The organism is Nocardia sp. NPDC059154, from assembly GCF_042755705.1.
In the GTDB taxonomy this organism is placed as follows: Bacteria; Actinomycetota; Actinomycetes; order Mycobacteriales; family Mycobacteriaceae; genus Nocardia.
Genome location: NZ_JBHZCS010000010.1, coordinates 56,542 through 114,212 on the forward strand (window position 1 = coordinate 56,542; position 57,671 = coordinate 114,212).

At 67.5% G+C, this 57,671-nt stretch carries 51 protein-coding genes and 1 pseudogene (1 of these 52 running past the window's edge); 19 read left to right on the forward strand and 33 right to left on the reverse strand.

What is annotated here, in order from left to right; all coding sequences use genetic code 11:
* The 4 genes from ACFXN1_RS11505 to ACFXN1_RS11520 all read left to right on the forward strand — a co-directional run.
* Positions 1-449, forward strand: partial view of a DUF2267 domain-containing protein gene (locus tag ACFXN1_RS11505; RefSeq protein ID WP_379436724.1) — the 3' portion only. It extends 31 nt beyond the left edge of the window; only the last 449 of its 480 coding nucleotides appear in the window; the start codon falls outside the window, past its left edge; the stop codon is at positions 447-449.
* Positions 446-622 carry a hypothetical protein gene (locus tag ACFXN1_RS11510; RefSeq protein WP_379436725.1) on the forward strand — a complete coding sequence of 59 codons (177 nt, stop codon included), beginning with the start codon at positions 446-448 and terminating at the stop codon, positions 620-622. Before ACFXN1_RS11505 ends, ACFXN1_RS11510 begins: the two co-directional genes overlap by 4 nt.
* On the forward strand, positions 615-2,921 hold the full coding sequence (gene ppsA, locus ACFXN1_RS11515) for a phosphoenolpyruvate synthase (protein ID WP_379436727.1): 2,307 nt from the start codon (positions 615-617) through the stop codon (positions 2,919-2,921). Before ACFXN1_RS11510 ends, ppsA begins: the two co-directional genes overlap by 8 nt.
* A gap of 106 nt (positions 2,922-3,027) precedes the next feature.
* Positions 3,028-4,737: a GAF domain-containing sensor histidine kinase gene (locus tag ACFXN1_RS11520; RefSeq protein WP_379436728.1), complete on the forward strand. Its 1,710-nt coding sequence runs from the start codon at positions 3,028-3,030 to the stop codon at positions 4,735-4,737.
* A 24-nt stretch (positions 4,738-4,761) separates the two neighbouring features.
* Here the strand turns inward: ACFXN1_RS11520 and ACFXN1_RS11525 are convergent, their stop codons facing one another.
* From ACFXN1_RS11525 to ACFXN1_RS11535, 3 genes are all read right to left on the reverse strand, one after another.
* Entirely contained in the window at positions 4,762-5,661 is a 900-nt protein-coding gene (locus tag ACFXN1_RS11525) for a universal stress protein (RefSeq protein ID WP_379436730.1), read from the reverse strand.
* A 28-nt stretch (positions 5,662-5,689) separates the two neighbouring features.
* A complete protein-coding gene (locus ACFXN1_RS11530) occupies positions 5,690-6,688 on the reverse strand; it encodes an Acg family FMN-binding oxidoreductase (protein WP_379436731.1) in 999 nt (332 codons plus the stop codon).
* 72 nt (positions 6,689-6,760) lie between these two features.
* On the reverse strand, positions 6,761-7,051 hold the full coding sequence (locus ACFXN1_RS11535; RefSeq protein WP_379436733.1) for a universal stress protein: 291 nt from the start codon (positions 7,049-7,051) through the stop codon (positions 6,761-6,763).
* Here ACFXN1_RS11535 and ACFXN1_RS11540 point away from each other — a divergent pair.
* Entirely contained in the window at positions 6,958-7,977 is a 1,020-nt protein-coding gene (locus ACFXN1_RS11540) for a universal stress protein (RefSeq protein ID WP_379436735.1), read from the forward strand. The two genes, ACFXN1_RS11535 and ACFXN1_RS11540, sit on opposite strands and share 94 nt — an antisense overlap.
* A 975-nt stretch (positions 7,978-8,952) precedes the next feature.
* On the opposite strand, the gene ACFXN1_RS11545 is transcribed toward ACFXN1_RS11540, so the two are convergent.
* Positions 8,953-9,894: an ATP-binding cassette domain-containing protein gene (locus ACFXN1_RS11545; protein WP_379436736.1), complete on the reverse strand. Its 942-nt coding sequence runs from the start codon at positions 9,892-9,894 to the stop codon at positions 8,953-8,955.
* Positions 9,895-10,077: 183 nt separating this feature from the next.
* Here ACFXN1_RS11545 and ACFXN1_RS11550 point away from each other — a divergent pair, with 183 nt between their 5' ends.
* Complete coding sequence (locus tag ACFXN1_RS11550; protein ID WP_379436738.1) at positions 10,078-10,632, forward strand: flavodoxin domain-containing protein; 555 nt, start codon at positions 10,078-10,080, stop codon at positions 10,630-10,632.
* Positions 10,633-10,751: 119 nt separating this feature from the next.
* Here the strand turns inward: ACFXN1_RS11550 and ACFXN1_RS11555 are convergent, their stop codons facing one another.
* Positions 10,752-11,753: an Acg family FMN-binding oxidoreductase gene (locus ACFXN1_RS11555; protein WP_379436739.1), complete on the reverse strand. Its 1,002-nt coding sequence runs from the start codon at positions 11,751-11,753 to the stop codon at positions 10,752-10,754.
* A 333-nt stretch (positions 11,754-12,086) separates the two neighbouring features.
* On the opposite strand from ACFXN1_RS11555, the pseudogene ACFXN1_RS11560 reads away from it, so the two are divergent.
* Positions 12,087-12,920, forward strand: a pseudogene (locus ACFXN1_RS11560) (dienelactone hydrolase family protein); the annotation flags it as partial.
* A 152-nt stretch (positions 12,921-13,072) separates the two neighbouring features.
* Here ACFXN1_RS11560 and ACFXN1_RS11565 read toward each other — a convergent pair.
* Positions 13,073-13,846 carry an SDR family NAD(P)-dependent oxidoreductase gene (locus ACFXN1_RS11565; RefSeq protein WP_379436741.1) on the reverse strand — a complete coding sequence of 258 codons (774 nt, stop codon included), beginning with the start codon at positions 13,844-13,846 and terminating at the stop codon, positions 13,073-13,075.
* A gap of 204 nt (positions 13,847-14,050) precedes the next feature.
* On the opposite strand from ACFXN1_RS11565, the gene ACFXN1_RS11570 reads away from it, so the two are divergent.
* Positions 14,051-14,899: an MBL fold metallo-hydrolase gene (locus tag ACFXN1_RS11570; protein WP_379436743.1), complete on the forward strand. Its 849-nt coding sequence runs from the start codon at positions 14,051-14,053 to the stop codon at positions 14,897-14,899.
* A gap of 29 nt (positions 14,900-14,928) precedes the next feature.
* Here ACFXN1_RS11570 and ACFXN1_RS11575 read toward each other — a convergent pair whose 3' ends face one another.
* Positions 14,929-15,825, reverse strand: a complete 897-nt coding sequence (locus ACFXN1_RS11575; protein ID WP_379436744.1) for an alpha/beta fold hydrolase — start codon at positions 15,823-15,825, stop codon at positions 14,929-14,931.
* On the opposite strand from ACFXN1_RS11575, the gene ACFXN1_RS11580 reads away from it, so the two are divergent.
* From ACFXN1_RS11580 to ACFXN1_RS11590, 3 genes are all read left to right on the forward strand, one after another.
* On the forward strand, positions 15,811-18,789 hold the full coding sequence (locus tag ACFXN1_RS11580; protein ID WP_379436746.1) for an AAA family ATPase: 2,979 nt from the start codon (positions 15,811-15,813) through the stop codon (positions 18,787-18,789). The two genes, ACFXN1_RS11575 and ACFXN1_RS11580, sit on opposite strands and share 15 nt — an antisense overlap.
* Before the next feature lie 88 nt (positions 18,790-18,877).
* Positions 18,878-19,015, forward strand: coding sequence for a hypothetical protein (locus ACFXN1_RS11585; protein WP_379436748.1), 138 nt, complete (start codon positions 18,878-18,880; stop codon positions 19,013-19,015).
* Positions 19,012-20,694 (forward strand): FAD-dependent oxidoreductase, encoded by a 1,683-nt coding sequence (locus tag ACFXN1_RS11590; protein ID WP_379436749.1) that lies wholly within the window; start codon positions 19,012-19,014, stop codon positions 20,692-20,694. Before ACFXN1_RS11585 ends, ACFXN1_RS11590 begins: the two co-directional genes overlap by 4 nt.
* 696 nt (positions 20,695-21,390) lie before the next feature.
* Here ACFXN1_RS11590 and ACFXN1_RS11595 read toward each other — a convergent pair.
* A complete protein-coding gene (locus ACFXN1_RS11595) occupies positions 21,391-21,867 on the reverse strand; it encodes a hypothetical protein (protein ID WP_379436750.1) in 477 nt (158 codons plus the stop codon).
* Positions 21,868-22,053: 186 nt separating this feature from the next.
* Here ACFXN1_RS11595 and ACFXN1_RS11600 point away from each other — a divergent pair, with 186 nt between their 5' ends.
* From ACFXN1_RS11600 to ACFXN1_RS11610, 3 genes are all read left to right on the forward strand, one after another.
* Positions 22,054-23,391 (forward strand): helix-turn-helix transcriptional regulator, encoded by a 1,338-nt coding sequence (locus ACFXN1_RS11600; protein WP_379436751.1) that lies wholly within the window; start codon positions 22,054-22,056, stop codon positions 23,389-23,391.
* A complete protein-coding gene (locus tag ACFXN1_RS11605; protein ID WP_379436753.1) occupies positions 23,388-24,281 on the forward strand; it encodes a phosphotransferase enzyme family protein in 894 nt (297 codons plus the stop codon). The genes ACFXN1_RS11600 and ACFXN1_RS11605 overlap by 4 nt, the downstream gene beginning before the upstream one ends.
* A 740-nt stretch (positions 24,282-25,021) precedes the next feature.
* Positions 25,022-26,431 carry a lipase family protein gene (locus ACFXN1_RS11610; RefSeq protein WP_379436755.1) on the forward strand — a complete coding sequence of 470 codons (1,410 nt, stop codon included), beginning with the start codon at positions 25,022-25,024 and terminating at the stop codon, positions 26,429-26,431.
* A gap of 394 nt (positions 26,432-26,825) precedes the next feature.
* On the opposite strand, the gene ACFXN1_RS11615 is transcribed toward ACFXN1_RS11610, so the two are convergent.
* From ACFXN1_RS11615 to ACFXN1_RS11630, 4 genes are all read right to left on the reverse strand, one after another.
* Positions 26,826-27,278, reverse strand: a complete 453-nt coding sequence (locus tag ACFXN1_RS11615; protein WP_379436756.1) for a MaoC family dehydratase — start codon at positions 27,276-27,278, stop codon at positions 26,826-26,828.
* A 144-nt stretch (positions 27,279-27,422) separates the two neighbouring features.
* Positions 27,423-27,863, reverse strand: coding sequence for an ester cyclase (locus ACFXN1_RS11620; protein ID WP_379436758.1), 441 nt, complete (start codon positions 27,861-27,863; stop codon positions 27,423-27,425).
* A gap of 137 nt (positions 27,864-28,000) precedes the next feature.
* Complete coding sequence (locus ACFXN1_RS11625; RefSeq protein ID WP_379396195.1) at positions 28,001-29,449, reverse strand: CoA transferase; 1,449 nt, start codon at positions 29,447-29,449, stop codon at positions 28,001-28,003.
* The gene (locus tag ACFXN1_RS11630; RefSeq protein ID WP_379436759.1) at positions 29,442-30,068 is read right to left on the reverse strand and encodes a TetR/AcrR family transcriptional regulator; all 627 of its coding nucleotides are present in this window, start codon (positions 30,066-30,068) and stop codon (positions 29,442-29,444) included. Before ACFXN1_RS11630 ends, ACFXN1_RS11625 begins: the two co-directional genes overlap by 8 nt.
* Positions 30,069-30,242: 174 nt before the next feature.
* On the opposite strand from ACFXN1_RS11630, the gene ACFXN1_RS11635 reads away from it, so the two are divergent.
* Entirely contained in the window at positions 30,243-30,668 is a 426-nt protein-coding gene (locus tag ACFXN1_RS11635; RefSeq protein ID WP_379436761.1) for an SRPBCC family protein, read from the forward strand.
* Positions 30,669-30,739: 71 nt separating this feature from the next.
* Here ACFXN1_RS11635 and ACFXN1_RS11640 read toward each other — a convergent pair whose 3' ends face one another.
* From ACFXN1_RS11640 to ACFXN1_RS11730, 19 genes are all read right to left on the reverse strand, one after another.
* Positions 30,740-31,516, reverse strand: a complete 777-nt coding sequence (locus tag ACFXN1_RS11640) for a DUF6390 family protein (RefSeq protein WP_379436762.1) — start codon at positions 31,514-31,516, stop codon at positions 30,740-30,742.
* 19 nt (positions 31,517-31,535) lie between these two features.
* On the reverse strand, positions 31,536-32,606 hold the full coding sequence (gene hypE, locus ACFXN1_RS11645) for a hydrogenase expression/formation protein HypE (RefSeq protein WP_379396203.1): 1,071 nt from the start codon (positions 32,604-32,606) through the stop codon (positions 31,536-31,538).
* Entirely contained in the window at positions 32,599-33,711 is a 1,113-nt protein-coding gene (hypD, locus tag ACFXN1_RS11650; RefSeq protein ID WP_379396205.1) for a hydrogenase formation protein HypD, read from the reverse strand. Before hypD ends, hypE begins: the two co-directional genes overlap by 8 nt.
* Positions 33,708-34,049 carry a HypC/HybG/HupF family hydrogenase formation chaperone gene (locus ACFXN1_RS11655; protein WP_364618377.1) on the reverse strand — a complete coding sequence of 114 codons (342 nt, stop codon included), beginning with the start codon at positions 34,047-34,049 and terminating at the stop codon, positions 33,708-33,710. The genes hypD and ACFXN1_RS11655 overlap by 4 nt, the downstream gene beginning before the upstream one ends.
* A gap of 16 nt (positions 34,050-34,065) precedes the next feature.
* Positions 34,066-36,390: a carbamoyltransferase HypF gene (gene hypF / locus ACFXN1_RS11660; protein WP_379436764.1), complete on the reverse strand. Its 2,325-nt coding sequence runs from the start codon at positions 36,388-36,390 to the stop codon at positions 34,066-34,068.
* The gene (locus ACFXN1_RS11665) at positions 36,387-36,629 is read right to left on the reverse strand and encodes a HypC/HybG/HupF family hydrogenase formation chaperone (protein ID WP_379396208.1); all 243 of its coding nucleotides are present in this window, start codon (positions 36,627-36,629) and stop codon (positions 36,387-36,389) included. Before ACFXN1_RS11665 ends, hypF begins: the two co-directional genes overlap by 4 nt.
* Before the next feature lie 3 nt (positions 36,630-36,632).
* Positions 36,633-37,088, reverse strand: coding sequence for a hydrogenase maturation protease (locus tag ACFXN1_RS11670; RefSeq protein ID WP_379396473.1), 456 nt, complete (start codon positions 37,086-37,088; stop codon positions 36,633-36,635).
* 24 nt (positions 37,089-37,112) lie between these two features.
* Positions 37,113-37,232 carry a DUF6893 family small protein gene (locus ACFXN1_RS11675; RefSeq protein WP_379388039.1) on the reverse strand — a complete coding sequence of 40 codons (120 nt, stop codon included), beginning with the start codon at positions 37,230-37,232 and terminating at the stop codon, positions 37,113-37,115.
* Between the two features lie 15 nt (positions 37,233-37,247).
* Positions 37,248-38,573 carry a hypothetical protein gene (locus ACFXN1_RS11680; protein ID WP_379436765.1) on the reverse strand — a complete coding sequence of 442 codons (1,326 nt, stop codon included), beginning with the start codon at positions 38,571-38,573 and terminating at the stop codon, positions 37,248-37,250.
* Positions 38,573-39,217 (reverse strand): DUF6084 family protein, encoded by a 645-nt coding sequence (locus ACFXN1_RS11685; protein WP_379436766.1) that lies wholly within the window; start codon positions 39,215-39,217, stop codon positions 38,573-38,575. Before ACFXN1_RS11685 ends, ACFXN1_RS11680 begins: the two co-directional genes overlap by 1 nt.
* Positions 39,214-39,849, reverse strand: a complete 636-nt coding sequence (locus ACFXN1_RS11690; protein WP_379436768.1) for a DUF5947 family protein — start codon at positions 39,847-39,849, stop codon at positions 39,214-39,216. Before ACFXN1_RS11690 ends, ACFXN1_RS11685 begins: the two co-directional genes overlap by 4 nt.
* Complete coding sequence (locus ACFXN1_RS11695; protein WP_379436769.1) at positions 39,846-40,763, reverse strand: NifU family protein; 918 nt, start codon at positions 40,761-40,763, stop codon at positions 39,846-39,848. The genes ACFXN1_RS11690 and ACFXN1_RS11695 overlap by 4 nt, the downstream gene beginning before the upstream one ends.
* Positions 40,764-40,793: 30 nt before the next feature.
* On the reverse strand, positions 40,794-42,590 hold the full coding sequence (locus ACFXN1_RS11700) for a nickel-dependent hydrogenase large subunit (RefSeq protein WP_379396218.1): 1,797 nt from the start codon (positions 42,588-42,590) through the stop codon (positions 40,794-40,796).
* 13 nt (positions 42,591-42,603) lie between these two features.
* Positions 42,604-43,659, reverse strand: coding sequence for a hydrogenase expression protein HypE (locus ACFXN1_RS11705; RefSeq protein ID WP_379388030.1), 1,056 nt, complete (start codon positions 43,657-43,659; stop codon positions 42,604-42,606).
* A 129-nt stretch (positions 43,660-43,788) separates the two neighbouring features.
* Positions 43,789-44,586, reverse strand: coding sequence for a hydrogenase nickel incorporation protein HypB (gene hypB / locus ACFXN1_RS11710; RefSeq protein WP_379436770.1), 798 nt, complete (start codon positions 44,584-44,586; stop codon positions 43,789-43,791).
* Positions 44,544-44,918: a hydrogenase maturation nickel metallochaperone HypA gene (locus ACFXN1_RS11715; RefSeq protein WP_379396222.1), complete on the reverse strand. Its 375-nt coding sequence runs from the start codon at positions 44,916-44,918 to the stop codon at positions 44,544-44,546. The genes hypB and ACFXN1_RS11715 overlap by 43 nt, the downstream gene beginning before the upstream one ends.
* A gap of 94 nt (positions 44,919-45,012) precedes the next feature.
* A complete protein-coding gene (locus ACFXN1_RS11720; protein WP_379436772.1) occupies positions 45,013-46,098 on the reverse strand; it encodes a HoxN/HupN/NixA family nickel/cobalt transporter in 1,086 nt (361 codons plus the stop codon).
* A 147-nt stretch (positions 46,099-46,245) separates the two neighbouring features.
* A complete protein-coding gene (locus ACFXN1_RS11725; RefSeq protein ID WP_379396226.1) occupies positions 46,246-46,929 on the reverse strand; it encodes a PAS and ANTAR domain-containing protein in 684 nt (227 codons plus the stop codon).
* Between the two features lie 75 nt (positions 46,930-47,004).
* On the reverse strand, positions 47,005-50,274 hold the full coding sequence (locus ACFXN1_RS11730) for a protein kinase (protein ID WP_379436774.1): 3,270 nt from the start codon (positions 50,272-50,274) through the stop codon (positions 47,005-47,007).
* 378 nt (positions 50,275-50,652) lie between these two features.
* Here ACFXN1_RS11730 and ACFXN1_RS11735 point away from each other — a divergent pair, with 378 nt between their 5' ends.
* The 4 genes from ACFXN1_RS11735 to ACFXN1_RS11750 all read left to right on the forward strand — a co-directional run bounded on the left by ACFXN1_RS11735 (position 50,653) and on the right by ACFXN1_RS11750 (position 55,038).
* The gene (locus ACFXN1_RS11735; RefSeq protein ID WP_379436775.1) at positions 50,653-51,162 is read left to right on the forward strand and encodes a transglycosylase SLT domain-containing protein; all 510 of its coding nucleotides are present in this window, start codon (positions 50,653-50,655) and stop codon (positions 51,160-51,162) included.
* Positions 51,163-51,789: 627 nt separating this feature from the next.
* Complete coding sequence (locus ACFXN1_RS11740; RefSeq protein WP_354844137.1) at positions 51,790-52,362, forward strand: NADPH-dependent FMN reductase; 573 nt, start codon at positions 51,790-51,792, stop codon at positions 52,360-52,362.
* Between the two features lie 100 nt (positions 52,363-52,462).
* A complete protein-coding gene (locus tag ACFXN1_RS11745; RefSeq protein WP_379436777.1) occupies positions 52,463-53,848 on the forward strand; it encodes a mercuric reductase in 1,386 nt (461 codons plus the stop codon).
* 95 nt (positions 53,849-53,943) lie between these two features.
* Positions 53,944-55,038 (forward strand): Gfo/Idh/MocA family protein, encoded by a 1,095-nt coding sequence (locus tag ACFXN1_RS11750; protein ID WP_379436779.1) that lies wholly within the window; start codon positions 53,944-53,946, stop codon positions 55,036-55,038.
* 29 nt (positions 55,039-55,067) lie between these two features.
* Here ACFXN1_RS11750 and ACFXN1_RS11755 read toward each other — a convergent pair whose 3' ends face one another.
* Both ACFXN1_RS11755 and ACFXN1_RS11760 read right to left on the reverse strand, forming a co-directional pair.
* Positions 55,068-56,573, reverse strand: a complete 1,506-nt coding sequence (locus ACFXN1_RS11755) for a catalase (RefSeq protein WP_379436780.1) — start codon at positions 56,571-56,573, stop codon at positions 55,068-55,070.
* A gap of 343 nt (positions 56,574-56,916) precedes the next feature.
* Entirely contained in the window at positions 56,917-57,657 is a 741-nt protein-coding gene (locus ACFXN1_RS11760) for an SDR family NAD(P)-dependent oxidoreductase (protein WP_379436782.1), read from the reverse strand.
* Positions 57,658-57,671: the final 14 nt, after the last annotated feature.

A 57,671-nucleotide genomic window follows, 5' to 3' on the forward strand; every position in this document is an offset into this window, starting at 1 on the left:
CGATCCATACCGGCCGCATCTGGCTGCGCACCGTCGCCGACCGGCTCGGCACCGACGACCGGATGCAGGCGCACCGGGCCCTGCGCGCCTGGCTGCACACCGTTCGCGATCGCCTCGACATCGGCGTGGCCGCACACCTGAGCGCCCAGCTGCCCACGCTGCTGCGCGGTGTCTACTACGAGGGCTGGACGCCGGGACGTGTTCCCGTGCGCCATGATCCACAGTCGTTCCTCGACCAATTCGCCCGGACGGCCGACGTGTCGACGGAAGAGGCGAGGCGGATGTCCGCGGCGGTCACCGACGCGCTGGCCCAGCTGTTCTCCCCCGGCCAGCTCGACCACGTGCTGGCACAACTTCCCGTGCCCCTGCGGCGCGTGCTGCTCGGCACCGATTTCAGTGACGTCCTCACCTCCGCAGGTATTTTCGAGACTCCGGAGGCGCAGCAGTGACGATCCGGCACGCCCCCCTGTTCGTCATCGCACTTCCCTTCGTGGTCACCGGCCTCGAACTCAGCGGCGCCTCGCCGCTGGCGATGCTGTCGGCCTTGTTCATCCTCGCCGTCCCGATCCTGTTGCTGCTCATGCTGCCCGGATCGAAAAGGAACTGGAGCCGTCATGGGTGACTACGTCGCCACCTTCGATGAATTGCGATTGACCGACGCCGACCGCGCCGGCGGCAAGGGAGCCAATCTCGGCGAACTGGTCGCGGCGCGGCTGCCCGTGCCACCGGGGTTCGTCGTGCTGAAATCCGCCTACGAAGAGGTGATCTGCGCGGGTACGCACGGCCCGGAACTCGACGAACTGCACACCCGAGGGCTCGCGGCAGCGCAGGGCGCGACCCGCGACGAGACACAGCAGCTCGACGAGCTGTGCCGCCGCATGCGGGAATTCGTGCACGACACCCCGATGTCGCCGGCCGTCCGCGATGCCGTGCTGTCGGCCTATCACCGGCTCGGCGACGCGGTTACCGTGGCCGTGCGTTCCTCGGCCGTCGGCGAGGACAGCGCGACCGCATCATTCGCGGGAATGAACGTGTCCCACACCAATATTCACAGCGACGAAGAATTGATCACCGCGCTGACCGACTGCTGGGCATCGCTGTTCTCCCCGCGCGTGCTGACCTATCGGGCGCGGCGCGGCATGCACAATCGGCCCGAGATGGCCGTGGTGGTGCAGCAGATGGTGGCCGCCCGCACGGCCGGCGTGGCCTTCACCGCCGACCCGGCCACCGGTTCGCTCGATCGCATCGTCATCGACGCCGCGCGCGGCCAGGGCGAGGTGGTGGTGTCCGGCGCCGTCACACCCGACACCTACGTCCTCGACGCAGCCGGACCGACACTGCTCACCACCGAGGTCGGCCGCCAGAGCTTCGCCATCGTGCCCGGCGCGGACGGCGATCAGCGAATTCAGCTCTCCGAATCCGAGGCCGAGGCGCCGGCGCTCACCGACGACGAGGCCGTCGCCGTGGCCCGGCTCGCGCTCGAGGTGCAGGCGCACCACGGCCGCCCCCAGGACGTCGAATGGGTCTTCGACGACGAGCACCTCTGGCTGGTCCAGGCACGGCCGATCACCGTACTGCCCGGCGACGCCGCGGCGAAACCGCAACTGGCGCACACCGTCGAGGGTCGGGTGCTGGTGCGCGGGCTGGCCGCGGCACCCGGTCGCGCCACCGGGCCCGCGCGCGTATTACGTTCGCCCGCAGAGGGATCCGCGCTGGGCGACGGCGAGATCCTGGTCGCTCCCATGACCAATCCGGACTGGCTGCCGACTCTGTCGCGGGCCGGCGCCGTGGTGACCGACAGCGGCGGCATGACCTGCCACGCGGCCATCGTGGCGCGCGAACTCGGTATCCCGTGCATCGTCGGAGCCCGCACGGCCACCGCCCAGCTGACCACCGGCCAGGAGGTCACCGTCGACGGGTCCGCCGGCCAGGTCTACGCCGGAAACCCGCTTCCGGCCACGATCACCGCGGTGCCGCGTCCGGTCCCCGAGACCACCGCACCCGAGGCCACCGCGACCCGCGTGTACGTGAATCTCGCGCTGCCCGAGGTCGCCGAACGCGCCGCCGCCGGCGACGCTGACGGGGTCGGCCTGCTGCGCGCCGAGGTCCTGCTGACCCAGGCGCTCGGCGGCCGGCATCCCCGCGATCTCATCGCCCGCGGCGAGGACGAGAAGTTCGTCCAGAGCATGACGACCTCCATCCAACGGATCAGCTCTGCCTTCGCGCCGCGCCCGGTCGTCTATCGGGCAAGCGATATGCGCAGCAACGAGTTCCGGGCACTCGAGGGCGGCGAAATCTACGAGCCCCGGGAGCACAACCCGATGATCGGGTTCCGGGGCTGCTACCGCTACGTACGCCAGCCGGAGATGTTCCGGCTCGAACTGGCCGCGCTCGCACGCGTGCGCGAACAGACCCCGAACGTGCACCTGATGATCCCGTTCGTCCGCACCCGCTGGGAACTCGAGCGGTGCCTCGAGCTCGTCGACTCGAGCCCGCTCGGACGCCAGCGGGGCCTCCACCGCTGGGTCATGGCCGAGGTGCCGTCGGTGATCTACCGGCTACCGGAGTACGTCGAACTGGGGATCGACGGAATCTCCATCGGCAGCAACGATCTGACCCAGCTCATGCTGGGCGTGGACCGCGATTCCGAGGAGTGCGCCGAACTGTTCGACGAATCCGATGCGGCGGTGTTGGACGCCATCGAGCAGATCGTCACCACCGCCCGCCGGCTCGGCATCACCTCGTCGCTGTGCGGCCAGGCACCCTCCACTCATCCGGAATTCGTGGAGCATCTGGTGCGCGCGGGCATCACGTCGGTGTCCGTCTCGCCCGATGCGGTCCAGCGCACCCGGCGCGCCGTCGCAGCCGCCGAGCAGCGCGTGCTCCTGGACCGCGCCCTTGCCCAGCCGGACCGGAGGTGACACTGCCGGCCACTCACCTGCACTATCGTCGTCGGGCGCGCGCCTAAAATGGAGCAGCTGTAACAGAACAAGTCGCGCGCCCCGACACGAGTACAGGAAACACGTGATGACCGTTGAGCCCGACGGCTCCTACTCGGTACGTGACACCCTCTCCCAGCTGCGGCTGCGGGAATTGCTCACCGAGGTCAAGGACCGTGTCGAACAGATCATCGACGCTCGCGACCGTATGGACGGTCTGGTCGAGGCGATGCTCTCGGTGACCTCGGGGCTCGATCTGGACCAAACCCTGCGCACCATCGTGCACACCGCCATCAGCCTCGTCGACGCCCGCTACGGTGCGCTCGGCGTCCGTGCGGACGATCAGCTCGAGCAGTTCATCTACGAAGGCATCGACGAGGAGATGCGAGCTCGGATCGGCGATCTCCCGGAGGGCCGCGGCGTGCTGGGTCTGCTGATCAGCCAGCCCAAGCCGATCCGCCTGGACAACATCGCCGATCACCCCTCGTCGGTCGGCTTTCCGGACCACCATCCCCCGATGCGGACCTTCCTCGGCGTGCCCGTCCGGATCCGCGACGAGATCTTCGGCAACCTGTATCTGACCGAGAAGTCCGGCGGCCAACCCTTTACCGAGGACGACGAGGTCATCGTGCAGGCCCTCGCCGCGGCCGCCGGAATCGCGATCGACAACGCCCGGCTCTACCAGTCCACCCGCACCCGCCAAGCCTGGATCGAAGCCACCCGCGACATCGCCACCGAATTCCTGGCCGGAACCGATCCCGAGCAGGTTCTCGCCCACGTCGTGATGCACGTGCGCACGCTCACCGAATCGGAATGGGCGTTCCTGGCAGTCGACGACGAACCCGACAGCAACCACAGTGACGCCGAGAGGCTGCGGATCAGTCAGTGCGCCGGCCCGAACGGTCACGATCACGCCGGAGTGGTCCACACATCCGGGACGGCAATCGGACGAGCATTCCGCCAGGGTGTGGTCCTGTGCCTCGACCACAGCGACGATCTCGGCCTCGACACCGCGCTCGACGCGGGACCCGCGCTGATCCTGCCGCTCAACGCCCAGGAGTCGACCTTCGGTGTGCTGGTCATGGTCCGCGCGGTCGGCGCTCTCCCGTTCGCGGATGAATTACAAGAACTGGCAGGCGCTTTCACCGATCAGGCCGCACTGGCGATCCAGCTGGCCGAGGCCCAGCAGCGCATGCGCGAACTCGACGTGCTGACCGATCGCGACCGCATCGCCCGCGACCTGCACGACCATGTCATCCAGCGGCTCTTCGCGGCCGGTCTCAGCCTGCAGGGCACCGTCGCCCGCGCCCGTTCGGCCGAAGTGCGCGACCGGATCTCGGACGTCATCAACGAATTGCAGGATGTGGTGCAGGAGATCCGCACCTCGATCTTCGACCTGCACGGCGGCGCGGCGAGCAGTACCCGGCTGCGGCAGCGGATCGAGGAGGCGATCCGCACGCACACCGCCGATGCCGGCCTGCGCACGTCGTTGCGCATCACCGGGCCGCTGTCGGTGGTGGCGGCCGAACTCGCCGACCATGCCGAAGCCGTGGTGCGTGAAGCGGTCTCCAATGCGGTGCGGCATGCCGGCGCGGAGACGATCGCGGTGACCATCGACGTCTCCGACGATCTGACCGTGCTGGTCTCCGACGACGGCTGCGGGATCCCCGAGAACATCACCCCGAGCGGGCTGCAGAACCTGCAGCTCCGGGCCGAGGAAATGGGCGGAACCTTCTCCTTCGGCCAGAACCCCGAGGGAGCGGGGACCTTGCTGCACTGGGCGGTACCGCTGGGGTGAACCGGCGGCCGCCGAGTGATCCGGTCACTCGCCACGCACGATGACGATCGGGCAGTCGACGCTGTGCAGCAGGGCATTGCTGGTAGAACCCAGGAGCATGCCGGTGAAGCCGCCCCGTCCATGGCTGCCGACGACCACCAGCTGCGCGTGTTCGGCCTCGTCCAGCAGCGAGCGAACCGGGCGATCCTTCACCAGGATTCGCCGCACCGGGACATCGGGATACCGCTCGGCGTATCCGGCCATCTCCTCACCGAAGGTCGCCCGCTCCTGCTCCTCGATGGTCTCCCACCCCGACACCGGCAGGTAGGGTCCGCTGACGTCGCTCCAGGCGTGTAGTGCGGTCAGGCCGGTCTTGCGCAGCGACGCCTCCTCGAAGGCGAGCTCCAGCGCCGCAACGCTGTTCGGCGTGCCGTCGACACCGACCAGCACCGGCTGCCGCGCCGATACCGGGTCCGCCGCCGCGGTCGAATGGATGACGGCAACGGGACAGTGCGCGTGGTGGGTCACCGCGGTGGCGACCGATCCCAGCAGCCCACGCCGGAGCGCGCCGAGTCCGCGACTGCCGAGCACGACCATCCGGGCGTCGCGCGACAGGACCATCAAGCGCGAGATGATCGGCTCCTCGGTGACTTCCGAGGACATCTCGACCCCTTCGCCGGGCAGCGTCTCGGACGCGATGCGGGTCGCCTCACCCACGATGCGTTCGCCATCCAGTTCGAGCGAAGCCATGTCGGGGGCATCGAGCACGACGGTCGGCGACGGCCCGGCCGGCGCGCAAATCGACGTGACGATGTGCAAGGGAGCCCCGTGCCGCGCGGCATCCAGCGTCCCCCAGGCCACCGCCTGGTAGGAGACGGCCGAACCGTCCACGGCCACGACGATCGGTGGATTCGGATCCACCTGCGGGGCAAGGTTTTCAGTCATTTGTGCGCTCCTGACTCTGGTGTCTTCGCTATTGCTCACCCGACAGGCTCAGCGATTCGAGCGGACGGACGATGTCCTCGAGCGGGAGCCGAGGTGTGGTGGGTACCGGTGCGGCGCTGGTCGCGGCCCAGCCCATCCGGATGATCAGCTGCGGATAACCGAAGTCGCCCAGCAGATCCCGGCGGATCCGGGTCCGCACACCGGTGACTTCGAGGGGTTCGCTCAGCGCGCAGGTGGCCAGCCCCCGCGCGGTGGCCTCGAGCAGTACCGCGCTCGCCACCTCGCCGGCGCGCAGCCAGCCCCACAGATCATCCGAGGCGGTACACACCAACAGCATTCGCGCGGCATCCTCGGTGTCATTCACGACCGCCTCGGGCAGGCGGGGGTCGCCGAACGGCCGGACCGTCGCATCCGTCGAGACCACCGCATTGCGCGCGGGTACGCCCTGCGCGCTGGCGTGGTGACCGCTCCATTCCGCCAGCTCGGCGCTGTAGCCGGCGTCACCGCGGTGCGCGGTCGCGGCGTCTACGAAAGCGCGCATCAGTCGCGCGTGCTCCCCGGTCGTATCGATCTCGCGGACCTGCACTCCCGGTACCGACGCGCCTGCGGCGACGACCGCGGATACCTGCGCGGGCGGCACCTCCCACGAGGTGAACCGGCGGCGGTCGCTGCGCCGCCGCGCAATAGCGCGCGCCAGACGCGTGGCGGAACCGTCGGGCTCGGCGTGGTGGAGTTCCAGGGCGGCGAGATGTCTCGGCTCGGCGGGGTTCGGGAACCGGTGCACGACCGATTCCCAGCCGACCGCGCGCAATGCCACGCGCAGATGATGCAGCGCCGCACCACAACTCACCACCAGCTCCCGGCTGTCCGGGTCGGTGTAGGGCAGCCGGCGGCTGTCGTCGGCGTAGAGGTGCACCGTGGTGTCGCCGACCCGCCACAGCCACGGCTGGGTGTTGTGCACCGACGGCGCCCGCACCGCCAGCGCCACGGCGGCGCGGATGGTGTCGTGATCGGGGAGAGTCGACATCCCGTGTCCTTCCTCGGAGTTCTCGTGCCCTCAGCATGGCCCGCGCGACAGGGCGCCGGTGACGGCCGAAGGTCACTGTCCGGCGGGTTCTTCGGCCCGGTTTTGCGATGGCTGACGGACCACCAGGACCGGACACTGCGCCAAATGCAGCAGCGCGGTGCTCGCCGACCCCAGCACTGCCCGCCCGATCGCGCCGAGCCCCCGATTGCCGACCACCAACAGCCGCGCCTGCCGCGAGCGCTCGATCAGCGCGCCGCTCGCGGGTGGCCGTGCGCGCCGCCGAGTGGGCCGCGGCCGAGGCCATCGCCCGGCATGCCCCACTGCGATTGGTCTCGGTCGTGCCCGCGATCGACAAGCCCGCATTCCGGCCGGGCGGGCAGCGGCATCGGGAGGCCCACGCGGCACTCGAGGACGCGCGCTCCGCGATACTCGCGCGGCACCCCGCTGGTGAGGCTGCGGACGCGCTCGAGATCAGCTCCGCCGTGCTGCGAGGGCAGGCCGATCATGTGCTCGTCGAGCTCTCGCGGTCCGCGATGCTCATCGCGCTGGGCGACCGGGACGTCGGGCTTCTCTCCCAAATGGTGCTGGGATCCACCGCGCTGGCGGTGACCCGTGAGGCGAGCTGCTCGGTCGCGCTGGTCGGACGGCCCGCAGCCGAGCACGGTTCGATCCTGGTCGTGGTCGGCACCTGGTACACCGCCCGTGCGGCCCTGCTCGCCGGGTTCCGCGCGGCGCGGGATCACGGCACCGATGTCACCGTGGCGCGGGTGTGGCAGGGGCGGCGGTGGGCGTCACCACCCGATTACGCGATGTGGTCGGGGCTTCCGCCCGATCACCACACGGCGACCGCGGTCGTTCCCGACGCCCAGCTGCAGCAGTATCGACGCGACTTCCCCGATGTGGAGGTGCGGTCCGTCACGGTGGTCAGCGATGCCGCGACCGTGGTCGAACGCCTCGGCGCCACTGCGCAATTGGTCGTGATCGGGCATGATCCCGAGTCCGCCTATACGGCGCGTCTGGGCAGTATCACCCAGGAAATCGTCCGCCACGCGCCCTGCCCGGTGCTGGTGGTCCCGGACCCGCCCGGAACCGAGGTCGTATCCCGCGATACGGCAACGACTTTCCCCCGGATTGTCACGCTGACGATTCCTCGCTGCGGGCCGCCACGACCAATGTCACCGCCAAGAGCGCGGCCAGCAACTGGACCAGCGAAAAAAGCGTGGCGACAAAGCCGTCGACGGCGAGCTGGCGACCGAAGAACTGCCTATAGATCGGGGTGCGCTGCATGAAGTCGAGAATGGTCTTGACCAGGCCGCCCATCAGCAGGGTGTAGGCGACGGTCCCGCCGAACCAGAAACTCAGCTGCGGAATCTCATCACGCAGGGCGGCCTGCCACGCCGAGCCGAGCAGGAGTCGCCGTGGCGGTCGGCTGTCCCGGACCCCGAGCACGCCCCGGCCGATATCCCGCATCCGCAAGAGATACGCGGAAATCACTACTGGCACAGCCGTTCCGACTGCAATCGCCGCCAGTGTGAGCAGCGGCGGCGCGGCCGGTGGGCGCAGTTGTTCGAACCAGCCCAGGGGCGTGAGCCATCGCAGCCACGGAATGCCCGCGCCGACGTCGGCGGGCATGCGGATAATCAAGGCCGCCACCAGAATTCCCGCCGCGAGCAACCGCGCGCCACGCACGGTGGCGGCCAGCTGCGCGGTCAGGGCGCCCACCCCGGCGAACAGCAGCGCGGGCAATGCGAGCTGCAGGCCCAGCTCGCAGGTGCCGACGAAACTGAGCAGATGTTGCGGCACCCCGACCGCGGCGAGCACGGACACGGTCACCACCATGATCACGAAAGTCTCGACGGCCGTGGCCGTGAGCACCGCCGCGAACCAGCGCCGCCGGGACTGTCCGCCGCTGAGCACCAGATCGCCCCGGCCTGCATCTTCCTCTCCGCGCAACGCACCGGTCGTGATGATCGCCGCCCACATGGCCATGATGATCCCGACGCTGGTCATGCTGCGCCATGCCACCCAACCGGCGGGCGAGCCGATGTCGTAGGGGTAGCCGTACAGCGCGCGCAGCGCGCCGTTGTTCGTCAGCGGTGCGAGCATCGTGGTCCGAGTCGCCTGATTCGGGAACGCCACCACATATGTTTGCAACGCCGCCGTGCAGAACACCGCCATCAAAACCGTCATCACCGCCAGCGATATGCGGTTGGCGCGCAATCGTACTCGCACCATGACGGCGAACCCGTGCATCGCCTCGCGGCTCATGGCCGTGTCTCCGCCGCGCTCCCGGCCCAGTCCTTCCCGGTACTGCTGCCGACCCCGTCGTGATAGTGGATCAGGAAGATCTCCTCGAGGCTCGGTTCCCGGCTGTCGATCGTCGTCACCGGCATCCCGGTGAGCGCCGCCAGCAGCGGTCCCATCTCACCGCGGACCTCCAGTGCCACACGGTGATCCACCGCATCGACGACCTCGACCCCGTCGACCAGGCGCAGCGGAGCGATATCGACCCCGTCCCGCGCGAAGTTCACCTCGACCGTCCGCGCCGACAGGTGCCGCAGCTGCGCCAGGGTGCCCTCATCGATGAGCCGTCCCGCCCGCAGAATGCCGATTCGGTCGCACAGGGCCTCCACCTCGCTGAGCACATGCGAGGACAGGAATACCGTCTGCCCGCGGTCGCGGGCCTCACCGACGGTCTCGCGAAAAGCGGCCTCCATCAAGGGATCCAGCCCTGAGGTGGGTTCGTCGAGGATCAGAATTTCGGCGCGGGTCGCAAACGCCGCCACCAGCTGTACCTTCTGCCGGTTGCCCTTCGACAGCGCGCGAACCTTCTTGTCAGGGTCGAAATCGAAGCGCTCGATCAGCCGGTCGCGGTATGCGCGATCGCAGCCGCCGCGCAGATTCTCCAGGTATTGGAAGGTTTCCGCTCCCGTCAGTGACGGCCACAGCAACGCCTCCGAGGCGACGTACGCACAATGCCGGTGCGCGGCGACCGGATCGGCCCACGCGTCCCGGCCCGCAATGCGCACCGTGCCCGCAGTCGGACGATGCAGGCCCAGCAGCAGCCGGATCGTCGTCGTCTTTCCCGCGCCGTTGGGGCCGAGGAAGCCGTAGATCTCCCCCGCCTCGATGTCGAGTTCGAGACGATCGAGCGCGAGAGTGGATTGGTACCGCTTGGTAACTGCATGCGCCTCGATGACACCCATGGTCCTTACCTCCGACCAGCGATGGAATGCTCCCCATTCTCGGCTCCGGTCCCGGCACCGGCCATGGGCCGATGTCGACTAGCGGGACTTCCGTGTCCCGCCGGCGGGCTGGTGACCATCGTCCCCTCCGGCCGGGCACGAGTCCTCTGATTCTGAACCGTCTCCGGGGCGCACGCTCGGCACATGGAGAATCGCAAGCCTGCAGTCAGCATCGTTTTCGCTTCGGCTCAGGGGTCGACCCGGGAGATCGCCGAGTACATCGGCAACGATCTCGCCGCCCGGGGTGCGACCGTCGAGGTCGCCGACGCCGAGCACGCGCCGGACCTGTCGCGTTTCGACGCCGTGGTCATCGGCAGCGCGGTGCACGATATGGCCCTGCTGCCCACCGTCGCGGAGTACGTGGCATCCCACCGCAACGAACTCAGCGCTCGGCCGGCCTGGCTCTTCAGTGTCGGCATCGGACCGGCGCTGCGCGGGCCGATCGGCCACCGAGTCGGCCGCATTGTGCCGAAACGCATTGCCACCCTGCGTGACTCGATCAATCCGCGTGGATACCAGGCTTTCGCGGGGCACTACGAGCGCGTCGGCGTTTCCCTTGGCGCACGCGTCCTCTACCGCCTACTCGGCGGCGGTCGCTACGGCGACCTGCGGGATTGGACCGCCATCAGCGCCTTTTCGGATTCCATCGCGCAGGGTCTGAATCTGCACGCACCGCACACCATTCCGATTCATCCCTGACGGCCACGCGGACACAGGATTCGACATCGTCGATCCCACACTGATCATGGCGGGGTTGCGTCACCGCTCGGCCGACAGCCGAGTTGGCGACATCATGCGGACCGACCATCCCGGCGTGGTCAGTGCGATTGGCGAGCCGAGTCGGCCGGTTGCAGCGGGTGAACCACGTCGTCCAGCGCGAGGCGGGGGCTGGGCGGGACCGGGTCGGCGCTGGTTGCCGCCCAGCCCATCCGGATGATCACTTGCGGGTGGCCGAAGCCGCCGAGGATGTTCGTGCGGATTTGTTCCCGGATGGCAGGCAGTTCCAGAGGTTCGGTGAGAGCGCAGGTGGCCAGGCCGCGGACGGTCGCGGTCAGCAGGGCGGCGCTGGTGGATTCGCCGGCGCGCAGCCACGCCAGGGGATCGTCGGACCCGGTGCTGAGCAACAGCATTCGCGAGAATTCGTCGGTGTCGCGGACTACGGCTTCGGGGAGCCGAGGATCGGAGAACGGACGCACGGCCGGGTCCGTGGGGACCACGGCATTGCGGGCGGGGACGCCGGATGGTGCGGCATGGTGGCCGCTCCAGGCATGCAATTCCGCGATGTAGTCCGGGTCTTGCGCGTGGCTCGCCGACGCTTGCTCGAAGGCCTGCGCCAATGTCCCACGTGCCTCGAGGGCGTCGACGTCGCGAATTTCCACGCCCACGACACGGGCGGCGGCGATGACCTTGTCCGCGTGCACGGCGGGCACCTCCCAGGAGGTGAAATGCCGCCGGTCGCTGCGACGTCGAGCGATGGCCTGCGCCAGCTGCACCGTCATGGGATCAGTGGCCCCTGAGCTGAATTCGATCGCGGCCAGATGTCGCGGATCCGCGGGATTCGGGAGCCTGTGCACCATCGTCTCCCATCCGACCGCGCCGATCGCCACTCGCAGGTGATGCAGTGCCGCGCCACAGCTGAGCACCAGTTCGCGGCGGTCGGGGTCGGTGTGCTTCAGCCAGCGAGTGTCGTCGGCGTACAGATGCAGGGTGCTCTCCCCGATACGCCACTGCCAGGGTTGCGTGTTGTGCACCGACGGGGCGCGCACGGCCAGGGTCAGTGCCGCGCGGATGGTGTCGGTATCGGGATGCGTGCTCGACATCGCTATTCCTTCCTCGGGATTCGCAGCTTCGTACTGTTCAGCATGTCGCGATGTGTGGCCGTTGGTGACGGCCGAAAGTCACCGATACCGAGGGCTGACGCCATGCCTTCGGTCATCGTTGCGGCGGCGCTGCACCGCCTCCTGCCCGGGTGTAGGTCCATCGTTTCGTGCTGCTGACGTCAGCCTCGACCCACAGTGACCCGGCGGCGTTCCATCGCAGGATCAGGCCGGTGAAGTGGTCGGCGTAGTCGGCGCGTCAGGTGCTCCGGAACCGCACCCCCGCTATCCGCAATCCAATGTCTCGGAGGTCGTTGTGGGACCAACGACTCTCCCTGCCGGCGACAACCGGATCTGCCGGTGGCTGCCGGTGGCTGTGAGGCTGGAAGTACCCGCCGTAAGGAGGTTTCGATGGTCTTCGAGGATCGCGCCGAGGCGGGCCGTCTGTTGGCTCGCGCTGCTGCCCCGGATCCGCGGCCACAACCGGGACCGGTCGCGGATCCGCCGCTGCGCGACGACGAGGTGTGTGTGCGGGCCGGGAAAGCCATGCTGTCAGGTCATCTCACCATTCCAGAGCATCCGATCGGTGTCGTGGTGTTCGCGCACGGTAGCGGCAGCAGCCGCCACAGCCCGCGCAACCGCTACGTCGCCGAGGTGCTGCAGCGGGCCCGACTCGGCACGCTGCTGTTCGACCTGCTCACCACGGCCGAGGAAATCAACCGCGCCAACGTGTTCGACATCGACCTGCTGGCCCGGCGATTGGTGGCGGTCACCGACTGGTTGAGCGGACAGGAACACACGGAGGGGCTGCCGATCGGGTATTTCGGGGCGAGTACCGGTGCCGCCGCCGCCCTGCGCGCCGCAGCCGATTCGCCCGTGCACGTGCGGGCAGTGGTGTCTCGAAGCGGACGACCCGATCTGACCGGCCGCGCGCTGTCGGCGGTACGGGCGCCGACTCTGCTGATCGTGGGCGGTCACGACTACCTGGTCATGGATCTGAATCGCCATGCGGCCAACGCAATGTCATGTGAGACCGTGCTGGCGGAGGTGCCCGGCGCGACCCATCTGTTCGAGGAACCGGGCACCCTGCGTAAGGCCGCGGAGCTCGCGCGGGACTGGTTCATCACCCGGTTGCCCACTACTACAGCCGAGCCGGAGGGGTCGGCGTGAGCGGCCCGGAGGCCGGGATGCTTCCACCCCCGGCCGGGTCTGGCACACCACCGTCGACGCCCTGCGCGGCCTCACCCACGCCGCCAGCTCCCACGCCATGGGCATCCCCGACGCCCTCCCCCCTGGGCCGCGCCCTCGGCCGGTAAAGTCCGTCAGACCGTGTAGCCGCCGTCGACGTCCAGTGTTTGGCCGGAGATGAAGTCCGATCGGTCCGATGCGAGGAATGCGACGGCTTCTGCGATGTCGTCCGCATTCCCGAAGCGGCGCAGCGGGATATTGCGCCGGGCGACCTCGAGCGCGGTTCGATCGAGATCTCCGGAATTGATCAAGCGCTCGGCCATACCGTCGGTCAGCATGCCCGGACCGACACAGTTGACGCGGATGCCGTAGCGACCCTCTTCGGCCGCCAGGCCGCGGGCGACGGCTTCCACGGCACCCTTGGTGCCGGCGGAAAGGCCATCGCGGACCGGATAGCGGCGTGTTGCGGCCGTGGTCACCGCGACGACCGAGCCCTGCGACCGGCGTAGCAGCGGCAGGGTGGCGTGCATCAGGTTGAAGAACGCCGCGGCGTCGGCAGTCAACTGCTCCCGGTACTGCTCCGGCGACACGCTGCTCAGATGAACCATCGGCACATGGGGTCCGGCGGCGTAGACCACGGTGTGCAGACTGCCGAATCGCTGTTCGAACTGCGCGACGACATTCGCGACCGCACTCGGATCGGTGAGATCCAGCGCCCAGGCGCGGCAGGAGCGTCCGACCCGCTCGACGTCCTTCGTCAGCAACTCGGCCGCGTCTCGATTCGCGCGATAGGTGAGTCCGATATCGCTGCCCCGGTGCGCCAGCAGGCGGACCACCGCGGCACCTATCCCACCGGTGCCACCCGCGACCAGTGCGGCACCAGCACGTCCCCGGAAGTCATCGCTCACTACTTCTCCCTCTACCAAGCAATTGCTTGGTCAATCGTAGCCTGCGTTCGATCTGCCGCCTCTCGAACCAGCATCAGTGCCTCGCGGCAGGGTCACATATTCGGGTGATGGAGCGTCCGGAACCGACTCCGGATACTCGAGCCGTGATCCGGCTTCCGGGTCGTCCAGACCACCGATTGCCCCTTGCGAGCGAAAGCAATTGCCATGTCTCTCACGATCGACGTCTTCAACACCGGATACCTGCCGATCAACGGTGGACCGGGATGGGATCCGGACACCGCCGCCACCTGGCCCGCGTCGACCGCCACGCTGATCTCCGGTGCGCGGGACGCCATCCTGGTCGACGCGCTCATGACGGTCGAGGAAGGCCGCCGCCTCGCCGCCTGGATCGGCGACACCGGCAAGAACCTGACCAGCATCGTCATCACCCACGGTCATGGCGATCACTTCTTCGGCGCGGGCCCGGTCCTCGAGGCTTTCCCGCAGGCCCGGCTGCTGGCTCTGAACACCACCGTCATCGAGGAGGCGCGCTACAACCTCGGACCCGAGGTGCAGCAGAACTGGATCGCGTGGTTCGGTGACCGGTTCGACCGCACGCCGGCACTCCCGCAGCCGGTCGAATCGGAAACCCTGACCGTGGACGACCACCCGGTGCGCTTGGTCGAAGTCGGGGGCGCCGACGGTGTCCTCAACACCGTGGTCCATATCCCCGAGTTGGACACCGTCTGCTCCGGCGACGCCGTGTACAACAACATCCATATGTGGCTGTGGAATTCGACGCCCGACAGCCGCCGGACGTGGCTGGCGACCATCGACAAGATCGCCGACCTGCACCCCGCCACGATCATCGCCGGGCACAAGGATCCCGGCGCGCCCGACGACGACGCCGAACGGCAAATCGCGCAATCCCGTTCCTACATAGAGGCATTCGACCGGGCTGTCGCCAAACTGTCGTCCGCGCAAGAGGTTATCGACGAGATGACCGGTCTCTTCCCCGGTCACGGGAACCCCTACACGTTGTTCGCCGCCGCCTATTCCCAATTCCAGAACTGATCGACCCCGCCGCCCGAGGTCGTTGATACTCACCGTTTTTCATCGATGAAGACGATCGATTCGACGAACTCGGTAATGGCTCGGGCCAGCGACACCGGTTGTTCCTCGGCCGGCCAGTGCCCGGCATCGGGGATCATGGTGGTGCGTACATCGGTGACTCCGACATCGCGTAGTCCCTGCGCGACGGTGTCGGTGACGGTGGCGTGGGAGAACTCGCTGAACGCGAGCAGGATCGGCACCTCGAGCGCCTCGGTGGCGTGCTGATTGTCGGCGATATCGAGTGGCAGCGCACGAAACATCTTGAACCCCGCGGTGAGACGATCCGCACCCTGATAGCCCGACACGTAGGCGGTGATGTCGGTGTCGCCGATCGCCTCCGGGTGCGCGGCGAAGCGGTCGATGAATCGGCGGAAGTACTCACGCTCGTTGCCCTGGACCAGGGGCTGGGCGGTGAAACGGCCGCAGGAGCTGTCGCTGTGGAAGCCGAGATGCCAGTAGGCCGGCGAGCAGGTGACGTCCTCCCATCCGGCGATGCCGGGCAGCGCCGTATCGACGCTGACCAGTCCCCGGACGGCGGCGGGATACCGTCGAGCGAAGGCATAGCCGACGAGCGCACCCATGTCGTGCCCGACCAGGAACACCCGGCCCAGGCCCAGATCCTCCAGTGCGGCATGCACATTCGCCGCCATCGTGACCTTGTCGAACGCGTGCGGCTGGGGCGCGGATCGGCCCACTCCCGGCAGGTCCAGCGCGACCGCGGAACAGAGCTCGCCCAGCAGCGGAAGCACCCGGCGCCACGCGTGGGACGTCTGCGGCCAGCCGTGGAGAAACACTGTCGAATGCGCGCCGCGGCCACTACGCTGCCAGCCCAGCTGCGGTCCCGCCCCGGGAGGCTGCGACGCGAGCGCGCCATGCGCGTCGTGCATGCCTCCTCCTCGGTCCAGCCGCGCGTGAAGCCATCCAACGGCCTGCATGGTCCCGCATACGGATCGTCGCCCCAGTATCGAGCGAGCGGGCCGGGGCGTCTCTACCGCAAACAGGTGAGGCGAGCCGCGCCGTCGAGCACCGATTGGACGAATTCGCGACGCCGGAGCTCGAGCGGCCGCGCAGAATGGGTAGTCCAGGGTGGCTGCGGGGAAAGGCGGTGTCCGTTGCATTCCGAGCCGTTGCGGGGCCGGAGCGAACCGATGCGGCGTGCGCTGGCGGTGCTGCGAGGCGCGAGCAGACACGGCACCGGCGGGATCATCTGGATCACCGGCGCCGCCGGGCTCGGCAAGACGGCGCTGCTGTCGGAGATATGCCGCCAGGCCGAGCGCACCGGCATGCGTGTCGCGGCCGGTCGCTGCGACATCGTGGAGCAGGTCCAGCCGGGTGCGACGGTGCTGGGGCTGCTACGTTCCGGACGAGATCCCTTGCTGGCCACCGCCGACTATGCGGGCATCGTCGCGCAATCGGCAGAACCGCTCCTCCTGGTCGAAGCCGTCGCCTCGGCGCTCGAGAACCGCGCCGCCACCGCCCCACTGTTGCTCGCCGTCGACGATGTGGACCGCGCCGATCGGGTCAGCCAGTTCCTCCTGCGGACCGTGATTCCACGCCTGGTCGGGCTGCCCGTCGTGTGGGTGCTGACAACCCGCGATGACGATGTGGACGCCGATCTCCCCGGACACGGACTCGCCGCTGTCGAGCAGATTCGGCTGGGCCCGCTGGCGCTGCCGGACCTGGCCATGATCGCGCAGGATCGGCTGGGCCACCTGCCCGACCAGCGGCTGCGCGGATACCTCGATGCCATCGACGGCAATCCCGCACTGGCCGTCCAGATCATCGACAATGTCGCACGAGCCACCGCCCGCGACGACTCCGACACCGTATCGGTGGAATTCACGGCGGCCATTGCCGCCAGGCTGGCACAGCTCGGCCCCGCCGCGCGGGATCTCGTGCAGACCGTCGCCATCGCCGGCCGTGCGGTTCCGGTACCCGACCTCGGCAGGCTCGGTACCGCGAGCTCCGAACAGCAGCTCCCACAAGCTCTTTCCGGCGCCTTGGAGTCGGGATTGCTGCGCGCCGAGGGCGAGCGTGTGGACTGCCGGCATGACCTGGTGCGTGCCGCGGTGTGCGCCGGTATTCCGGCCGCACCCGCTCGACGGCTGCATCGCAGCTGCGCCGTCTACTACCTCGCAGCCTCCGAAGAACTCATCGCCGCCGCGCACGCGCGGGAAGCGATCGGTCCGGGCGATCTCCCCGGCGCCACGACCATGGTTCAGGTCGCCGAATCCCTGGTGGCGGCCCACCCCGAGGAGGCCGGGGAACTGGCGGCGCTCGCCTTCCGGGCCGTTCGACCCGACCAGCCCGCCTGGCTCGACCTCAGCAAACGGTGCCTGTCGGTGCTCTGCCGCACCCAGCGTTCCACCGAGGCCATCACCGTCGCCGACCTGATCCTCGCTCGCCTGGACGACAACACTCTCGTCGCTGAAGTGGAAACCCAAGTGGCCCAGGCATTGTGGCTGAGCGGTCGCATCAGCGATCTCGTCACCCGCACCGAGCGGGTCCTCGGCACCCGAACCCTCGAGCCCACGGTCACCGCCCGCCTGCGCGCTGCCGCTGCCCTGGCCAACACCCGCATCGCCCGCGGACCCGCCGCCATCCGCGTCAGCGAGGCCGCGCTCGACCTCGCCCGGACGGTCGACGACCGCGAGGCGCTCGGCCTGGCTCTGCAGGCGGCCGGTGAGGCCGCGAAGAACGATGCCCGCCACCTCACGGCGCTGGGCCATTTTCGCGAACTTCGCGCTCTCGGCGGGGTCTCCTACCTGGCCGAGGAGATCATCGAGCTGCAGTTCCTCGACCGCTACGACCACGCACAGGCGCTGCTCGATCAGGCCCGCACCGACCACTGCACGACCGAAGCCATCCTGCCGGCCTCGAGCGGCAGCGAAATGTGGCTGGACTTCAATCTCGGACGCCTCCACGAGGCAGATGCCGCAGCCCGCGCGCTCATCGACCTCGGCCGCACCCTCGGCAACACCGAGCAGGCCTGCGACGGCGCCATGGTGAGCGTCGCGGTGGCGTTGTTGCAGGGCGACATCGAGCGCGCGGATCAGCACATCCGGACCACCGACGAGATCGTTCGAGGCGGTGACCACACCCGCAAGCCGGTGGTCGGGGTCATGCGCGGCTGGCTCGCCGCCGCCCGCGGTGAGTTCGAGAGCGCCATGGCCACGTGGCGGCCCGTCCTGGACGGGGCGGGCGTGTGCAACGGCTACTGGCCACTGTGGCCGTGCTGGACGGGCCTGTTCTTCAAGATCGGCGACACCGCCATGGATCACGAATTCACTGCTCTGGCAACAGCGGTCGCGGAAGTGGCAGCGAGCCGGAATCCCGGGGTCGCCAGTTTCGAGGGCATGGCGTTGAACCTGCGCGGCCGCAACAGTGGCGATCTGGACCTCATCGGCCGTTCCGCACAGGTTCTCGCCCGCAGCCCACGTCCCCTGCTGCGCGCCTGCGGAGCCGAATCCTACGGGCGGGCCCTCCTCGCCGCCGGTGACCGCAGCCGCGGCCTGACCGAACTGGACCGCGCGTGGGAGGAATTCCACACCATGAATGCCCGGGCCAAGACCGCCGAGATCCAGAACGTGATGCGGGCGGCCGGTGCTCGTCGTTCCAAATGGCTTGTCACACTGCATCACTCAACCGACGGCTGGGCCTCGCTCACGCCCTCGGAACGCCGGGTCGCGGCCCTCATCGGCGCGGGGCACACCAATAAATCCGCGGCCGCCGAGCTCGGCATCTCGGTCAATACCATCGGCACCCATCTGCGTTCGGCGTTCACCAAGCTCGGCATCCAGTCCCGGGTCCAGCTTGCGAACACCCTGCACAGCTTGCCGTCACACGAATAGGTGAGTGATCGTCGTGCTGGGGAATGGCAACCTGGTCCGACCGATCGGCAACGGCCCGCTGACCGGCAGTCCTGCGAAGGGAAGCGACATGACCTCGACCGCGCTCAGCTACGCAGTCGCCCCCACCAGGGTGGTGTGCGCGGGCAATGGCATCTTCCAGCACACCCAGGAATTCGCCGCCGACGTCAGCGACTTCCTCGGCGACATCGACGGGTCGGCCCCATGACTCCCGCCGCGCCCGCGCACGACCCCGAAGCTGAGCGCTTCCCCGTCCTGTCCGATGCACAACTCGAGCGGGTGCGCGGATACGGCAGCGTCGAGGTCGTGCAGCCGGGTGCGGTGCTGTACGGAACCGGGCAGCGGACCTACGACTTCATCGTGTTGACCACCGCCGCCGCGGAGATCGTGCGGGTGGCGACCACGGATCTGCCCGAGGCGCTGGTGGTTTCGTGCACGCCCGGTCAGTTCCTGGGCGAGCTGAACCTGCTCACCGGGCAGTCGACGTATCTGACCGCGCGGGTCACCGCGGCAGGCTCCATCATCCGGATCGACCCGGGCGCGTTCCGCCGGCTGATGGACGAGGACACCGAACTGTCGGACCTCATCCTCACCGCATTCCTCGCCCGCCGTAGTGAACTCCAGTCCGGCGCCGCCGCGCTCAGCGTGCGCATGCTCGGCAGCGAACTGTCTCGCGAGTCGCTGGCGTTGCGGTCCTGGGCCGCGCATGCGCGCATCGCCTATACCTGGTTCGACATCGACAGCACCGCGGGCGCGGCGCTCGCGCGGACGATCGGCGTCACCGACGAACGGCTGCCCGCTGCGGTAACGCCGACCGGAGTGATCACCGACGCGAATCCGGCGCAGGTCGCCGCGGCCCTCGGCCTCGCGTATTCAGCCGACACCGAACCTGATTCGGCCGCAACAGATCTGATCATCGTAGGGGCCGGGCCCGCAGGGTTGGCCGCAGCCGTCTACGGCGCCTCCGAAGGGCTGCGCACGGTCGTGTTCGACGCAGTCGGGGTCGGCGGGCAGGCCAGTTCCAGCTCCCGCATCGAGAACTATCTCGGATTCGAGCACGGCATCAGCGGCGCGGACCTCACCGGCCGGGCCATGGTGCAGGCGCAGAAGTTCGGCGCCTCGCTGAACAGCCCGTGCCGCGTCGTCTCGGTGCGACGCACCGGCGCGCTGTTCGAGGTCACGCTGTCCGACGGCGCTGTCGCCTACTCGCGGGCGGTCATTCTCGCCGGAGGGGTGAAGTACCGGGCGCTGGACCTGCCGCGCTGGCCGGACTTCGAAGGGCGCGGAATCTATTACGCGGCCACCGAAATCGAGGCCCGCACCTGCTCCTGCACCCCGGTGGCGGTGATCGGCGGCGCGAACTCGGCCGGACAGGCCGCGCTGTTCCTGGCCGGCCGCGGGTGCATGGTCACCCTCGTGGTCCGATCGGGAGATCTGTCCGCCGGGATGTCGAGCTATCTCGCCCACCGCATCGAGGCCAACCCCGCGATCGACATCCGGCTCGGCACCGAGGTCACCGCACTGCACGGCGACGATCGTCTGGCCGCGATCACCGTGTCCGGCAAGAACGCACCCGAACCGCAGCGGCTCCCGTGTTCCGGCCTGTTCTGTTTCATCGGCGCCGACCCGGAGACCTCCTGGCTCGCCGACATCCGCCTCGACTCCGACGGATTCGTTCTCACCGACATCGCGCTCGGCCCCGGCACCGCGGAAGACATGTGGGACACCCTGGGCCGCGGCCCCCTCCCGTTCGAGACCAGCGTGCCGGGCATCTTCGCGGTCGGCGACATGCGCGCCGGATCGATGAAACGCATCGCCGCCGCCGTCGGCGACGGCGCCGGTAGCGTCCGATCGGTACACGAATTCATCGGCCTCGCCGGCACGTGATCCGAAACCATGGCGTGGCGTCGCGACCGATCCGATCGATCCGGTACGTAGGCTGTGGTGACGACCGGCAACGAACTGGGCGAGTTCCTGGGCGGAAGAGGTCGCCGTACTCACCGGGGTCACATCTCGGAACCACACTCCCTGACAGGCAGCCTGGATTCGAGCTGCTGGAACCGATGCCGCCTCCACAGCCGGGTCGAGACTGCGGCACTTCAGAATCCGCAGGACGCATCGGGAGCCCCGCACCTCACGCCACGCATCCCCGGCAGGCACACCCCCGCGTGCAGGGTGCCAAGTGGCGGCAGCCGAATCCAGCGTCCCTAATAGTGAGCATGAGGGAGTGGCCCCAATCCGTCTCCGGTGGACTGGGACCCTTCCGCGGGGTTGCGGAAACCCCCGGCACGGCTGCGGTTAGCCGAGGGTTCATCGCGAAATGCATTGTGGAACAACTCCATCGGTGTTCTTGAATCGCTACGTCGATCAACCACCCCCCTTCGAGGTGCCTGAGCATCGGAATGGCTCCAGGTGTCGGTGTGGAGGTATCCCCGGAGTTCGGCGACGAGTTCGGTTGGCGTGAAGTTGAAGACGAACCGCACGACCGCGAGCACCGATCCCGCGATGACCACGACGGATGTCAGGGCGGCAGCCACGATCGCTGCGAACAACTCGGTCTGACGTATCGACCAGCCCTCCCCGTTATGCGCCGTCGGCACGTGCGGGTGGGAGGTCTCGAAGAGGCGACATCGTTCGCCGGGCGTAGGTCTCTTCGGGGTTCACGGTGATCACGTCGAGTTGCTGGACCAGCGTCCCGGGTACCTCCCCGCCCTCGAAGTGCTCAGGGCTAGGGACAATGACCGCTTCGGCATCCAAACGGGTTGCTTGCGCCTTCAGGCGAGCCAACGGGGGCCGCCCGAACTTCGGGTCATAGATCACCATGTCGGCGAAGTCGTACCCCAGACGTGTTGCGAGGTTGCGGATTTGGCTCTGATCCCACAGCTGCGCCACCCCGGACACGTCAGTCCGAAGGTAGCCCAGACACGTTGGCATGTAACGCATGTCTGCCCCTTCCAGCGGTAACTCGTGCTCGCCGACACCCTCGTTGAACTTGAGAAATTCCAGGTAGAACCCCGAACAGTCCTCGGACTCGTCCTCGGTGGCCTGAAGTTCCAACACACCCCCGGGGAACCTGAAGACCCTGCTACCTCGGTGCATCAGCGCTCCCTCATCGCTCGGGTATGAGCCGCGTGGTTCGCGGCGGCGTTCACAACGAGCAAACCGCGGCGTTTGCCAGGCAAGAAAGATGGCAAGTCGCTACGAAAGTCGACTTGCCATACCTGCGCGGTAGACCAGAATGAACCCATGACCAGGGGTGAGGGCGACTCGACGATCGAACCCGGTCGGCAACCGCCATCGGTTGCCGATGATCTGGCGCGCGAAATCAAACGCCTCCGAAGAGAGGCGGGCATCTCTCAGCGCATACTGGCATCCAAGATCGGCTACTCGCGCCAGTACGTCACCATGACCGAGTGGGAGGATTCCAATCTCCCTTCGCCTGAGCTTGTTGCTGCGATCGACAACGCTCTCGAGGCAAACGGAGCGCTTGTCACCCTTCGCGCCCAGGCGGATGGCGATCGGCGAGAGAGGCGGCGTGCTGGCGCGAGCTCGCTCGCCGACACGGATGTACCCGGCAAATCGCTCGCCGCCAACGTGTTCAGCCCTTTCAACCTGGAGTCCGTGCCCGCCTGCTACGCACCTGATTCCCGGTGCGCCGAAAGCGTCGCATGGTCCGATGTCGAGCGAGTGAAAGAAGCCACCCGCCACGCCGCAACCACGGAAAACCTTCATGGCGGCGGATCAGCCAATACCGCTGCCAGCGAACAGCTTTACTCGTTCGCACCGCTCGTGCGAGGAAGGACCGCACCCGAAACGCGCCGGGCATTATTCGAGGCCGTTGGCAACCTGAGCGGCGTCGCAGCCTTTGCCGCCTTCGATATCGGCGACTTCACCACCGCAGAGCAACACTCCCGATTCGCCCTCTGGTGCGCAGACTCTGCCGGATCGTGGGAACTGCGCGCGAGCACGCTCGCCGACATGGCCCGGATGACGGCCTACACCAGCGGCGTTGACAACGCTCTGTCATTGATCGAACTCGCCCAAGTTCGGTCTGACCGGCTTTCTGCCACCACCCGCGCCATGCTCAGCGCGCTACGCGCACAGTTCCTCGCCGCCCTCGGTCGCGCCGACGAGACGTTGAACGAGGTCGCGCGCTCAGACGATTACTTCGCCGACAGCATGCCCGGCGAAGATGCGCCCTGGATGTGCTATTACGACGAAGCCGAGCACTTGGGCAGCACCGGCAAGGCCCTCATACCGGTCGCGTTGGCCCGAAACCAAATGGATTTGGCCGCACCACGGATTGGCCAAGCCATCCGGCGACAAGACCAGAGCTACCCTCGGTCACGAACTTTCTCGCTGACGCGACTGGCTACGCTGACCATGCGTCTAGGCGACCCCCAGGAAGCAACCGCGCTCGGATTGCAAGCCGCGAGCCAAGCGAAAGAGCTTCATTCCCACCGCATTCGCGATGAATTGCAAGTGCTGACTCGTGCGTCGATCAAGCACCTCGGCATCCCCGAGGTGCATGGGCTGTACAGTGTGCTCACCGACAAGTGCGAGGCGTTCGAGGTGTCCTCGTGAACCAGCCTGGACCGCAGATCACCGCCGCCGAGGTGCTGTCCAGGGCGGCGAAACTCGGCAACGTCGATGCCCACGGCGCGGTCACCATCCGCGATGGCTCGCATGCGATCTTCGAGTTGCCCAACGGGATCGTGGCACGGATCGGCGAGCCGCACAGCTACAGGACGGCACAGCGGGAACTGTGTATCTCCCAGTGGCTCAACCGAAATGGCATCACGACAGTGCGCGCGGTGAACTCGATTCCACAGCCAACGGTGGTGGACGAACGGCCCGTAACCTGGTGGACACTGATCCCCGACCACAGGCCGTCCACACCCGAAGAGCTGGGCACGATGCTCCGCCAGTTGCACGCGTTGACGGCCCCGACCGAGTTCCCGCTGCCGAGCTACGCGCCATTCGATCGACTGCGAGAACGCATCGAGTCCGCAACCACGATCGAGGAAGCCGACCGCTCATGGCTTTTGGAGCAGTACGCGCGGCTGCGCCAGCGGTACGACGAACTCGACGACCCGTCGCCGCCTTGCGTCATACACGGCGACGCCTGGCAAGGAAATCTCGTGGTGCCGCCCTCCGGTGATCCCACAGTCTTGGACCTCGACAAAGTATCTGTTGGTTGGCGCGAGTGGGATCTCGTTCAACTGGCGGTCGACTACACCGACTTCCGACGGATCACCGCCGGCCAGTATCAGAGCTTTGTCGACGCCTACGGCGGCTACGACGTGACCCGGTGGCCGGGTTATCGGGTACTTGCCGATATCCAGGAGTTCCGATGGGTCGGTTTCGCGCTTGGTCGATCGGATACGAGGCAAGCAGCCGCAATAGAAGCCGAGCACCGCATCGCGTGCCTCCGTGGACTGGTGCCGAAGCCCTGGACCTGGCGAGCGCTCTGAGTCCCGGTGTGTCGTGCCACGAGCCTACGGGCAACCCAGCCGCCCCCATGTTGTGCTGGCTCGTTGTACGGGTGACTACCGTGTTCGATGTCGATGGTGCCACGCCGTATGAGCGGTGATTTCCGTTGTGGCGGTGGGGATTCGGACGGTTGGTAAATCCCTTACTGGACAATTCTCGGCGATTTCCTTGACCTTGATCCGAAACCACGGCGTGGTGTCGCGACCGATTCGATCGGTCCGGTACGTAGGCTGTGATGATGACCGGCAACGAACTGGGCGAGTTTCCGCGCGGAAGAGGCCGCCGTACTCACCGGGGTCAGATGCCGACTATCCACTACATCGTCTCTGATTCGACCACAGTGACCTACCGATGACATTTGTCGGGCTGTGGACCTGACCGAGGCGCGATCTACGGCAAATTCTTCGGAAATTTGGATCGAAGAATCGGCCTGGCGCTGGAGGCTGCCTCGGCGTCGGACTGCGTCTCGCTGTCCACTGCTGCCGGGCAACTTCTCGACGGCTGCGCGCGCCCCTGCCGGGGCTGACGCGGTGGGTGAAGTGCCGCACGATATCGCTGAGGATCCCCGGCTCGGCTGGGCTGTCGGAGCAGCCGATGGCCGTTGCCGTTGCCGTCGCCGAGCTGGCCGCCGAACTCGACCGGGTCGACGGAGGATGCGGACCGGCTTCCCTTGCGGGGGAGACATTTTCGGTGCGGTGACCGGCTGATCTGGCGCCGGGGAGTGGTTGCGGCTGCCAGTCATCCTTTTCGTCGGATTGCGGTATGCGTCCTCTACAGGTGTGTAGTCTCCCTGGCGGAGGGAGTGCAAATGATGAGTAAAGTCGCATCTTCTTGTGGCGCAGGGGGTTCAGCGGTCGGCCGCCGGCAACTGCGCTCGGTTCTGATCGCGGCAACGGCCGCACTGTGCCTTACCGGCACCCCGGCAGCGGTTGGCAATGCGGATCCGATCCCGATTCCGCAGAACGACCCGTTCTACACCCCGCCGTCGGGCTGGGAATCGACGGCGCCGGGCACCATCCTGAATTCGCGGCCGGTCGAGGTGGCCTCGATGCGGCCGGAGGCGGAGGACGCCGATGCCTGGCAGTTGCTGTATCGAACGACAGATAACGCGGGCCGGCCCATGACGACCGTGACGACGGTGCTGCGCCCGCGAACCAGGCAGGTCAAGGGCTTGATCACCTATCAGGTTGCCGAGGATGCCTCAGCCCCGCAGTGCGCTCCCTCGTACGCGCTCCGGCAGGGAGCGGTCCCGCTGGACCACAAGTACGACGCCTCCTTGGATTTCTTGCAGATCGACCAGATGTTGTCGTCCGGTCACGCGATTTCCGTACCCGACTGGGAGGGGTCGAACGGGGCGACGATCGTCCCGAAGCAGCCGGGTTACACCGCGCTCGACGGCGTGCGCGCGGCCGAGGCATTCACGCCGCTCGGCCTGTCCGGGACCGATACTCCGGTTGCTGCGGCGGGCTATTCCGGCGGGTCGTTGGCCAGCGGTTGGATCTCGCAGCTGCAGCCGACCTACGCTCCCGAAGTACGACTGGTCGGTGTTGCCCGGGGCGGTGGGGCGGGTGGGCCGTCAGAGCCTATCGGCCCTTATCTGCAGTCGCTCGACGGCGGTCCGTTCTCCGGTTTCCTGCTGTCGCTCCTGCCGGGCATGATGCGCGCCGATCCACGTCTGGCGGCAGCTTTCGACACGTATCTGACGCCTGCCGGGAAAGCGTTGATGGCCGCGGGTGACAACGAATGCTCGGTGCCGCTCGTGGAGAAGTATCCGTTCCTGCACATGGACGACTACCTGACGATCCCCTTCTCGCAAGTGTTCGAGCAGGTACAGGCGTTCTTCGACGAGACGGACTACGGCATCACGGCGCCGACCGTGCCGACATTCCTCTATCACGCCGTGAACGACGAGATCGTCCACATCGCATGGGTCGACCAGGCGGTGGCGAATTGGTGCGCATCGGGGGCGCCGATCACGTATACGCGGGACCAGATGAGCGAGCACCCCAGTCTCGCAGTCGCTGCGACTGCTGCGGCCCTGCGGTGGATCGATGACCGTCTGGCGGGGCAGCCCGCGCCGGACGACTGCTCGATACGCACGGTGCCGTCGATGGCGCTCGGCGGCGCGTAGCGCGCGACGCTCCCGCCGATCCGGGCTCGGCAGCGCGGCCTACCTTGTGAGAGGACCCGCAGTGATACCCTCCCCCGCCGACCTCATGCGCCGCAATCTCCTCGATGTCTTCAACGAGCCCGACCCGGCGCGGCGCGCCGCGGCCATCGCCGAAACCTATGCCGCGGAGGTGATCTGGCACGAGGCGGAACAAATCATGCACGGACGCAAGGAACTCGAACGCCGCGCCGAGGAGCTGCGCGCCGAGAACCCGGACTGGGTCTTCCGCCCGGCGGGCCCGGCCTCCCCCCGGTGGTCGTCGGTATGGACATCGCGCGCACCCAGGACGGCACCATCATCGAGCTGTACACCATCGTCACCGAAATCCACCCGCCGGCCTGACCGGGTCGGAGTGTTACGCCGGTTTCCGGAACACCAGGATCTTGCCGGTTGCCCGCTGCCTGACCTCGCCCTCCTGGTTGATCGTCAGGTACTCGGTGGTGACGATTCCGCGCGCGGGATCGGACCGGCCGACCTTCACCGCGGTGACGACCGACTCGACGTGCAGCACGTCGCCGGGTCGCGTCGGCGTCGGCCACGCCAGCTGCTGCTCGACACCGATGATGCCGTGCGCGATCGGCAGCCCACCATCGACGAGCAACCGCATGGTGATCGCGGCCGTATGCCATCCGCTGGCCGCCAGCCCGGCGAAAAACGTTCCCGCCGCCAGGGATTCACCGAGATGGAACGGCTGCGGATCGTACGACTCGGCGAAGGAGACGATCTCCGCCGCGGTCACGGTGTGGGACCCGCTCCGGAAGCGATCCCCTACCCGAATATCGTCCAGCCACAAGGCCTGTGCAGTCACGACTACTCCCGGCCGACCGGATCACGCCGCGCCGGCGGCGATCTCGGCCGGCTGAGCGCGGGCGGCGGCGACCAGTTCCTCATTCGTGTTCGCGGGCCCTGCCGGCATGGTGATCCCTCCCTCGATCCAGGGTTCAAGGACGTACTACGAGGCCTGCAGTTGCTTCAGCGCGGTCGCCCAGTTCTCGACGTGATAGCCCGTGGCGAGCTTTCCGTCTCGGACGGTGAACACGTCGATGGCCATGGTGCGGAAGGACTTACCGGTGGGCGCCGCACCCCAGAACTCGGCCACGGGCGTCCCCGTCGCCTCGCCGCGCACGATCATCATGTCGTCGACCACATGGATGTCGACGACCTCCCACGCCAGATCCGGGACGGTCTCCCCCATCCGCGTGAACACCTCACCCAGCTGGTCACGCGTCAGGAAATCCTGGTTGGTGTGGAACGACCGGTAGTCGTCGTTGCATGCCTCGGCCAGCAGTGCTGCGACGTCCTTCTCGGCCGGCCTGTTCAACGCGGCATACAGCGGCGCAGAGATCGTCCGCGCCTGCTCCACCGTCATCGTCGATTCGTCGCTCTTGGTCATGGAGACGCTCCTCGTCACAGGCATCATCTGATCCGGGCCATACCAGCGGCCGAAACGTCAGCGTGCCCGATCCGCGCCGCCCGAGGCATCACACATTCAGGTGATGGGCCGCAGCCGGTGCGGATCTTCGGAGCTACTCATCGATCGCGCCACTCGGGTCGGCTGGAGCCGCGCGGTACCAAGGGCGGGTCCGGCCAAGCGGGGTCGGTGTGGGAGAAGCGGACGGGCGGGGCGAGCATGTGGATGTCGCCGAGAGGGCTGGAGGCGTCGTAGGCGGCGGGTTCGCGAAGGGTGTGGTCGTCGTCGGTGCCGGCGAGTGCCGGGTCGACCAGCCCGAGGGTTTGGTACCACATGGCGGTGCGGGTGAGGTTGACGGTGACGTGCCAGGAGCCGCCTTCGATGGCTCGTTTGTTCAGGGCGCCGAGGGCGCCGATGGCTCCCATATAGCCGGTGATGAAATCGTTGATCATGCCGGTGACAGGGAGTTTCGGGTTCTCCGGGGTGCCTTCGAGGGTCATCAGGCCCGAGGCGGCGGAGCCGTTCATGTCGAAACCGCCGCGGGTGCGCCAGGGGCCGTCGGAGCCGTAGCAGGTGACCGAGACGACAATGATGCCCGGGTACCGGGCGGCCAGCTGCTCGGGGTCGAGGCCGAGGCTCTCGAGCTTGTCGCCGCGGTGATTGTTGACCACGATATGGGTGTCGGCCAGGAGCCCGTCGGCGCGTTCGCGACCGGCGTCCGTGGTGAGGTCGAGATAGGCGCTGCGAGAGCCGACATTGGCTTCGGCATAGATGAAGTCGTGCTCGTAATCGTTCGGGCGGGTGGCGCACAGCACGTCAGCTCCGTGCTCCGCCAGGGTGCGGCCCACGGTGGGACCGGCGATGGCGTGGGTGAACGACAGCACGCGGATGCCGTCCAAAGGTCTTGCAGCCGAACCGAAGTCGGATGTCGGTGCGTCGCCGATGCGGCGCAGTCCGATCACGGGCTGCTGCGCCAGCAGTGCGCCCTGCGGGTGAGCCAGCCATTCCCCGGGGGTGCGGGCGATGCACAGCGGGAGCCCCGCGGCATTCGCGGCGTCCTCGAGTTCGAAGGCATCGCGGGTCGCGAAGGCGGCCGCGACCTTCGCGTAATCGGGTGGGACGTCGAGGAATCGGCACCATTTCGCCGCCAGGTGCGGGTAGACGCCCGAGGCCATGACGGTGCGGCCGTCAGCTGTGCGATACGGCGTGAGCAGGAAGGGATTGTCTGCGACGAGCGGGAACGGCGGCAGTTCACCGGCGAGGGTGGGGTGCCAGAACGCATGCGGGGTGATGCCGTGCACGGCCTGCCGCAGGTCCAGATGCAGATCCTGGCCCGGGCCACCACGGCGGCGATGCAGGGCGACAGCGCCGACGGCGGCGGCCATGATCGGGATCCCGATGCACGCCCCGAGCCGGTGGCGGGCAGGCAGTATCGGATCCTGTCCGGCGAAACCGACACTGCCTCCGGCGTTTTCGGTGGAGAGACCGACGTCGGCCAGCAGGTCGTTCAGGGCGGCGACATGGTCGAGGCCGTGCGCGCCGCGGACAGGGATGTCTTGCTCAGTCATGGATATCGCCTTCCGGGGCGGACAGTCGCTCGATCAGAATTTCGACGGTTTCCCAACGTGCCGTGGCCGTTTCGGCACGCTGAGCCGACTGCTCGGTCAGGGTGTGCAGGTTCTCGCCCTCGACGACCGTCACTATCAGCCGGGTGAGATCCTCGATCGGCAGCACGGGAACGAGCCCTTTCGCCGCGAGCGCCTCGGTGAGCAGTTCGGCCATTGCGGCGCGACCGCGGACCTCGTGCTCGAGCAGCGCCCGCGCGAGTGCGGGCCGCCGAATCGCATGCAGCCCGAACTCCGCCGACACCAGCAACCACCGCCGCTCCGCCTCGTCCACCATCGACGGGAGTACGGCCCCGCTCAGCGTCGCGGCAGGGTCGCGGTCCGGCGGCAGCAACTGCCGCAGCCGCTCGAGCCGCGCATTCCACTCCCGATCGAACAACGCCAGGAACAGCTCGTCCTTGTCGGCGAAGTTCGAGTAGAACGCCCCCTTGGTCAGCCCACCCCGAGCGCAGATCTCCGGAATCGACGTCGCCCCGAAGCCCTGCTCCGCGAACAGCGCCAACGCCGCGTCCAGCAAAGCGGTCACGGTGATCGGCCTGCGCTTGGTCACTCCTTTGGGCATGACCGAAGCATAACCGATACCGATAGGTATCCGATACTGATCAGTATTGAATCGCTGCCCCACGTCGATCGGACTGGTCATCATCGGTGCGACCCGATACACCGGAATCAGCAGCACGCCAAGCTGTTCCGCACCGCGCCGAGCCCATACCAGCGGGACCGCTAGAGTTCGGGAATGCCGGAAAAGATTCTCCGTAACACCTTCACCGTCCCTGCCCCCATGGAAGCGGCCTACGAGCATCTGACCCGGCCCGAGAACTACATCGGCCTGTCGCCGCTCGTCGTGGCGGTCGAGGATGTCCAGGATGGCTCATACGTAGCCGTCGAACGGTTCCGGCTCCTCGGGCTGAAATACGACAACCGCATCCGGGTGTCGCTCGAGGGGACACCCGGCAAGGCGGTCTGGGGTGAGGTGAAGAGCCCCGGCGGCGTTCACATGGGCTACCGCTTCGAGTTCGCCGACGGCCCGGAAGGCACGCGTATCGAGGACGAGCTCCGGCTGCGCACCCCGCTCGGACTGATGGCCTTCGCATCCGGCCAGGCCCGCAAGGTCCAGCTGGCCCGCGCCACGATCCTGGCCGAGCGCCTCGGGCAGCTCTGATCAGGTCCCGGTTGCGCTGGCACTCATCGAATTTCGGCGGAAGCCGACGCGGGCGAGGTCCGGGTGGGAATTCACCCATCCGACCTCGAGCCCGCCGTTGCGGCGGAACGGCCGAGCGCCAGCCGCTCGTTGGTCACCCTGATCTGGCGCACGGTCGTGGTAGCGAGCGCGGCGGCTTGCGAGGGTGATATCCGCCCGCACAGGTGATCCCAGTGCACCGCGAGGATGTCGCCGACCTCGACGTCGGGCACGGCGGCGTACCCGTCGTGCCAGATGTCCAGGGTCCGGTCCTCGAGCCTGGACAGGCCCAGGCTCAGGCCATCCCAGCTCAACCGGCGGGACCGCACCAGCACCTGCGAATCGCTCCGATCGATCACTCGCGCCCAGGTGATCCGGCAGTCGTCGAGAATCCGCAGGGCCGGGCCTTCACCCGCCGCATCGAGCAGCCGGGACCAGGGGTAGACGCCGAGCACGTGGAAGCTGTGGTTGGGCGCGGCCTCCACGGCCAGGCGGGCGCTCAGGTGCGCCCAATACTGGCCCGCGACCGGCCCGATGCGCGCGAGCAGGGCCGCGCCGAACTCGGCCGGATCCAGCGCGGCACCGACTCCGCCACCGAGCCAATAGGATTCGACGAGCCGGGCGTCGAGTGGATCCTCGATCCCGGTCAGCGCGGACATCACGCACAGATACGGCCACGCCCCGGAGAACAGCGGTGCGGTCGCCCGCACGGCCGCGCTCGACCCGTCACGCAGCCCGGCAGAGTCGGGCGGTCCGCAGTAGCCGAGCGCGTTCGGCGCGTAGGCGTAGCGCGCGAACATCTCGGTCCCGTCGACGTGGACCGGGTCCATGGGCGAATTCCCTTCCGCCTCAGCAGATTCTGGGTAGCTGTTCTCCGGCCGGCAGATCCACCACCCGGGTACCGCCGAGGGCGGTCCTGGCCACCACCATGCCCGGATGCTCGGACACACAGACGCCGATCGCGGCGGCCCGCGTCCCGAGCGGATGGGCGTGCATGGCGGCCAGCACCCGATCCGCGTCCTCGGCCGCGACGAAGGCGACCAGCTTGCCCTCATTGGCGACGTACATCGGGTCGAGACCGAGCAGTCCACAGGCGTCGCGGATCTCGGGCGGGATCGGGATGTCGTTCTCCTCCAGTGCCACACCGACTTTCGCGGTATGGGCGATCTCGTTGAGCGATGCGGCCATACCGCCGCGCGTGGGGTCGCGCAGCACGTGCACGTCGGCGCCGGTGGCGAGCATGGCAGCCACCAGGCCGTGCAGCGGTGCGGTATCGCTGCACACCGTGGTGCCGAACTCCAGTCCCTCGCGACAGCTCAGCACCGCGACGCCGTGCAAGCCGATATCGCCGCTGACTATCACCACGTCCCCGACACTCGCGCGCTGGGGACGGATGTCCACGCCCTCGTCGATCACGCCGATACCCGTGGTGTTGATGTACACCCGGTCGCCGTGCCCGGCATCGACCACCTTGGTGTCACCGGTGACCAGGGTGACGCCCGCGCCGAGCGCAGCGGTACCCATCGCCCCGGCGATCTGCGCGATCTCGGCCAGCGGGGTGCCCTCTTCGAGAATGAACGCCGTCGACAGCGCCAGCGGTCGCGCACCGGCCATGGCCAGGTCGTTGACCGTGCCGTTGACCGCGAGCTCACCGATCGATCCGCCCGGGAACACCATCGGTTTGACCACGAAGGAGTCGGTGCTGAAGGCGAGCCTGGACTCCCCGACGGTGAGCACCGCCGAGTCCCCCATCCCGGCCTCGGCGGCCGCGCCGAAGGCGGGCAGGAACAGATGCTCGACCAGTTCCCCCGACATCGCGCCGCCGCCACCGTGGCCCATGACGATGGTGGGTGAATCCCGTAATGGCATGGGGCACACCCAGTTCGCCAGGTCGACGGGCGCCGAGATCTCCTCACGCATGTGCCACCTCCGCGGGCAGGTCCAGGCGCCGGTACAGGTAGTAGGCGGCGCACGCGCCCTCGGAGGAGACCATCGTGGCCCCGAGGGGGTTGCGGGGTGTGCACTGCTTGCCGAAGGCCGCGCACTCGTGCGGCTTGATCAGCCCCTGCAGCACTTCACCGGAACGGCAGATCGAGGACTCGGCGGTGTGCAGGTCGCCGACGGCGAACCGCTGTTCGGCGTCGAACTCGCGATACCGATCCGAGAGCCGCCACCCACTGCGCGGTATCACGCCGATCCCGCGCCAGGCGCGGTCGGTGACCTCGAAGACGTCTTCGAGCATCGCCTTCGCGACCGGGTTGCCCGCTTCGGCAACGGCTCGCGGGTAGGCGTTCTCCACCTCGTGCCGTCCGGATTCGAGCTGAATGACGGTGCGGCGGATGCCTTCGAGAATGTCGAGCGGCTCGAACCCGGTGACCACGACCGGAACCCGGTACTTGTCGGCGAGCGGCGGGTATTCGCGGGTACCCATCACCGTGCAGACATGTCCGGCGGCCAGGAACGCCTGCACCCGGCACGACGGTGATTCCATGATCGCGGCGATGGCGGGCGGCACCAGCACGTGCGAGACGAGCAGCGAGAAGTTCCGTATGCCAAGCCGTTTCGCCTGATAGACCGTCATCGCATTGGCGGGCGCGGTGGTCTCGAAGCCGATGCCGAAGAACACCACCTGCCGATCGGGGTTGGCCTGCGCCAGCTCGAGCGCGTCGAGCGGCGAGTACACCACCCGGACGTCCCCGCCTTCGCTCTTGACCCGGAACAGGTCCTTGGAGCTGCCCGGTACCCGCAGCATGTCGCCGAACGAGCAGAAGATCACGCCGGGCTGCGCGGCGATGTCGAGGGCCTTGTCGATCATGCCGAGCGGGGTCACACACACCGGGCAGCCGGGTCCGTGGATCATTTCGATCGTCTCGGGCAGCAGTTGGTCGATGCCGTGACGGATGATCGAATGCGTCTGCCCGCCACACACTTCCATGATCGCCCAGCGGCGCGTTGCGCTTTCCCGGATCCGCTCGAGGAGAACCCCGGCGAGCTGCGGGTTGCTGAATTCATCGAGGTACTTCACGACCCCACCTCCGGTTCATCCGACTCCTGCCCTGTCGACTCCTGCGCTGCTTCGGGATTCGCCAGGCCCGCCTGCGCGGCCGCGATCTCGAATCCGTTACCGAACTCCTCCTTCAGAACACCCAGATGCTCGAACTCGGCGAGTGTCCGCAGGGCGGATTCCTCGTCGAGCCGCTGAATGGCGAAACCGACGTGGACCACGACGTAGTCGCCGACCGCGGCGTCGGGGATGTATTGCAGGCATACGTCCTTCTGCACGCCGCCGAAGTCCACGATCGACATCAGGGTGCCATTGCGTTCCTGCAGGCTGAGAACCCTTCCCGGGACTGCCAGGCACATTTGCTGCTCCCTTCGCTCAACCCGCCTCGGCGGCGAGTAGTTGCCCGAATGCCAGGCCGCCGTCGTTGGGCGGCAACCGATGAGCGGTCAAGACTCGAAAACCGTTGTCCACCAACAGTCCACGCGCGGCCGACAGCAGCAGCGCGTTCTGGAACACGCCGCCGGTCAGGACGACCGGGGTGGCCGGGATGGCGTAGTCGGCCGCGAGGCCGAGGACCAGCCGCGCGACCGCGTCGTGGAAACGCGCCGCGATGATCCCCACCGGGACGCCCGCCCGCACATCGCCGATCACGGCGCCGATCACCGGGGCGGCGTCGAACACCGACGCACCGTCCCCGTCTCCGGCCCGATCCGGCCTCGCGAACCGGTAATGCCCGGACTCCGGGTCCACCCCGCGCGCATGCCATTCCAGTTCGATCGCGGCCTGCGCTTCGTAGTCGACCTCGAACCGGACCCCGGCCAATGCCGCGACGGCGTCGAACAGCCGGCCCATACTCGACGTCGGCGCGCTGCCCAATCCGGTGTCCAGCTGGTGGGCGAGCACGGCGCGCTCGGCGGGCGGGCATGCACGCACCGCGGGAAGATCCTCGGTCCATTCGATTCCGGCGGCCCGCAGGTGCGCCAGCGCCATACGGTAGGGGCGGCGCACGCTCACGTCGCCACCGGCCAGCGGTACGTAGCGCAGATGCGCCAGCCGCCGGTAGCCCTTGTATCCGGCCGCCAGCACCTCGCCGCCCCAGATCGCGCCGTCGGGCCCGAACCCGGTGCCGTCGAAGGCGATTCCGAGGACGGCGGCGGCCGGATCGAGGCCGTGTTCACCCATGACCGCCGCGATGTGCGCGTGATGGTGCTGCACGGTGCGCACCGGCCGCTCGCCCGCCTGCTCCCGGGCCCACGCGGTCGAGCGGTAGCGCGGGTGGGCGTCGGCGGCCAGCACGGCCGGTCGCACGCCGGTCAGTTCCTCGAGATGGCGTTCGGCGTCGGTGAAGGCGCGCAGCGTCGCCAGATCGTCCATATCGCCGATGTGCTGGCTGAGCCAGGCATAGCGCCCGTCGCCGACGGCACAGGTGTTCTTGAGATCCGCACCCACCGCGAGCGTGGGCTGGACCGGCAGCGGCAGGGCCAGGGGCAGCGGGGCGAAGCCGCGGGAACGACGCAACGGCAGTTCCATGCCGTCGACCACCCGCAGTACCGAATCGTCGCAGGGCACCACGATGGGACGGTCGTGCGCGAGCCAGGCGTCCGCCAGACCCGCCAGCCGGGTCCGGGCGTCGGCGTCGTCGTAGCAGATGGGTTCGCCACCGAGGTTCGCCGAGGTCATCACGAGCACCCGGGGGCCGGGCGGGTCACCGGGCAGGCCGAAGAGCAGCAGATGCAGCGGCGTGTAGGCGAGCATCACACCGAGATCGGGGTTACGCGGGGCGACCGACGGCGCGATGGCGAATTCCGGAGCGCGCCCGACGGTTTCGGTACCGACTGCGCGGTCCGCGCGTGGCAGCAGCACGATGGGCCGGGCGGGCCCGGTCAGCAGTCGGGCGGCCGTCTCGTCGATCTCGGCGATACGCCGTGCCGTATCCAGATCCGCCGTCATGACGGCGAACGGCTTGTCCCCGCGGCGTTTCCGCCGGCGCAGCTCGGCGACTGCCGTCTCGTTCCCGGCGTCGCAGGCCAGGTGGTACCCGCCGATGCCCTTGACGGCGAGAATTCCGCCGTCGCGCAACAACTCTCGCGCGGCGGCGACCGGATCACCGGCGCCCGGGCCGGTGTAGGACAACCGGGGACCACAGTCGGGGCAGGCGATGGGCTGCGCGTGGAAGCGCCGGTCGGCGGGATCGGCGTACTCGGCGGCGCACCGCGCGCACATCGGGAAGCCGGCCATGCTGGTGCGATCGCGGTCGTAGGGCAGGCTCGCGATGATGGTGAACCGGGGACCACAGTTGGTGCAGTTCACGAAGGGGTGCCGGTAGCGCCGGTTGCCCGGATCGCACAGATCGGCGACACACTCGGCGCAGATCGCCACATCGGGTGAGGCCAGTGTGCGTCCGGTCCCGTCCCGGCTGGTCGCGGCGATATGGAAGCCGGTGCCGCCGCGCACCGGAATCTCGAGGCACTCGACGGATTCGACGACCGCCAGCGGCGGTGCATCCGACCGCATCCGCCGCACGAACTCCGCCAGATCCGCGGTCGCGCCCTCGATTTCGATGATCACGCCGCAGCTGTCGTTGGACACCGATCCGGCCAGCGACAGTTCGGCGGCGGTGGTGTACACGAACGGCCGGAAGCCGACGCCCTGCACCACGCCGCGCACCACCACGCGGCGGCGGCCGCGCCCGGCGCTCATGGCGCGTCTCCCTGGCGCAGCAGCCGCAGCCCGTCCAGGGCCGCGGCCGCGCCGGCCGCATCGGTCTTCTCCACCGCCAGGCCCATGTGAATGATCACCCAGTCACCGGGCCGGACCGGATCCTGGTCCAGCAGGCCGACATTGACCTTCCGCCGCTCACCGGAAACGTCGACGAGCGCGATCTGGTCGTGATAGCCGTCGAGGATCTCCACGACCAGGCCGGGAATTCCGAGGCACACGGCTCACACCTCCTGCCGGGCGAGTAGTTCGGCCAGCACGTCGCCGACCGCGGCGACCGCGGCGGGCACGGCGGCGGCGACCACGTCGGTCAGTCCCATACGCTCGTCGACCGAGCACACCTGGCAGCCCACCACGACCGTCGGCGGCACCGCGCCGCCGAGTGCGCGCACGGTCTCGAAGACGGCCTCCGGGTGCATGGCGTGCCCGTCGAATCCGGCAGCGCCGCCGCCGGATTCGGCGCGGAAGACCTCCACGCGTCCCGGTTCGCCGCGATCGGGGATCGCGTCCACCAGCACCAGCGCGTCCCATCCGTCGAGCAGGTCGTAGGCCAGGTGCAGGCCCCGGATGCCGTAGTCGGTGACACACACGCCGGGGTCGTGGTCCGGCGGCAGCCGCCGGACCACCTCGGATCCGAATCCGTCGTCGCCGAGAAACATATTGCCGATCCCGGCGACCAGTACCCGTGTCGTGCGATCACCCGCTCACATGTGCCGTATCCGGAAGTACCTGCGGATATCGGGGATGGACACAAGGCCCACAGCGACCGCGAACAACGCGGCCAGGGCGACGATCACTATCGCGACCACTCCTACCGTTGCCATCTCCGGCCCTTCCTTTCACTCGGGCGAGTCGTCCAGCGGCTCGATCTCATCGGGGGCGAAGTACAGGTAGCGCCCGTACCATTCGTGCAATTCGGCCGCGGGGTCGTCCTCGGCGACCACACCGACGTGCACCCCGCCGTCCACGTCCTCGTGCACCGTGACCACCCTGGCGGTGCGGCCGGCATAGAACAGGTCCTGCGCGTCGGCGCGGCGCCCGGGATGCAACCGCACCCGGCTGCCCTTGCGCACCAGCACCCCGGCTACCGCCACCGCGTCGGTGTCGGGCGCAACGGCACTGTCGGCCATCGGATCCCACCAGTCGACGCCGTCGGCCAGCGTGGGCAGCACCCGTGGGGACGGGTCCTCCCGCAGCACGCCGTGCAGGGATCCCAGTCGCTCGGCGTCGAGCTTCTCGCAGCGATCGATGATCTCGGCGGCGAGCGGGTCGGTTGCGCGCGCCTCGCGCTTCTCGTCGTCGGTCATGGTCAGCACGCGCAGCGCCAGGATCTCGTCGATCTCGGTGGAGTCGAACAGCGGGCCCTGGCTCTGCGGAGCGATCTCGGGATGGTCGTAGAGGATGATCGGGGAGACCAGCAGCAGCTCGTCCTGGCCGGGCGGGCCCGCCAGCACCGGGAAACAGCGGTGGTGGCAACACCTTTGGACAGCATCCTCGGCGTCGGCAGGCGGATCGGTGAGCGAATGGAACCGCCCGCCGTCGAGTTCGACGATCAGGTGCGCGCCCAGCAGCGAGCGGGCCAGCGCGTCATCGGGGTCGGTGGCCGCCGCGCCGGTGTTGCGCAGGACGATACCCACTCGGCGGTAGCCGCCGACGTCGTCCACCGACAGTTCGAGCTCGCCGCGGAGCGGTTCCCGGGTGCGCAGCAACGAGCCGACCACGCCGCCGGTGTCGTCACTGATCGCCGCACTCTCCTCGGCGCCGGGGACCGTGAACGGAAAAACGCTGTGCGCCAGCGGTATCGGGCCGATGTCGTGCTCGTATTCGACCGCCTCGTCCCAGCTCAGCCAGGACCGACCGGCGGCATGGAGTTCCGCGACGGCGGTGCCGTCCGAGCTCCGGACCGTGCGCCGCTGCCGGTGCAGGAACCGCACCGCGACACTGATCCGCGCCGGCTCACCGGCCGTGACCGGGAACTGCGTCGCGAGCTCGGAATCCTCGCCCAGCCCGTCCGCGGCCGCCCGCTCCGGTCCGAGCACGCCGAACTGCCAGCGGCACACGTTCTTCCGGGCGCTCGCCCGGTACGGGTACAGCAGGTACCCCTCGTAGAGCACCGCGTCGGCCACCGCGCGCGCCGCCGCCCGTGCCGCGACATCGGCGCTCATCACGCACCCCCCGCGGCGAGCAACTCGCGCACCGCCTGGTCGTAGCCGAGCAGGCCACGACCGGATTTGAAGGCGGACAGCTCATCCAGTGTCTCGCGCGACAACCGCACCCAGCCCGTGTCCGGGAAATGCGCGGCCATCAGATCCCGCCACACCGACACCGGCATGTTGAAGCGGTCATCGCGGTCCCACGGCACCTGCTGCACCGCGAAACCGGTTTCGCCCCTGATGAACACGGTGCCACTGAACAGGAACGACAGCGGGACCGTGCCGTCGCGCAGCGCGTGCAGGTACTTCGAACCCGCGACCTCGAGGTCGTAGGTGCACAGCATCGGCAGATCCACCTCGGTGCCACCGCTGGCGAAGCCGGGAACCATTGTCGCGCAATGCATCCACAGGAAGGAGCGTTGGGTGTCGGCCCAGCGCTCCCGGGGACCGAACAGATCGGTCAGGCCCGCACCCTCCTCGTCGGTGTAGGAGCGGCGGTTCGGGTCGATACGCACCTGTGCGCGCAGGGCGATGGCGTGCACGGGCTCCTCGGACAGCGCGGCGATGCCGATCCGCGCCGACAGGGTCGGCGTCACGGCATACGGTTCGGGCCGGATGCCCAGGACCGCGAAGGTGATCGAGTACGCCGGGCTCACGGTGTGCCTCCGACGACGCGGGCCCGGGCGGTCATGGCGGCGAGGAATTCCTCGATGTAGTGGCGGGCTTCCTGCCCGCCGTCGAATCCGCGCCACAGCAACCGCATGTGCCCGACGAATTCGTAGCAGGCGTCGATCGGCAGCAGCAGGCAGGTCGGGGTGCCGCCGCGCTCGGGCAGGTGGATCAGCACGGCCTCGACATCGTCGTCGGCCTGTGCGAGCTCGGGATGCCGGTCCAGGATCGCGCTCCACTGGTCCAGCGGCAGTTCGGATTCGGTGGCGCCGGCCGGGCCGGGATAGAAGGCGACCGTGCGGCCGAGCGTGGAGTTGCGGAAGAAGAAGGCCAGGCCGACCGGAATCTGCAGGGCGTCCCACTCCCCCGGGCCGATACTGATCCCGGGGAAGGCGAGGCAGCGATCCGGGACCGCGCGATACCGCAGGTTCGCGGTGCGGTCGGTGAACAGCAGATAGCAGGCCCGGCAGACGCACATGAGTTGTCTGCCTTCGATATTCACGACGTGGCTGTGCGTCTCGGCGATGGTTTCACCGCACATCTCACACCGCTCCCCCGCCGGCGCCGGAGCGGGCCGGGACGTCGCGAGCCTGCGCAGCACGCCGAAGGCGGGATTCATCCGGCCGCCTCCATCGGCACCGCCACCTGCGGTGTGCCCGAACGGATCAGGACCGGGAGCGGTTCCAGATGACCGTCGCCGTCCAGGCGTGCGCCCGCGTGCACGACGTCGAAGTGGGCCCGGCAGACCGGGCAGCGCAGCACGGCCGCGCCGGCCCCGAACCCGGCCCGGCGATGCAGCGCCGCTCCCGCCATCGAATTCCCGCACGACGGACAGTGATCGCGGTAGACGAACAGCTCGTCGCCGACCCGGCAGGCCACGACGGCCGCGCCGGCCAGCGCGAAACCACCCACCTCACCCGTGCCGAGCTGTGCCAGCTCGGGCGCCCCGATCCAGGTTCCGCCGTGCTCGCCGTTGGCGTGGACGCGGGCCAGCAGCGACTCCGCCGGGATCACGCCGGTATTCGAATCCGGTTCGGACGCAACTACTTCGATGGTCTCGATCTCCGGCGCGGCGGCGCGCACCGCGTCCTCCACCGCCAGCTCCAGGGTCACCCCGGAGGACGGGCAACTGCGGCAGCTGCCGGTGAAGGCCAGCCGCAGCACGCCGTCGGTCACCGCCACCACCGTCACGTCGCCACCGTGCGAGCCCAGGTACGGGCGCACCCCGTCCAGCGCCGTGCGCACGCGGGTGAGCGTGTCGTGCGGGTGCAGTCCGTGTACCAGCAGCAGGCTGGCGATCAGGTCGTCGGCCACCAGCCGTTCGACGGTCTCGGGATCGAGCAGCCGGATGGTCCGCTCGAATCCCGCACCGTACAGGCCGACGACCTCACCGACCAGTTCCTCGGCGCGCTCCCGCGCCACGGGCCCGGCGGCGGAAATCGCACCCAGCAGGGTGTCGATCCGCTCGCCGGCCTCGCGCCAGCGATCGGTGTCCGCGGCCTGAGCGCGGTGGTCCTCGGATCGGTCGTTCACCGCGCTCGCCTCCCGGTACCGGCTCGACCGCTACTCAGCGGTCAGCGCCTGGGTGGGTGAGTGGAGCAGGTCCAAGGACTTGCCACCACCCAGGTACATGTGCACACCGCAGGGCAGGCAGGGATCGAAACTGCGGACGGTGCGCATGATGTCGATGCCCTTGAAGTGCTCCCGATCGTTCTCCTCGAAGATCGGCTGTCCCTGCACCGCGTCCTCGTACGGTCCCGGGGTTCCGAAACTGTCGCGCGGGCTGGCGTTCCAGGGTGTGGGCGGATACGGATGGTAGTTGGCGATCTTGCCGTCCCGGATCACCATGTGGTGCGACAGCACACCGCGCACGGCCTCGGTGAAACCGCAGCCGATGCTCTCGTCCGGCACCTCGAAATGCTCCCAGGTCTTGGTCCGCCCGGCCCGGATCTCTTCGAGCGCCTTCTCCGCGAAGTGCAGCGCGCACGCCGCGGCGTAGGCCTGGAAGTAGGTGCGGGCGCGGTTGCGCTCGATGGTGTTGCTGCCGAAAGCCGGTATCGTCCACTCCAATTCGACCGGACCCTTGAGCGCCGTCTTGGGCAGATTGATCTGCACGCTGTGGCCGGTGGACTTGACATAGCCGATGTCGACCATCCCCGCCAGGGCGGTGGACCACAGTCGCGCTAGCGGTCCGCCACCGGTGTCGAGCGCGAGATGTTCCTTGCCGTCGAACCAGCGTGGCGACATCACCCAGCTGTACTTGTCCTCCAGGTCACGCTTCTGCGGGCTGGGGTTGGTGTGCTGATTCCAGGGGTGGCGGCGGTCCACCGGATTGCCCAGCGGATCGTTCTTGACGAACATCTCCTGGTCGGTCCAGTCCTCGTAATACGAACTGCCCAAGAGGATTCGGATACCGAGATTGATGTCCAGCAGTGAGTGGGTGATCAGCTTCCCGTCCACTATGACGCCGGGGGTCACGAACATCGCGTTGCCCCAGTTCTCCATGTCCTTGTAGTTGAAGTTGCACACCTCGGGATCCTGGAACGAGCCCCAGCAGCCCAGCAGCGTGCGCCGCAGGCCGACCCGGTTGTATCCGGGCAGCGCCGCGTAGAAGAAGTCGAACAGGTCGTCGTGCATGGGGACGACCTTCTTCATGAACTCGACGTAGCGCATGAGCCGGGTCATGTAGTCGGTCATCAACTGGATGGTGGCGACCGTGCCGACCCCGCCGGGGTACAGCGTCGACGGGTGCACGTGGCGGCCCTCCATGAGGCAGAACATCTCTCGCGTGTAGCGGCTGACCTGCAGCGCCTCGCGATAGAACTCGCCGGTGAAGGGGTTGAGCGCCCGCATGATGTCGGCGACGGTGCGGTAGCCGTGCGCCTGCGCGTGCGGCGCCTCGGTCTTCTCGGCCAGGGCCAGCACGCCCGGGTTGGTCTCGGACACCATCTTCTCGCAGAAGTCCACGCCGACCAGGTTCTCCTGGAAGATGTTGTGGTCGAACATGTACTCGGCGGCCTCACCCATATTGACGATCCACTCACCCAGATTCGGCGGCTTCACCCCGTAGGCCATGTTCTGGCAGTAGCACGAACAGGTGGCGTGGTTGTCGCCGCAGATGCCGCAGATGCGGCTGGTGATGAAGTGCGCGTCACGAGGATCCTTGCCGCGCATGAAGATCGAGTAACCGCGGAAGATCGAGGAGGTGCTGTGGCACTCGACCACCTCCCGATTCTCGAAATCGATCTTGGTGTAGATGCCCAGGCTCCCGACGATGCGGGTGATCGGATCCCAGGCCATCTCGACGAGGGCATCCGGTTGGATCGTGCGGTGCGAGGGCTCGGGAATGATCTCGGTCATCGGATTGCCTTCCCTACCAGGTCCGGACCGCGCCGGAATCCAGTTTGTCTCCCTTGTGCCGCCAGCTCGGCTCCTTGTCCACGGTGCGGCCGGTGATGTGCCGCAGACTGCGAATCACCGAGCCGTACAAACCCGACGCGGTGGAGGACAACTTGCCGCCCGGCGGCTCGTCCATGAAGGGCATGAACTTGTCCGGGAATCCGGGCATGGTGCAACCGATACAGATACCACCGACATTCGGGCAACCGCCGACGCCGTTTATCCAACCGCGTTTGGGCACATTGCATTTCACGACCGGGCCCCAGCACCCCAATTTCACGATGCATTTCGGCGAGCCGTATTCGGTGGCGAAATCCCCTTGCTCGTAATAGCCCGCGCGATCGCACCCCTCGTGCACCGTCGCACCGAAAAGCCATTTGGGGCGCAATGCCTCGTCGAGCGGGATCATCGGGGCCTGACCGGTGGCCATGTAGAGCAGGTAGGTCAGGGTCTCGGAGAGATTGTCGGGCTGGATCGGGCAACCCGGCACGCACACGATGGGTATGCCGGCCTTGCTCTTCCACTCCCAGCCCAGGTAGTCGGGGACGCCCATGGCGCCGGTCGGATTGCCGGCCATGGCGTGGATGCCGCCGTAGGTCGCGCAGGTACCGGCCGCGACCACCGCGGTCGCCTTCGGGGCCAGCCGATCGACCCATTCGCTGGTGGTCATGGGCTGGTTGGTCTCGGGATTGTTGCCGAACCCGCACCAGTAGCCCTCGACGTGCAAACGCTCGTTCGGGATCGACCCCTCGACGACCAGGACGAAGGGTTCGAGCTCGCCACGATCGGCCTTGAAGAACCACTCGAGGAAGTCGTCGGCTCCCCCGGTCGGGCCACATTCGTAATCGATGAGTGGCCAATGAACGGCGATCTTGGGCAGACCAGGCAGGGATCCGAGAGCTATCTCCTCGACACTGGGCTGGGTGGCGGCAGTCAGGGCCACCGAGTCGCCATCACAACTGAGTCCCGCGTTGATCCAGAGAACGTGGATCAGCGTCTGCTCCGCATTGACTGCTTCTTTAGTCGGCATGAAAAGGTGCCACCCTTCGAAGCGAAATGCCAGGCGGTCGGGCGTCGCCGTTTTCTCGAAAACGACCGGCCGGGATGTGAGCCTGATCACGTAAGTTTAGGCGCGGCCCGAGACCGCCTCAAGGGTCCGCTAAGCAGGCACGCGCTGCGCGGACAGCCACTCGTACCACTGCGCCAGACCCGCCCCGGTGGACGCCGAGATCTCCAGGATCCGGACCCCGGGATTCACCGATCGCGCGAGCTCACCGAAGCGGTCCGGGTCGAAGTCGACGTAGGGCAACAGGTCGATCTTGTTGATCAGCACCAGGGTCGCCACCGAGAACATGTGCGGGTACTTCAGCGGCTTGTCGGTGCCCTCGGTCACCGAGATCACCACGACCTTGCCGCTCTCGCCCAGATCGAACAGCGCCGGGCACACCAGGTTTCCGACGTTCTCGATGAACAGCAGGCTGCCGGACTCCGGCGCGAGCAGGTCGAGGGCGCGGCGGGTCATGGCCGCGTCCAGGTGACAGCCGGCACCGGTATTGATCTGTGCCACCTTGCATCCCGTGGCCATGATCCGCTCGGCGTCGAGCAGGGTCTCCTGATCCCCCTCGATGACGGCGATCGGTGCTCCACCGAGTTCACGGATGGTGCGGACCAGCAGCGTGGTCTTTCCCGCACCCGGCGAACTCGTCATATTGAGCGCGAGGATGTCGCGTTCGGCGAGCCAGGCCCGGTTCTCCTGTGCCAGCCGGTCGTTCTTGGCCAGGACCTGCTGTTCCAGCGTCACGGTCTCGGTGATGGGCAGGTGCACGTGGTCACCGCCGTGTTCGTGGCCGGCATGGTCGTGCCCCGGGTGCCCATGGTCGTGATGGGCGTGGTCGTGCGGGTGCGGGACGGTGATCAGTCCGCCCGTCTCGCCACCGCATCCGCAGGTAGCACACATGGGTCGCTCACCTCCATGGATCGGATTCGCAGCTCCCGCCCGGCGGTCACCTCGACATCCGCACTGCCGCAGGGGCACAGCAGCACAGGATCGGGCAGGACGAAGTCCCGGCCGCAGGCCCGGCACCGGGCCATGCCGGGAATGAGATGGATGTCCAGACGTGCGCCCGCCGCGACGGTTCCCTCGGCGGCCAGATCGAAGCAGAATCGCAGAGCGTCGGGGACGACAGCACAGAGTGCGCCGATCTCGAGGGTCACGCTATGGACGGTGCGGCCGGCCGCGTGTTCGCCGACGGCATCGATGACACTCTGGGTAATCGCCATCTCGTGCACAACGACTCGTCTCGTCGAGAAGAACCCCTACCGAGAAGGACCCCTATCAAGCTACTCCCGAGCCGTTCCCCGCACACCACCTCACCCCTGCGGTTCATTGCCCGGCTTCAGGTTGCCGCGCGGTGGTCCACTTTTCCTCGAGGCCACCGTAGTGCCAGGTCAGCAGGGCAATGGCCCAGGTGAGGACGAACAGGCCGACCACGAGGAAACCGACCACATTGAGGTCGAGTCCGCCGACCCAATCCCAGACGCCGCCGGTCCAGCCCAATTGGCCGACGAGCAGGCCGAGCAGCTCGATGGTGCCGATGATCAGGGCGACCGCGACGGACAGCGCCGTGACGGTGATGTTGTAGTAGACCCTGCGCACGGGTTTGGCGAAAGCCCATCCGTAGGCGAAGTTCATGAAGCCGCCGTCGACAGTGTCCAGCAGGCTCATACCGGCGGCGAACAGAATCGGCAGACACAGAATCGCGTACCAGGGCAGGCCCACCGCCGCGCTGGTGCCGGCCAATACCAGCAGCGCGACCTCGGTGGCGGTGTCGAAGCCGAGACCGAACAGCAGCCCGATCGGATACATCTGCCAGGACTTCGTCACCGACCTCGTCACCGGCCCGAGCAGCCGATTCACCAGACCACGCTGTGCCAGCTGCTGCTCCAGCTCGGCCTCGTCGTGGCCGCCGCCGCGCATGCGCCCGAAGACCCGCAGAATACCCACCAGCACAACGAGATTCAGGATCGCGATGAGGTAGAGGAACGTCCCGGATACCGTCGTGCCGATCAGTCCGGTGTAGTGATGCAGGGCCGAGGAGTCGTTCTCGATCGGCCCGGCAATGACCCGCACGCCCATCGAGAGCAGCAGGGCCAGCACGAAGACGACCGTGGAATGTCCGAGAGAGAAGAAGAATCCCACCGACAGCGGACGTTGCCCATCGTGCATGAGCTTGCGCGTGGTGTTGTCGATGGCAGCGATGTGGTCGGCGTCGAACGCATGCCGCATACCCAGGGTGTACGCGGTCAGGCCGACTCCGATGCCGAGGGTGCGGTCACCGACGCTGAGATGCTGCGGGGCGACGAGCGCGACCAGCGTGAACCAGCCCAGCACATGCAGGCCGACGATCATCCCGGCCATCGCAGCCATTTGCAGCGATTCCTGCCGGGTCAGTGCCAGGGGCTTCGTCAACGCGCGAAAGGGCCTGCGCTGCTGCGTTGTTGATGCCACGATCTGCCAATCGACGCACACCGAACCCTCTGACGGTAAACCCGCGCTCGCCGGTGCTGCAACCGACTGTTCGCGTACCGCGGGGCGCGGCCCGGAAACCGCTGACCGTCATTGCTCAGGTACTCGCTCGTGGGCGGTCAGCAGCAGGTGGTCGAAGTGGGTGCGAATCGGCTTCGCCGCGTCCGCCAGAGCTTGCAGGTCCTCCATCAATTGCGCGGCCAGGGCACGCAGCTTGGTGTTGGTCTCCTGCGATCGCCAGGCGAGCACCCGGAACGCCGCCTCGGCGCTGACACCGTAGACCAGCATGATCGCGCCCTTGGCCTGCTCGATCACCGCACGCGCGGCATACAGCTCGGGCAGGCTGTCGTCGAGAGCCTCCTGACGGTGCTCAGCCAGCGCATCGGTCACGTCGATGTAGAAACCGGCCGATCCGACAACCCGATCCTGGCCGTCGACCATCTGATCACCCACCACGATCACGTCGTGCACGTTCCCGCCGGTATCGATGATGCGGTGGCGGCTCGAGAACGGCAGCGCATCGTTCACCGAACGCGCGATCATGCTCGCGACCTGGACACGATCCTCGGGATGCTTGTGCGAGAGCAGCAGATCAGTGGTCGGCGACACCGCGCCCGGCGGGTAGCCGTGCATCACCGCCACCTCATCGGACCACTCCCACCGCTGGTCACCGAACCAGAAGCGAAAGCTACCGACGCTCTGCGGGCGACCCGCGCCCATCACCCGTCCGAGGATCTGCGCATCGTCCGGAGGGGCCTCGCCGCCTTGGGTCACAGCCGAATTATCCGTTGCCGCACCGGCACGGGGAGCAGTTCGACACGGCCGACACCACAGCGAGACGCCGGCCGGTCATCCCGGACTGCCGCCGGAATTTTCCGCAGCCCACGCCGCTATCTGGGCGCGCGAGGTGAAACCCAATTTGGCCAGGATGTGTTCGACGTGCCCCTGTGCGGTGCGTTGTGAGATCACCAGACGTGACGCGATCGCCCTGTTCGTCAGGCCTTCCGCGACGAGGTCGGCGACCTGCCGTTCACGTTTCGTCAGCTGCTGCGGCGAACTATCGGGTGCGGGGGACGGCTCGTCGAGCGCGAGCCGTACGGCCGAGTCGAGACTCATCGCGGAACCTTCCTGGCGGGCCCGGTCGAAGGCTCGTGCGCCGAGCGCCTGCCGGCTGCTCCGCATGCACTCGGTACGGTATGCGAGCAGATCACGGACCATGAGCGTCGCGGTGCCGGCGAGGCGCCCCAACTTGTCCGCTGCGCCCATCAGGACCGCCGCACGGCGAGGTTCGTTCCGGTCGGCGGCAATCCAGGCCAGCGTCTCCAGACAACCCGCGGCCACGAGCGGATCGGATGTCAGTGCGGACAGCCGAACGCCTTCCTCCAGCAGGTGCTTGGCGCGTTCGACGTCGCCGTCGCGCCAGACGGCGAAGCCCGCCGCGAACAACGCCCATGAGCGATAGATCGTTTCGCCGCAGGCTGCTGTCGTGGCGAGCGTCTTCTCATGGCAGGCGACGGCCCGGGCAGCATCACCGCCCAGGGCGTAGGCCCAGCCGAGGGACAGTTGAGCGTCCAACTGCATTCCGAGCTCACCGCACGCCTCGTAACTGCGGACCACATCGGTCAGCAGGGCAACCGCGTCGGACTCGCCGACATTGCCGCGGGCGAGCGCCTGATTTGCCTCGGCGTGGTTGACCAAGGCTCCGACCAGCGGTTCCACTGTCTGCTCGGCGAGTACGCGGAGCTCCGTGAACCGGTCGTTCGCGGTCTGCAGGTCGCCGGTCAAACCCGCGATCGTGCCGGCGGCGAACAGTGCCCTGGCTCGGTCCGTGGTCCGGCCGTCGAGCGAATGGCCGAGCACGCGCTCATACCAGCGACGGCCCTCATGCAGCCGCCCCCGCAAGCCCCAGAAAAGGTACAGGTTCGTGGTCATCCCGAGCCCGCCTTCCTCGGACTCGGACAGGCTGAAGTCCAATGCCTCTCGAAGATTCGGCAGTTCCCGCTCGAGCCGGGCAACCCAATCCAGTTGATGCGGGCCGATGAAATTGGCGCCGGCCTCGCGTACCAGTTGTTCGCACCAGTCCCGATGCCGCCGGTGCAGGTCCGGGAACCGACCGGACTCCTCGGCCTTCTCCCGGCCGAATTCCTGCACCGTCTCGAGCATCCGGAAGCGCACCGCCCCCTCGGCTTCCTGCCGGACCAGGATCGATTTGTCCACCAGCGCGGACAAGGTATCGAGCACCTGGGACTCGGTCATGTCATCGGCGCACACCTGCTCGACGGCGTCGAGTTCGAAGCCGCCGGCGAACACCGACAAGCAAGCCCACAGCCGCTTCTCGTCGGGTGTGCACAGGTCATAGCTCCAATTGACGCAGTACCACAGCGTCTGCTGCCGCTTCGGCGTTCCCCGGCCACCCCGGGTCAACAGGGCGTAGCGGTCTGTGAGCCGGGTCTGGATCTGCTCGACCGACATCGTGCGCAGGCGCGCCGCGGCCAGCTCGATCGCCAACGGCAATCCGTCCAGCCTGGTGCAGATCTGGGCAATGGCACGCTGGTTCGCTTCGGTCATCTCGAATCCCGGCACCGCCGCGGCGGCGCGTTCGACGAACAGTGCCACCGCGTGGGAGTGCGCCAGCGCCCGCTCATTGGTCGAATCGGGAATCCCGAGCGGCTGAACCGGATACACGGTTTCCCCGCCGATCCCCAGTGCCTCCCGGCTCGTGGCCAGGATTCGCACATTCGGACACGCCCGCAGCAGCGCCTCCGACAGCTTCGCGGCCGCGTCGACCACGTGCTCACAGTTGTCCAGCACCAGCAGCAGCTCATAGGGTTCCAGCGCCTCCACCAGCGTGTCGAGCACGGATATGACACCTTGGCTTCGTATCCCGAAGACAGCGGCCACCGCATCGGCCAGCAGAGCGTCATCGCGCAGCTCCGCCAACTCGACCAGCCACGCCCCGTTCGCGAACCTCTGCCGGACCTTGTGCGCGACTCGCTGTGCGAGCCTTGACTTTCCGACCCCGCCGATCCCGGTCAGGGTCACCAGACGCGACCCTGGCAGCAGATTACCGACCTCGGACAACTGGGTCCGTCGATCGACGAAGCTGGTCAGCTCGAGCGGCAGATTCCCCGTCCCCTCGTGCAATCCGTCGCTGCGAATACGCGGAACTCCTTGCGGCCCTGACGGTTCCGAACTCACCAGCGATTCGGATTCGGAGCCCGATTCGTCGCGCACCGCCATCTCGTCGACCGCGAAACCGTGCTCTCGCTGTATTCGGCGCAGTTGCTCGCCCAACAGCGTTGCGGTAGGCCGGTGGTGCGGGTCGCGAGACATCGCCGCCTCGATCACTGCGCGTACGTCCCAGGGGACACCGATTTCACAGCGGTCGGGATTCGAGGGGCCGGTGATCCGTACGAACTGGGTCGCCGCCGGCTCACCGCGGCCGCGTTCGGACCCGACCTGGCCGGTGAGAGCACCGAGCAAGGTGGCTCCCAGCCCGTAGACATCCGAGCCATGGCTGGGTGCCTGTCCACCGAGCACCTCGGGCGCGGTGAAGGCCGGCGAGCTGGCGATGAGGTCGGCATCGGTCTCGAACTCGTCGGAGACGTGGGCGAGACCGAAGTCGGTCAACGCCGGCTCGTCGTAGTCGGTGAGCAGAATGTTCGCCGGCCTGATATCGCGGTGGAGAACTCCCGCTCGATGTGCGGATTCCAGCGCCCCCGCGATCCTCACCCCGATGTGAAGCGCGTCCGTGAGAGGCAGCCGACCGTCGTCGCGGATACGTTCAGCCAGCGAGCCTCGGGAAAAATACGGCATGACCAGATAGGGACGACCGCTGCCCGTTTGCCCGACCTCGAACATGCTGACAATGTTCGGATGCCCGGTGAGGCGACCCATTGCCCGCTGCTCGCGGAAGAAACGCTCCCGGTCCTGCTCCAGTTCACCGGTGAGGACCTTCACCGCCACCGTGCGGTCAACGGCAACCTGGGTGCATCGGTAAACAGCCCCGAGACCGCTCCGCCCGATCTCATGGGCGTCGTCGAACCCGGCAGCGCTCAGCTCCGTGACGACGTCGGGACCGGCATCACGCTGCGTTTCGATTGGAACACTTTCAGCCATCGGTAACTCGTAATTCGCAGCAGCGGACACCAGCAAGAATATCCCTGCGCGAGTGGTCAGACCATCACGAAAAATGCTCGCGACCGGCCGTGACCGCACTCCGTGGATGCTGTTGGTGCCCGGGTGGCAAACTCTGCCATTCCCGACACGGGTGCCGGCCGGTGCGGCGGATCGAGCCGAGAGCCGGAAAAGGGGTGAGTCCCGGAAATAGGTATGTCTCCGGGAGATCGGCCGTCGTGCCGACACAGGCCCGCAACCAATGCTGTCTTCACTGCCGACGCGGCCAATTCCCCCGGAAACGCCGCCAGGGCTCTTTCGCCCCGCAGGTCGCAACGGAGCGACATGTGCCCGGCACCGAAATTCCCGAGGAGGAACTCAATGGCCACCGGACCCCGTCCCCGCACCCGGACCGCCCGCCGTCTCGCCGTCTACGCCCTGGCAGCCGCATCATTGACGATCACGGCAACCGCCCAGGCATCGGCACTCGTCCCGCAAACACCGGCACAGACTGTTCCGGCAGCCATGAGTCTTTCCGGCACGAAGATTTCGGCCGAGTCCGGCGTGTACGGTTCCGACCTCGACGGCTGGATCCGCCAAGCACTGGATATCATGGCCGCACAAGGCATCCCGGGCAGCTACGACGCCATCCACCGCAACATCATGCGCGAATCCGGCGGAGACCCCGGCGCCATCAACCTCTACGACACCAACGCAGCCAGCGGCACCCCATCCAAAGGCCTACTCCAGGTCATCGACCCAACCTTCCAGGCCTACCACGTCGCCGGAACCTCCTGGGACATCTACGACCCCGTAGCCAACATCACCGCCGCCTGCAACTACGCAGCCGCCCGCTACGGCTCCATGGACAACGTCAACTCCGCATACTGATCGTCGATAACCCGGATCCCCGCTCGGACTCCCGATGGCCCCGACCGCCGCGGTGCGGGGTACACGATCGTCATGCCTGCCAGAACATCTCGATATCGACTCTGAACGGGTGTCAGGTCCGGCTCGCTGCTCGCTGGGTGATGTCATGGGGTTGACGCGCCTTCGATACGTCGCCGCCAAGATCCAACCGACGGCCGAGCCACTCTCGTCGAATCGACACCGGCCGGAATGGCCTTACGCAGCCGCATCGAGCAACTGTGGACAGACCTCGAAACCGACACGGTCGGCGACATGAGCACGAGCCAGCAACGACAGCTGCTCCGCGCCTTGGCGAAACTCGAGACGAACCTGTCCTCAACCACATCCATCCGCAACACCACCGACTGAATCGACGCCGGGGAGGTCTCGCAGTTCTGGCGAATCTTGTTGGGGCGGCATCGGATTCGCAGGGCGATCGGGACCGCACCCGGAAAGAGTCCTTCCGATCCGACCGGCGGCGTCCGATACCCGGACGACGCGACCGCTGTGAAGTGCTACGTTGACCCTGCACTCCCGTCGAAACCGCCATGCGTCAACGACGCCAGGCGCTCCGTTCAGTATCGGAAATCTCTGGTCAGGAGGCATCGCGTGAGTACCTATACCGTCGGCTACATCATCGGCAGTCTGTCCAAGGAATCTATCAACCGGATCCTGTCCAAGGCCCTGATCCGGCTCTCACCACCACAGTTGACGTTCACCGAGATTCCGATCAAGGATCTGCCGCTCTACAACCACGACTACGACGCCGACTACCCGCCCGAGGGCCGGGCACTCAAGGCGGCCATCACCGCCGTCGACGCACTGCTGTTCGTGACGCCGGAGTACAACCGCTCGATCCCGGGCGCGCTGAAGAACGCCATCGACTGGGCCAGCCGCCCGTGGGGCGACAATTCGTTCACCCTCAAGCCATCCGCCGTCATCGGCGCCTCGCCGGGCAAGATCGGCACCGCGATTGCTCAGCTCAGCCTGCGCAGTGTCCTGGGCTACTGCAATTCCCCGCAGATGACTTCCCCGGAGGCCTACATCCAGTTCCGCCCGGATGTCTTCACCCCGGACGGCGATGTCCTCGACGACTCGACGAGGCAGTTCCTCACCCGGTTCATGGCGGATTTCAGCGCTTTCATCGACAGCGTCCACGGCGTGGTCCCCCAGCTCGGCTGACCGATTCGCGCGGCCGGTCGCGCATGCGTGCCGTGCCGGTGGTTTCCCTGCCGCCGCGACCGACCCGCCCGGCTCAACGAGGACGAGGGGAGAAGACGTAATGGCCGATGAGCCCTACGGCACGATCGTGATCGGAGCCAGCCAGGGCGGCCGGTTCCTTCCCGTCGAGCTGGCGAAGGCGGGCCAGAAGGTAGCGCTGGTCGAGCGTGGCCAACTCGGCGGTGTCTGCGTGAACATCGGGTGCACCCCGACCAAGACGATGGTCGCCAGTGCCCGCCTCGCCCACCAGGCGCGCCGGGCCGCGGAGTACGGCGTGCGGATCGGTCCGGTATCGGTGGACGTGGCCGCGGTGCGCGAGCGCAAACGGGCCATGGTCGTCGGAGCGCAGCAGAACTACGCGAGCCGCCTGGCGCAGGACGGGCTCGACCTGATCGAAGGCGAGGCTCATTTCACCGGGCCGAAGTCGGTCGAGGTCGCCTCGACCGACGGCGGGAGGCAGCAGATCAGCGCACCGGTGATCGTCATCGACACGGGCGCCCGGCCCAAGCCGCTGGCGATCCCCGGCGCGGACCATGTCCCCGTGCTCGATTCGACGTCGATCATGGAGTTGGACGAGCTCCCGGAGCACCTGATCATCGTCGGCGGCGGCTACATCGGGCTGGAGTTCGGGCAGATGTTCCGCCGGTTCGGCAGCGAGGTCACCATCGTCCAACACGCCGCGCACCTGCTGACGCGCGAGGACGAGGACGTCTCCGACGAGGTCGCCGCTCTCTTGCGCGATGACGGGATCACGGTCTCGACCTCGTCGACGCCGGTCCGGGTCGAGCCGACCGACGGCGGTCACCTGCGGCTGACCGTTCGCACGGACGACGGTGAGCGACCGCTCGAAGGCTCACACCTGCTCTCGGCCATCGGCCGCATCCCGAACACGGAGGCGCTGACCCCCGAGGTGGCCGGCGTCCGTCTCGACGACCACGGCTTCGTCGAGGTCGATGAGTACCTGAACACCACCGTGCTCGGCGTCTGCGCGATGGGAGACGTCACGCCCGGCCCGGCCTTCACCCACTCTTCCTACGACGATTACCGCATTCTGCACGCCAACCTGATCGGGCACGAGAAGGCGAGCACACGGGACCGGATCGTCCCATACACGGTGTTCATCGACCCGCAGCTCGGCCGCGTCGGCATGACCGAGCACGAAGCAAGGGCGAACGGACACGCAATTCGGGTGGCGAAGCTCCCGATGAGCGCCGTCATCCGGGCCATCGAGACCGGGGAGACGCGCGGCTTCATGAAGGCCGTCGTCGACGCGGACAACGGGCAGATCCTGGGCTGCGCAGTCCTCGGCAGTGAAGGCGGCGAGATCATGACCATGATCCAGGTCGCCATGCTGGGCAAGCTCACCCACACCGCCATGGCCGACGCGATCTTCACCCACCCGCTCCTGGCCGAAGGCCTCAACACCCTCTTCACGATGTTCGCCTGAGCCGTGTCGGGGCATGCGGAGGGGCACAACCCCAACCCAAAGGGCCTACGGCTCAGGGCAACTCGTGAAATATGGAGAGGTAGCGTGAGGATGCCATGACGGGGCCGCTGCGCGTCGGTGTCATCGGCGCCAACCCGAATCGCAGCTGGGCCAAGGATTCCCACATCCCGGCACTGCACAGCCTCCAGGACGTGCAGCTGGCGGCGGTGGCCACCACCAGCCGTGCCAGCGCCGACGCCGCCGCGGCGGCGTTCGGTGTGCGCGCGGCCTACGACGATCCCTTCGCCCTCATTGCGGCGTCCGACATCGACATCGTCTCGGTGTGCGTAAAGGTGCCGTATCACCGCGACCTGGTTCTCGCGGCCCTTGCGGCGGACAAGCACGTGTACTGCGAGTGGCCGCTCGGGCGCGACCGCACCGAAGCCGCCGAGCTGGCCGCCGCCGCGCGGGCCCATGCATCGCACGTGGCAATCGGCCTGCAGGCCCACATGAGCCCGGCCGCGCGTCGCGCCGCCGAGTTGATCGCCGCCGGCGCGATCGGGCGACCGTTGACCGCCCGGATTCTTTCCAGCACTGCCGGTTTCGGGCCGCGCCTACCGGCGGTATACACCTACCTCAACAAGATCGAGAGCGGCGCCAACCTGATCACGGTCTTGGGTGGTCACACCCTGGACCTGGCGATCCTGGTACTCGGCGGAATCGACAGCCTCGATGCCCTCACCACCCTGCAGTACCCAACCGTCACGCTCACCGACACCGGCGAGCAGATCCAGCGAACCGCACCCGACCACCTACTGGTACAGGCACGCATGATCAGCGGCTGCGCCCTGGCCGTCGAAGTCGCCGGCAACCGACCACCCCACACACCGTTCACGTTCGAAGTTGTTGGCACCGACGGAGGAATCCTGCTAGCCGGCGGTAATCCGAACGGCTTCCAGGTGGGTCGGCTCACCCTCAGCCTCAACGGCGAGCGCCAACAGCTTGACGAGCCCCCCGACACGCTGCCGGACGCTGCGGTCAATGTGGTGGCAATGTATTGCGCGCTGGCCCGCGACATCACCTGCGGTGAACACACCACCCCCGATTTCGACCACGCCCTGCGCTTGACCCATCTGCTCGATGACGCCGTGCAGTCATCCAACACGGGTCTCCGTGCTACACAGCAGGACTGGCCCATGGGCGACTCTTGACCGAACGCATCCATCGCGGATCGCCGAAACTATTTCGTGTGGCCGACCTTCGGTCGCTCTGCGGCAGTCGGTTCGTGTTGCGCCTGCTTGGCCCGTACTCCTCGTTCGACTCGGTCACCGAGTTCCTCGTCGATGTTGCGCAGGTATACGAACGCCCTCGTGAGCACGGGTTGACTCACTCCGTCGAACAGGTGCGCGACGATGTTGTCGACCAGTCGTGTCCTGGCGTTGTCGTCGAGAACCGTCCGGACCAGGGTGCGAGCCTGTCCCCAATCGTCGTCGTCCGCGCGCAGCGTGTAGGCGGTTCGCACCATCTCGCCGTCGGCGTACCAACCTGCAGACGGTCCCGCTACAGCGGGATCGGCGTGCGGTCCGCCCTTCGAGTTGGGCACATACACCGGATCGCCGGGGTTGTGGTGGCGCATGGCGCCGTCTTTCGCCCACGATCGGACCTCGGCGCCGTGTGGCGAATTGACCGGTAGCTCTTTGTAATTGATGCCTATCCGGTGCCGGTGGGCATCGGCATAGGAGAACCAGCGCCCGAGCAGCATCTTGTCGGGGCTGGGGCCCGTGCCGGGTACTGCGTTGCTGGGCTCGAATGCCGCTTCTTCGATGTCGGTGAAGTAGTTGGCCGGGTTGCGATTCAAGGTCATCGTGCCGACGTCGATCAGCGGATAATCACCGTGTGGCCATACCTTGGTGAGATCGAAGGGGTTGTAGCGGTAGGTCTTCGCGTCGTCGAATGGCATGATCTGCATCTTCAGTGTCCAGCTCGGATACTCACCGCGTTCGATCGCTTTCCACAGATCACGCTGGTGGTAGTCCATGTCGATCGAGACCATGTGATCGGCTTCGTGCTGGGTGAGGAACTTGATGCCCTGATCGGTCTTGAAGTGGTACTTCACCCAGAACCGTTCGCCCGCAGCGTTGATCCACAGATAGGTGTGGCTGGAGTACCCGTTCATGTGCTGGAAGGTGGCCGGGATGCCGCGATCGCCCATCAGCCAGGTCACCTGGTGCGCCGATTCCGGTGACAGCGTCCAGAAATCCCACTGCATGTCGTTGTCGCGCAGATTGTTGTCGGCGCGGCGCTTCTGTGACCGGATGAAGTCCTGGAACTTCATCGGATCTCGCACGAAGAAGACGGGTGTGTTATTGCCGACCAGGTCGAAATTGCCCTGCTCGGTGTAGAACCTCACCGCGAACCCACGCAGATCCCGCACGGTGTCGGGATATCCCTGTTCGCCGGCGACGGCGGAAAACCGCACCAGCACTTCGGTTTGCGTGCCGGGCTGGAACACAGCGGCCTTGGTGTAGGCACTGACATCGTGGGTCACTTCGAATGTGCCGAACGCCCCGCCGCCTTTGGCATGCGGTTGCCGTTCCGCCAGGCGCTCACGATTGAACGACGCCATCTTTTCGATCAGATACGCGTCGTTCAGCAAGATCGGGCCATCCGGGCCAACTGTCAGGGAATGGTCATCACTGGGTGCCGGAATTCCGGCGGCATCGGTTGTGTAGTTCGGCTCAGACATCTCTCTCCTTGTCCACAGACATAGAGCGACGGCCACATGGTCGTGGGTCGGTGTCCTTCACGGCACCGCGGACAACCCGGCCGCGCTCAGGCGGCGAGCACGAGTCGAGTGCTCGTGTCGAGACCAAGACGCATACAGACGCGACGGGTGCTTCTAGAGAGTCATGAACACCGTGGCAGCCTGCGAATCGACACCGCGAAGCAGTCCAGTATCTGCCACGACCAACCGTCCCGTCGTGCTCCAATTCGATCACGTCCGGGAGACCCTTTCAACCCACCCGGCTACCGGTGGGCACCGATACACCACTGGGCACATGAGTCCGGGTACCACCGGCTCGCAGGGGCTAGATCGCGATGCGCCCGCCGTCGACCGGCAGTATCGCGCCGTACACGTAGCCTGCTCGACTGCCGGCCAGGAAGGCGATGGCCTCGGCGATCTCCTCCGGTGTTCCCGGCCGTCCCGCGGGCGTGGTCGCCGCCAGCTCGTCGAGGCCCTCGAATGCCGCGGTGCCCTCGGTGCGGATGGGTCCGGGGCTGACCGCGTTGACCCGCACCCCGCGGGGCCCGTACTCAGCGGTCCACGCCTTGGTCAGCAACGCCACCGCGGCCTTGCTGGACCCGTACAGGCTCATCCCGGACGCACCGAATTCGGCGGCCATAGTGGTCACGTTGACGATCGCGCCGTGGCCTCGCTCAGCCATCTGGGGGGCGAGTTCGGCCACCAGGAAATACGGTGCCTTGACGTTGACTGCATATACCGCGTCGAAATCGGCTTCTGTCGTCTGTTCCGTCGGGCCGAACGGGTAGATGCCCGCGTTGTTGACCAGGACATCGATCTTGCCGAGCCGGGTGACCGCGTCACGGGCCAGCACTTGCGCGGATGCCTTGTCGCGCAGATCCGCCGGGATGAACACCGCTGTGCCACCGAACGCCTCGATCTCGGCGACCACCTGCTTGCCGCGCTGCTCGTCGCGCCCCGACAGCGCCACCCGTGCACCGCACCGCGCCAATGTCAGCGCGGTGGCGCGCCCGATTCCGCTGGTGCCGCCGGTCACCAACGCAGAGACTCCAGACAGTTCCGACATCGGATCTCCTCACT

Bases quoted from the DNA above. Each gene is read 5' to 3' on its own strand.
- ppsA (WP_379436727.1), top strand. From the start codon at position 615: ATGGGTGACTACGTCGCCACCTTCGATGAATTGCGATTGACCGACGCC.
- ACFXN1_RS11520 (WP_379436728.1), top strand. From the start codon at position 3,028: ATGACCGTTGAGCCCGACGGCTCCTACTCGGTACGTGACACCCTCTCC.
- ACFXN1_RS11525 (WP_379436730.1), bottom strand. From the start codon at position 5,661: ATGACTGAAAACCTTGCCCCGCAGGTGGATCCGAATCCACCGATCGTC.
- ACFXN1_RS11530 (WP_379436731.1), bottom strand. From the start codon at position 6,688: ATGTCGACTCTCCCCGATCACGACACCATCCGCGCCGCCGTGGCGCTG.
- ACFXN1_RS11535 (WP_379436733.1), bottom strand. From the start codon at position 7,051: ATGCGGGCTTGTCGATCGCGGGCACGACCGAGACCAATCGCAGTGGGG.
- ACFXN1_RS11545 (WP_379436736.1), bottom strand. From the start codon at position 9,894: ATGGGTGTCATCGAGGCGCATGCAGTTACCAAGCGGTACCAATCCACT.
- ACFXN1_RS11550 (WP_379436738.1), top strand. From the start codon at position 10,078: ATGGAGAATCGCAAGCCTGCAGTCAGCATCGTTTTCGCTTCGGCTCAG.
- ACFXN1_RS11555 (WP_379436739.1), bottom strand. From the start codon at position 11,753: ATGTCGAGCACGCATCCCGATACCGACACCATCCGCGCGGCACTGACC.
- ACFXN1_RS11570 (WP_379436743.1), top strand. From the start codon at position 14,051: ATGTCTCTCACGATCGACGTCTTCAACACCGGATACCTGCCGATCAAC.
- ACFXN1_RS11580 (WP_379436746.1), top strand. From the start codon at position 15,811: ATGCGCGTCGTGCATGCCTCCTCCTCGGTCCAGCCGCGCGTGAAGCCA.
- ACFXN1_RS11575 (WP_379436744.1), bottom strand. From the start codon at position 15,825: ATGCACGACGCGCATGGCGCGCTCGCGTCGCAGCCTCCCGGGGCGGGA.
- ACFXN1_RS11585 (WP_379436748.1), top strand. From the start codon at position 18,878: ATGACCTCGACCGCGCTCAGCTACGCAGTCGCCCCCACCAGGGTGGTG.
- ACFXN1_RS11590 (WP_379436749.1), top strand. From the start codon at position 19,012: ATGACTCCCGCCGCGCCCGCGCACGACCCCGAAGCTGAGCGCTTCCCC.
- ACFXN1_RS11600 (WP_379436751.1), top strand. From the start codon at position 22,054: ATGACCAGGGGTGAGGGCGACTCGACGATCGAACCCGGTCGGCAACCG.
- ACFXN1_RS11620 (WP_379436758.1), bottom strand. From the start codon at position 27,863: ATGACCAAGAGCGACGAATCGACGATGACGGTGGAGCAGGCGCGGACG.
- ACFXN1_RS11625 (WP_379396195.1), bottom strand. From the start codon at position 29,449: ATGACTGAGCAAGACATCCCTGTCCGCGGCGCGCACGGCCTCGACCAT.
- ACFXN1_RS11630 (WP_379436759.1), bottom strand. From the start codon at position 30,068: ATGCCCAAAGGAGTGACCAAGCGCAGGCCGATCACCGTGACCGCTTTG.
- ACFXN1_RS11635 (WP_379436761.1), top strand. From the start codon at position 30,243: ATGCCGGAAAAGATTCTCCGTAACACCTTCACCGTCCCTGCCCCCATG.
- ACFXN1_RS11640 (WP_379436762.1), bottom strand. From the start codon at position 31,516: ATGGACCCGGTCCACGTCGACGGGACCGAGATGTTCGCGCGCTACGCC.
- hypE (WP_379396203.1), bottom strand. From the start codon at position 32,606: ATGCGTGAGGAGATCTCGGCGCCCGTCGACCTGGCGAACTGGGTGTGC.
- ACFXN1_RS11655 (WP_364618377.1), bottom strand. From the start codon at position 34,049: ATGTGCCTGGCAGTCCCGGGAAGGGTTCTCAGCCTGCAGGAACGCAAT.
- hypF (WP_379436764.1), bottom strand. From the start codon at position 36,390: ATGAGCGCCGGGCGCGGCCGCCGCCGCGTGGTGGTGCGCGGCGTGGTG.
- ACFXN1_RS11675 (WP_379388039.1), bottom strand. From the start codon at position 37,232: ATGGCAACGGTAGGAGTGGTCGCGATAGTGATCGTCGCCCTGGCCGCG.
- ACFXN1_RS11680 (WP_379436765.1), bottom strand. From the start codon at position 38,573: ATGAGCGCCGATGTCGCGGCACGGGCGGCGGCGCGCGCGGTGGCCGAC.
- ACFXN1_RS11690 (WP_379436768.1), bottom strand. From the start codon at position 39,849: ATGAATCCCGCCTTCGGCGTGCTGCGCAGGCTCGCGACGTCCCGGCCC.
- ACFXN1_RS11700 (WP_379396218.1), bottom strand. From the start codon at position 42,590: ATGACCGAGATCATTCCCGAGCCCTCGCACCGCACGATCCAACCGGAT.
- ACFXN1_RS11705 (WP_379388030.1), bottom strand. From the start codon at position 43,659: ATGCCGACTAAAGAAGCAGTCAATGCGGAGCAGACGCTGATCCACGTT.
- hypB (WP_379436770.1), bottom strand. From the start codon at position 44,586: ATGTGTGCTACCTGCGGATGCGGTGGCGAGACGGGCGGACTGATCACC.
- ACFXN1_RS11730 (WP_379436774.1), bottom strand. From the start codon at position 50,274: ATGGCTGAAAGTGTTCCAATCGAAACGCAGCGTGATGCCGGTCCCGAC.
- ACFXN1_RS11735 (WP_379436775.1), top strand. From the start codon at position 50,653: ATGGCCACCGGACCCCGTCCCCGCACCCGGACCGCCCGCCGTCTCGCC.
- ACFXN1_RS11745 (WP_379436777.1), top strand. From the start codon at position 52,463: ATGGCCGATGAGCCCTACGGCACGATCGTGATCGGAGCCAGCCAGGGC.
- ACFXN1_RS11750 (WP_379436779.1), top strand. From the start codon at position 53,944: ATGACGGGGCCGCTGCGCGTCGGTGTCATCGGCGCCAACCCGAATCGC.
- ACFXN1_RS11755 (WP_379436780.1), bottom strand. From the start codon at position 56,573: ATGTCTGAGCCGAACTACACAACCGATGCCGCCGGAATTCCGGCACCC.
- ACFXN1_RS11760 (WP_379436782.1), bottom strand. From the start codon at position 57,657: ATGTCGGAACTGTCTGGAGTCTCTGCGTTGGTGACCGGCGGCACCAGC.